The following is a 55,217-nucleotide window of genomic DNA, read 5'->3' as shown; positions in this document are numbered from 1 at the left end:
CCGCTGTGGACGGCGACGGTGCTGATCTCGCCCTTGGCGTCGACGAACGCGACGTTCTCCTCACTGCCAACGAAGGCCGCGCGGGGGCCAAGGAAATGCACAGAGGTCACGCCCATGCCGAGCGCAACCGGCTTGACGCGGTCGGTGACGGAGACGATCGAGGCGGAATCCGGAGCCGGCGTAAACTCTTTCATCACGAGACGATGCAGCTCTCGAAGCCCGAACGAATGAGCTCTTCGGGCAATTCGCGGCCGATGAAGACGAGGCGGCTCTGGCGCGGCTCGCCGTCCTTCCATTTCCGCTGGTGATTGCCCTCCAGCATCATGTGGACGCCCTGGAACACGTAGCGGTCGTCGTCGTCGTGGAAGGCGAGGATGCCCTTGGAGCGCAGGATCTTGCCGCCCTCGACCTGCACCAGGTTCTGGAGCCAGGGCATGAACACGTTCGGATCGAGCGGCTTGTCGGTCTTGAGCGACAGCGATTGCATGTCCTCGTCGTGATAGTGCTTCAGGCCGTGGCCGTGACCATGATGGTGATGATGGTCGTGGCCGTGATGATCATGGTCGTGATCATTATCGTCGACCTCCAAAAAGTCCGGCTCGATATCGAGGATGCGGTCGAGGTCGAATGCGCCGCGATCGAGCACGTCAGCCAGGGCGACCGAGCAGCGCTCGGTGCGGTGGAGTTTCGCATAGGGGTTGATAGCGCGGATGCGGGCCTCGACCTCGGCAAGCTCCGGCTTGGTGACGAGATCGGTCTTGTTCAGCACGATCACATCGGCGAAGGCGATCTGGTTCTTGGCTTCGGGTGCGTCCTTCAGACGGTCGGACAGCCATTTGGCATCGGCAACGGTCACCACCGCGTCGAGCCGGGCGTTCTTCTGCACGTCCTCGTCGACGAAGAAGGTCTGGGCGACCGGCGCCGGATCGGCGAGACCCGTGGTCTCGACGATGATGGCGTCGAACTTGCCCTTGCGCTTCATCAGACCTTCCATGATGCGCACGAGGTCGCCGCGCACGGTGCAGCAGATGCAGCCGTTGTTCATCTCGAACACTTCCTCATCGGCGCCGATGATGAGGTCGTTGTCGATGCCGATCTCGCCGAATTCGTTGACGATGACGGCGTATTTCTTGCCGTGGTTTTCCGACAGGATGCGGTTCAACAGCGTGGTCTTGCCGGCGCCGAGATAGCCGGTCAGGACGGTCACGGGAATTTTCGAGGCGGTCGCTTCAGACATAACAACTCCGACTTCGGGCTTGTCGCGCGACGCACGGCGGGGTGGCCCCCTGCCCTAGTGGTCAAGCGCGCTGGTCAGGGCCTTTATATTGTGCCTGACCATGTCAATGTAAGTGGGTGCGGGCCCCTTTTCGCCGGTCAAACCATCCGAAATCAGGGTCCCGCCGACCTTGGCCCCGGTCTCGGCCGCGATCCGCCGGATCAGCCGGTCGTCGCTGATATTTTCCAGAAATACCGCCGGGATTTTTTGAGCCTTGATCTGGCCGATGATGGCGGCGATGTCCCGCGCGCTGGGCTCGGTTTCGGTGGAGACCCCCAGGGGGGCAATGAACTGCACGCCGTATTCAGCGGCGAAATAGCCGAAGGCATCGTGGGTGGAGATGACCTTGCGCCGCTCCGCCGGGATTTTGGCCACGGCGTCGCGAACCTCGCGGTCGAGCGCTTCGAGCTTTTCCAGATAGGCTTTTGCCTGGGTGCGGAAGAGATCGGCATCGTCGGGGTCGGCCGCGGCCAGCGCGTTGGCGATATCAGTCACATAGATCTTGGCATTGGGGACGGACTGCCAGGCATGGGGGTCTGCGGCCGAGCCGAGCTTCAAGGGTGCGATGCCGGCGCTCGCGGTCACGATTGTCGCCTTGCTGCCGGAGGATTGCACCAGCCGCGGCAGCCAGCCCTCCAGCCCAAGACCGTTGACGATGACGAGTTTTGCGTCCGCGATCCGCTTCGCGTCGGATGGGGCCGGCGTGTAAACATGGACGTCGCTGTCGGGGCCGACCAGCGTCGTGACGCTGACGCGATCGCCGCCAATGGTACGGACGAAATCGCCGAGGATCGAGAAACTGGCGACGACGTTGAGCGGCTCGGCGGCATGCAGCGGCGAGGCGATCAACAGAAGCACGCAAAGCAGGAGACGCCGCATCGTCATGCTTCCAGATGCCGGCCGGGAAACAGCTGCCGGACAATGCCGCCGACGCGGCCGAACAGGACGGAGACGATGTAGAGCACGCTCGCCACGAGAATGATCGCGGGGCCTGAGGGCACGCGGGTCTGGAACGAGAGCACGAGGCCGGCATAGCCGGAGACGGCGGCGGCGACGACCGCGATGCAGATCATCAAAGTGAGGTCGCGCGACCAGAACCGCGCGATGCCGGCCGGAAGGATCATCAATCCCACCGCGAGCAACGTGCCGAGCGCCTGAAACCCGTTGACGAGGTTGATGACGACGAGCGCCAGGAAGGCGAGATGCGCAGGCCCTCCGGCGCGGCTCACCGTTCGCAAAAACAAGGGATCGACGCTCTCGATTACCAGGGGGCGGTAGATCACGGCGAGTACCAGCAGCGTCACCGTGGCGTTGAAGGCGACCACCAGCAGCGTCTGGTCGTCCATCGCGAGGATGTTGCCGAACAGCACGTGCAGCAGATCGATATTGGTGCCCTTGATCGAGACGATGGTGACACCCAGCGCCAGCGAGGCCAGATAGAATGTTGCAAGCGAAGCATCCTCCTTCAGCCCGGTCGAGCGCGCGACCACGCCGGCGAGAATCGCGACCGCAAAGCCGGCGACCAGCCCGCCTGCCGTCATCGCAAACAGATTGAGCCCGGAGAGCAGGAAACCGACGGCGGCGCCCGGCAGGATCGCATGCGCCATGGCATCGCCGACGAGGCTCATCCGCCGCAGCATCAGGAACACGCCGATCGGCGCGCCTGCCAGCGACAGCGCGATCACCGCGGCGAGTGCTCGCCGCATGAACTCGAATTCGGTGAACGGACCGATCAGCGCGTCATAGACCATCTGGGATCACGCCGCCCGCGAGCGGGCATCATCGGCCGCGCAGGCCGCGGCGCTGTCGTCGAAGGCCTCGCACATCCGCATCGCGACCAGCAGGTTTTCCGGCGTGAGCACCTCCGCCGTCGGACCCCACGCCACCGGGCCGCGCGCCAGGACCAAGGTCTCGGCGAAGTGCGTGCGCACCATCTCCATATCGTGCAGAGCGGCCAGCACGGTGCGGCCTTCACCGTGCCAGTGTTTCACCAGCGCCAGCAGATCGGCCGTGGTCTTGCTGTCGATGGCGTTGAAGGGCTCGTCCAGCACGATGAGCCTCGCATCCTGGAGCAGCACGCGCGCGAACAGCACACGCTGCATCTGGCCACCGGAGAGCGTGCCGATCGGGCGGTTCTCGAAGCCATTGAGGCCCACGGCCGCGATCGTATGCAGGATCTTGCTGCGCGCAGCCTTGCCGATGCCGCCGAACAGGCCGGTCGCGCGCCACAGCCCGGTGGCGACGAAATCGAACACCGAGATCGGGAAGCTGCGGTCGATCTCCGCGCTCTGCGGCAGATAGGCGATATCCCTGGCATTAAGCCCGCCGAGATGGATGCTGCCGTCGAGCGGCTTGAGGATACCGACGATGCCGCGCAGCAGCGTCGACTTGCCAGCGCCGTTCGGCCCGATCACGGCGACCAGTGCACCGGAGGCGACCTCGCCGTTGAGATGGTGCACGGCCGGGTGCCGGTCGTAGCCGAGCGTGACGTTGTGAAAGTGCACGGCCGCCATGATCACCTCATCGCCAGCCAGACCACCGCCCAGAGCACGGCGCAGACGGCCACCGCGGCCGAGAGGCGCGCGGCCATGGTCATGCGCAGGATCGACCACGGCGCCGCCTGGGCCGGATGCGGCGAGGTCGCATCGTGGACATGGGCGTGGCTGTGATCATGCCCATGCGAATGCCCGTGGGCATGGGAATGGTCGTGATGATGAGCTTGGGACGCGGCGGGAACCATTCGAGGACGTTATATTATAACATTACGCCTGTCCACGACCCGCTCAGGGCTTGCCGATCACCATTGCGATGGCGGCGGCCACGAACGGGAACGGCACCGAGACAGCGCAGCGGAACCAGACGAAACGGGCCGGCATGAACGGGATTTCCCACAAAATCACCCGCTGGAAGGCGAACAGGGCCCAGGCGACGACATAGGCGACCACCTGGGGCATCCCGCCGCCCGACTTCAGCGCCACCGTGCCGATGGAAAAGCCGATCACCGGGCCGCCGGGCGTGGCAGCACCGGCGATCACGGCGGTCGCGACCCCGAGCCAGCCGCTGTCCGGCCCAAGCCAGCCGGTGATAACCTCCTGCGGGATGATGGCGGCGATGTAGCCTGAGCCGATCACGCCGAGCGCAATCCTCGGCACGATATTGATGAAATCCATCGAGCCTTCGCGCAGCGAGGCCTTGAACACCGGAGGGCCGCGGCGGAAGGCGATGAGGCCGACGCCGAACACCGAGCCCCACAGCAGGATGTCGATGAGAAGCGCCGCGCTCACGCCGCCTCCTCGTCGACTTCGCGCTTCGGATAGAGCCGGACATAGACGAAGCGGCCGAGCGCGCCGGCGAGCACCGGCAGCGGCAGCGAGATCACGATCCGCCACAGCGTGAAATCGGTGCCCATGATCGGGATTTCCCAGGCGACCGCGCGCCCGTAGCCAATCAGGGTCCAGCTCACGACCATGGCGATGGTGGCACCGAAATCGGCGCCGACCGCGAGCAGCGCGCTCGCCACGGGATAGGCGGTGAACGGGCCGCCGGGCAGGATCGCACCGAAGGCGGTGCCGATCAGAAGCCCCTTCAGGCCGGATTTCGGACCGAGCGCGCGCGAGACTTTTTCGTGCGGCAGGATTTCCGAGATGAAGGCGCCAAGCAGGCAGCCCGCCAGCACGCGCGGCAGGATGCCGCCGAACAGCGAGAGGTCGTGGGTGAGAATGTCGAGGACGCCGTCGGTGCCGTCACGCCGCCAGACCAGCGCTGCGCTCACCGCCACCAGGGCTGCGATGATGATGGTCGACCAGCCGATCGGCTTGCGGACACGCCCCGGCCGCGGCTCAGACTCCGAATCCTCGGCAGGCTCAGGACTTTTCGGGGAAGGCTCTGACAACGGGCTCGGTCGGCTCGAGGGTGATGCCCGTCCTGATTAAGGGCGCCGCCGAGGCGTTGCAAACGGAACGATGGCAGACCCGTGCGCGCACCACGCAGGACTGGCTCAATCAGGCAATTGCGCACAGCAAAAAGGCGGCCACGTGAGCGACCGCCTCTTTGTCATTCCGGGGCGGCGCGTCAGCGCCAAGCTATGGTGCGCAATTGCGCACCTGAGAATCCATCGGGCGTCAGCCCAAGTGGATGAATGGATTCCGGGCTCGCGCTTCGCGCGCCCCGGAATGACGGGACAGCTTACGCCTTGTCGAACAGGGACTCGACGTATTCCCAGTTCACGAGGTTCTCGACGAACGCCTTGAGATAGTCGGGACGGCGGTTGCGATAATCGATGTAGTAGGAGTGCTCCCAGACGTCGACGCCGAGGATCGGGGTCGCGCCGTGCACCAGCGGATTCTCGCCGTTGGGGGTCTTGGCGATTTCGAGCTTGCCGTCCTTGACCTGGAGCCAGGCCCAGCCGGAGCCGAACTGGCCGACGCCGGCTGCCTGGAAGTCCGTCTTGAACTTCTCGAAGCCGCCGAGGTCCTCGTTGATCTTCTTCTCGAGCTTGCCCGGCAGCTTGGTGCCGCCGCCATTGGGCTTCATCCAGCTCCAGAAGTGGATGTGGTTGTAGTGCTGGCCGGCGTTGTTGAACACCGCGGGGTTCTTGCCGAACGAGCCCTTGACGATCTCTTCAAGGGACTTGCCTTCCCATTCGGTCCCCTTGAGCGCGTTGTTGCCGTTGGTGACGTAGGCCTGATGATGCTTGTCGTGGTGGAATTCCAGCGTCTCCTTCGACATGAACTGGCCGAGGGCGTCATAGGCGTAAGGGAGGGGGGGCAGCGTGAATGTCATGGGTTCTTGTCCGCAACTGGGTGGGGAACGTTTTAACGGTCACCCCTTATAGAAGGTTCCTGCGCCGTTAAATACCGCCAAATTGCGAAAAGGCGCGACTGCGACGGCATGGCCCGATTGCACAGCTTTCAGATCACTGAAAAATATCATTGCCTTTGAAGCGCTTATGGCAGAACGAATGCGTCACGGAGCAGAGCTGCAAAAGCCATGAGCATCGAAATCGACATTTTGAACGGCGATGCCGCGTGGCCGATCGCCGAACCGCTTTTCAAGGCAGTCTATCCGCGCGATGTGGTGGAGAAGCTGCCCTGGGGTCATATCAAGTGGGCGAATCCCGATCTCCGCGTGCTGATCGAGACTCCCCAGGACGGCCTCGTCTGCCATGTCGGCATCTATTTCCGCACCATCACCTGGAATGGACAGAAGGCGCATGTCGGCGGCATCGGCGGGGTCTGCACGCGCGAGGATCGCCGGGGCCGCGGCTATGCCACCATGGCGAACGACGCGGCGGTGCACACCATGCGCGCCAACGAGGCGGTTCGCTTCGCGCTCCTGTTCTGCGAGCCGCACAATGTCGCGTTCTACGAGGCCCGCAAATGGCGCGCCTTCACCGGCGACATCTATTGCGAGCAGCCGGAGGGCCGCATCCGCTTCACGCAGTTGGCACCCTACGTGTTCGACATCGTCCGTGCGCCGACGCTCGGCACCATCGACCTCTGCGGCCTGCCCTGGTGAAGGATTCAGTGGGGCAAATGAGCGCAGCAATGTGATTCCATCAGGCGTTGCACGATTCTGATTTGCTGCTATGGAGACGCCTCCATTCCGAGGCCCTTCCATGTCCCGCAGATTCGCCATCCTCTCCGTCCTCCTGGCTGCGCTGTCCGGCGCGACGGCCGCGCATGCGCAAAGTGCTGACGCGAGCGGCACCTGGCTGACCCAGGCTGGCGATGCCCGCGTCAAGATCAGCAAATGCGGCGGCGGCATCTGCGGCGTCATCGTCTGGCTGCGCGAGCCCCACGACACCGCGACCGGCCAGCCCGCGACCGACAGCAAGAATCCCAATCCCGCGCTCGCCAGGCGCCCGATGATCGGCCTGCCGCTGTTCTCCGGCATGCAGCCCGCAGGGCCGAATAAATGGTCGGGCCAGATCTACAATGCCGATGACGGCAGCACCTACGCGAGCAGCGTCTCGATGACGGGCGCAGAGACGCTGCGCGTCGAAGGCTGCGTCGGCGCGCTCTGCGGCGGCGAAACCTGGACGCGCGCGGGACGCTAGGTCGCGGCCGCCACCATCGCCTTGAGCGCCGTCGCCGCCGAGGCGTAGCCGCCCCGCGCGCCGTCGATGAAGTGGACGTGGTCGCTGCGCAGCGCCGAGGGCGTGAAGCAGGTCATCATCGCGGCATCCTGCTGGTAGAGCCCGTAGCGCACGACGCCATCGCGCGCGGCCGTCGCGAGACGATCGCTCAGGGCACGCTCAAGCTCCGGCGTGCAGTCGAGGATCATGCGCAGGCCGTCGTCATATTTGCGGAAGTCGGAATTCTCGACCACCTGGCGCTTGTAGACTTTTGGCAGGAAGCCGCCGACCTTGATGTCGAAGCGCATCAGGACATAGGCGAAAAACGTATAGGCGAGCAGGCCGGCGCGACGCTTGAGCAACGACCCGCCGCGGATCGCCCGCGCCTCGTAGTCCAGGCCCTGCGGCGGCCATTTCAGCGGCGGCCCCTGCGCTGGCACGGGACGCCCCGCATCCGGACTGCGCTCGACGAGATGGATGATATCCTCGATCACCTTGCGGAAGGCCTGCGGGTCGCCGCCGTCTGCCGGCATCACCAGCACCGACAGGATCAATCCGCGCGAGGCCGGCATCACCTCGAAGCGGCAGGACAGGCCGGAGAGATCGGGCTGCGTGCCTGAGGGCGCTTCAGCGACGGCGAACTCGCCGCGCTTCATCGCGGCGTCGGCGAAGGCGAGCCCGCCGCCGGAAAACATCGCATAGGACAGATTGGCCGACGGACCGAAGCGCGCGACGCGCACGTCGAGACCTTTCGCCCTTATGGCGCTCACCGGCACCAGCGCGACGCGCATTTTGAGATCGAGGTCTTCCCGCACCCAGCTCGCCGTCGCAGCCAGAGCTTCGCGCGCCGCATCGAGATCGGCCGGCGCGACCGCAAAACTGGCGCCGTCGCCGCCGAACACGAAGGGAAATTCGCGGCCCTCCAGCGCATTCGTCACCGCCGCGATCACGGCGGCGCCGGCCATGTTCACCGCCTTGTAGCGCTGCGCCGCAATCGCCTTGGTGGAATCGACGATGTCGGCGACGCCGACGCTCCAGTCCTCCGGCAGCGGCGAATAGAGTTTTGGCTCCATCAGGCTAGTGAAGCCACGGAAGACAGGGATGCTGCCGTAGAAGGAAGCGGCGCTCATTGCAGAAGCCGGTCTGGTTTCAGGTGAGACGAGATACGTGGCGGGACAGATTTGGGTTCGCCGGCCGGCTCCCCCGAAAAGGCTGGGCATCATTGGCCGAAACCGGCTCGACAACAAGATGCCTGCTCGCGCCGGCGAGCACAATCAAATGCAATGGCCGACGGGACGGTTTCGCGCTCGTTGGAAATAGGCGATAGGCTAGTGCAGCTTTTCGCTCTCGCGCTTTCGCAGAGCCTCGAGAGAGGCATCATGACAGCCGATCAGCCGCACGAATTGCTGCGGATACATTTCGTGGCCGTGGCTGCCGGAGTTTTGATGCGACATCGGCGGACAGCGGGCATCGTCCAGTTTCGCGGGCGAAGGCTCGACGGGCGCTTGGCCCGGACTCGCAACGGTGATGTTTGGCGAGGCCATATTTTGAGAGGCCAAATTTTTAGAGGCCATGGACTGCTCCCTGTCGTTTAGGGCAGTTCGATTGACGTAACCCAATCGAGTACGAGGCATCTTACGACCAAATCCGGCTTGATGTCATTGCGCCGGATCAACCCGATTGTGACGGCAGAGTTCCGTCTCAGGCCGTATTCCCGGCGTCGATCGTGAACACGGTGCCGGTGACGTTACGACCGCCCTCGCCGAGCAGATATTCAACCATGCGCGCAACGTCGTCGGTCTCGGGCAGTCGGCGCAGCGCGCTGCGGCCGGCGATGCGCTTGCGGCTCTCGTCAGAGAGATTATGCGTCAGCTCGGTGTCGATGAAGCCGGGCGCGATCGCGTTCACGGTGATACCGAGCTTGCCGACCTCGCGCGCGAGCGAGCGGGTGAAGCCGGTGGCAGCTGCCTTGGTCGCGCCATAGACCGACAGGCCGTTGTAGCCGGTCGTCGCGATGATCGAGGAGATGTTGATGATGCGGCCGGCGCCATCGGCCATCATCTGGCGCGCGACATATTTGGTGAGGACGATCGGCGACAGCACGTTGAGCTGCACCAGCGCCTCGATCTCCGAATTGTGCATGGTCGCGAGCAGGCCCTCGGTGCCGAGGCCCGCATTATTGACGAGGCCATAGGTCGGGCCGAACTCATCGCGCACGAGCTTTGCGAAAGCCGGAATCGCGTCGATCACGGCAAGATCGCAGGCGCGAAAATGCAGGCGGCCTTTGGAGGCGGCGATCGCGGCCTTGAGCTCGTCGCTCTCGCGCCGCGCGGCGGCGATCACGTTGTAGCCGGCGCTGACCAGACGTTTGCCGATCGCAAGGCCAATGCCGCGGCTGCCGCCGGTGATGAGAACATTATGCATCGGTGCGCGCCAGTTTGCCGGCCGGGGTGACGTCGAGCGCCTCGACGAAGCGGATCACCGCCGGCACCTTGTGGGACGCCAGCTGCGCGCGGCACTGATCCAGGATCTGGTCGCGGATTTCCTTCGCGCGTGCCTGGTCGGTGCCGTCGGCAAGGATCACGTCGGCGACGACGATGCCACCCGTGATCGGGCTACGCCGCGATTTCGCGCGCGACATCCGCACGTCGGGATGTCGGTTGATCGCCGCCTCGATTTCTTCCGGGTGAACTTTCAGCCCGCCGATATTGATGATGCCGCCGCGGCGGCCGACGAAATAATAGCGCTCGCCGCGCAGTTCGACAATATCGCCGCTGTCGACGAAACCGTCGCCGTCGGTGAGCGCAGCCGCGTTGCGACCGATATAGGCGTGTGCCGTGCGCGTCGAACGGATACGCAGCGAGCCGTCGACGACCTTCATCTCGACGCCGTTACGGTTGCCGAGATAGTTCGCCGGAAAACCTTCGAGGCCATCATTGACGGCGAAGCCAACGCCGGCCTCGGTCGAGGCATAGGCATGGCCGACGGAGGAATTGGGGAATGCCGCCTTGAGGCCGTCGAGCACGGCCTGGTCGGCGATCTCGCCGGAAAGGCGGACATAGCCGGGCGCGAACTGCGCGGCCGAGCCGCTCATCAGGAGCTTGCGCCAGTGCGAGGGCGTGCCGGAAATGTGCGAGACGCCGCGCGCGTTCAGCCGCGCGACGTGATCGGCGAGCACCTCGTGCGGATCCGACAGCACCATCGAGCCGCCGGAGAGGATGGCGCGGAGGAATATCTGCAGGCCGCCATAGCGGCGGATGTCGTAGAACGTGGCCCAGACCGGCGCGGGGCCCTTGGCGGGGCCTTCGGCGACGATGGCGCCGGTGAGTGCTTCCAGCGTATGGCCTACGATTTTCGGCACGCCCGATGTGCCCGAGGTGAGCATCAGCCATTCGGTCGCGCGCTCGGTCTGCGCAGGCGCTGTGGCTTGAAGCGGCATTTGTGCGGTGACGACCAGCGACACACCGGCCGCGGCCCAGCCATCGGGCTCGTCGGTCACGAAGGCGTCGATCCCGGCATCGGCGATCAGCTCGTCCAGATGCGCAGGATTAAGGTCCGGCGGGCACAGCAACATGCGACGGGCGATACCGTCGAGCTCGATCATGGCGAGGCCCGACCGGAGCTGGTCCGACAGTTTCAGCAGGACCGCGCGGCCGGACAGCTCGCGCAGGCGGCCGCCGAGCACGGTCCGCGACAGGATATCGGTCAGCGACACCACATGGTGCGCATCCGACAGCGTACGGCCGGTCAGCTCCGCGCCAAGGTGGTCGCGGAGCGCGAAGATCTCACGCGGGGACATTTTCGTAGGCTCGCACGAAATCGCCCACGGTGGCGGGGAACGCTGCGTCCTCGGAAATGGTGAAGGGATCGACGCCGGTCTCATCCTCGAGACGCGCGACAAGGATCGCGAAAGCGAGCGAGTCAAAGCCCGTCTCGTGCAGGGACAGATCGTCCGAGAGTGCGGGAAGCGTGACGTGCTGTTCCTTGGCGATCTGCTGGATCGCTTCAATGACTTTGGATCGTACCGACATGGCTGGCTCGCCTCTTCTTTAGTTAATCGATCGTGTTTCTTGCGGCGGCTCTCGATGACCGCCTCCCCTTGCCCGTGTGTTTACCGGACAGAAGTAAATGGCCTCTTGGACAATTCAGATAAAATTGGACCTATCTCCGGATTTTGTTGCTGTTACAGCCGGATCGTGCCGTCCAGGATGTGCGCGAATGCCTCGGCATCGAGCGCGACATAGGCGCCGGATTTCGGTTCGAGCATGAACAGAGGCTCGGCGAACGCGCTGGGATCAAACCCCTCGCGCGCCAGTTCCCCCTTCTTCTGCTTGAACGTCTCGGTCGCATCGAGCTCGCGCGAGATGCGGATGAAGACCGGGCGGGCATAGGTCGGCAGCCGCTGTGCGAGATGCGCAGACAGTGCGGCGATATCAAAGCCCTCGTTCACGACGATCGTGCTCATGCCGGCGCGGCCGTCGGCGCCAGGAATGCTGACGCCATAGGTGGTGGCATCGACCACGCCCGTAAAATCGCGCACCGCGTCGTTGACCTCGGAGGTCGCGACGTTCTCGCCCTTCCAACGAAAAGTGTCGCCGATGCGATCGACGAAATGGAAGAAGCCCTTGTCGTCGAGCCGCATCAGATCGCCGGTGCGGAACCAGGCATCGCCCTTGGCGAAGACATCGCGAAGGATTTTCTTCTCGGTCTCGCCCGCGTCAGTATAGCCCTCGAAGCGGCCACCGCCCTGGTCAGCCGTGCCGATGCGACCGATCGCTTCGCCGGCTTCCCCACGCGTGCAGGCGATGCAAAAGCCCTCGTCATTGCGCAGCGGCGCGCCGCTGTCGGGGTCGAGCTTGACGAGGCCTGCAGGAAAACGATGCGCGAGCAGCGGCGGAATGCGGCCGATGGCGCCCGGCTGGCCCTCGACGTTGAACAGCGAGAAATTGCCTTCGGTCGCGGCATAGAATTCAAGAATGCGGGGAATGGCGAAGCGACCCTGGAAATCCTCCCAGATATCGCCGCGCAGGCCATTGCCGCAGACGAGCCGCAGGCGATGGCGGTTCTCGTATTCCGACGGCGGCGCCTTGAGCAGATAGCGGCAGAGCTCGCCGATATACTGGAACAGCGTGCAGTCGTGCTGCACGATGTCGGGCCAGAAATTCGAAGCCGAAAACTTCTCCGCGATCATCACCGAGCCGCCGGCGGCGAGCATGCTGCACGGCGCGACGATGCCGCCGACCGAGTGGAACAGCGGCAGGCAATCATAGAGCCGATCCTGCGGCGTCGCGCCGGTGAGGCCGGCGAACCAGAACCCCCAATTGAGGATGCGGCGATGGCTGATGCTGGCAGCCTTCGGCAGGCCGGTGGTGCCGGAGGTGTAGATCAGCAGCGCGCGGTCATCGATGGTGACGTCGCCGTGCTCCTGGGGCAACAGCGTCCCGTCGCCGAGCGCGGCGAGTGCAACATCGATCGCACGCTCGCTGCGGGCATCGCCATGGGTCCAGATCTTGGCTTCGGTCTTCAGATGCGGTGTTGCGCTCTGCAGCGTCTCCGCGAGCTCATGCGCGACGATGATGTGCGAGGGCTTTGCGACATCGACGCAATGCGCGAGAGACTGCCCGACGAGCTTGGTGTTGATCAGCGCCACCACGCCGCCGACGCGGCTGATGCCGAGCCAGGCCGCGACATAATCGATGCCGTTCGGCATGATCAGGCCGACAATATCCCCTTTGGCGACGCCGACCGAGAGTGCCCAGCGCGCATAGCGATTCATGCGCTTCGACAGGCCGTCATAGTCGAGGCTTGCGTCGTCCATGATCAGCGCGACACGATCAGGCTGGCGACGTGCCCAATCGTCGACGACGTCGGCGAACAGGCGGCCCGGCAGCGTCTCGATCCGCGCCGTCAGCTCGATCGCCTTCAGCCAGATCTTTGAAGCCGAAGGCGCGCGCGCGGCTTTCGTTTGCTCGATGACGCCGGTGGTCATGCCGTTCATTCTTTCGGGCGGTATCTGCTTGTTCCCGGCAGCTTAGCTCGCGCGCCCTGCCCAGGTGTTAAGAGACAAGGTAAAACTCGGTTAGCTCTCGATTAACTGCGATCATCCTTTACCAAGCCGACGGGAACGTGGTGCGGCCTGGCGCGATTCTTGCGATAGCAAAATCCAGTCATTCGGGCGTGCTGTGCGCGTCCTCTCGCCCGCGAGAGATGAACTGGAGGCCACGATGATCACCAGGCGACATTTCCTTCAGATCGCCACCTGTGCCGCGGCCACGCTGATCGCTCCGCGCGCCTTCGCGATCGGCAACCCGTCCTATCCATCGCGCAGCGTGAATGGGTGGTGCCCTATGCACCGGGCGGCGCCACCGACGTGCTGTCACGTCTGATCTGCCAGCGGCTGTCCGACCGGCTCGGCCAGACCTTCGTGGTCGAGAACAAGCCCGGCGCCGGCGGCAATATCGGCACGCAGGCGGTGATCACGTCCGCACCGGATGGCTACACGCTGCTGCTGACCTCGACTGCGAATGCGATCAACGCCTCGTTCGATCCAGCGTTGCCGTACGATTTCGCCAAGGGGATCGCGCCGGTTGCGGGCGTTGCGCGAATTCCGCTGGTGCTGGTCGTCAACAACGACTTGCCGGTGAAGAGCGTCACCGACTTCATCGCCTACGCCAAGGCCAATCCCGGCAAGATGTCGATCGCCTCGTCCGGCATCGGCACATCGCTGCATCTCTCCGGCGAGCTGTTCAAGTCGATGGCCGGCGTCCAGTTCACCCACGTGCCCTATCGCGGTTCCGCACCGGGCCTGACCGACGTGATGAGCGGCCAGATCCAGGGCATGTTCGACAATGTCACCTCGTCCTTCGAGCTGGTGCGCGCCGGCAAGCTGCGCGCGCTCGGCGTCACCACGCGCGAGCGCTCGGAGATTTTGCCTGACGCGCCACCGATCGCCGACACGCTTCCCGGCTACGAGACATCCTCGTTCTACGGCGTCGGCGCCCCATACGACACCCCGCGCGAAATTGTCGATCTGCTCAATCGCGAGGTCGACACGGCGCTGTCAGACGCCGAGATCAAGGCGCGCATCGCCGAGCTCGGCGCGATCCCCCTGCACGGCAATGCCGGCGAGTTCGGCGGCATGCTGACCGCCGAGACCGAGCGCTGGCGCAAGGTGGTGGAGCTGTCGGGAATCAAGAAAGAATAGCTCGCGGCTTCTGCGCGCCAAGCAAGCGGATCGTCATCCCGGACGACCGCATCACGGTCCGTCAGTACACGTTCTTGTGACGCTTGCGCGGCCGGGGCGGCGGCTGATCGAAAGCGTAATAGGGATTGACGTCGCAGCTGGCCGCGAGGCCCGATGCCGTGGCGCGGCACTGCTCCAGCGAAGTGAAGCTGCAGTCGAAATAGCCGCCGCCACCGCCACCACCCAAGCCACCGCCGCCGCCCGTGAATTTGTGCATGCACACCGGGTAGCGCGGATCATAGGTCTGGGCGCTGGCATCTGCCGCCACGAACAGCGTGACAATGGCGGTGAGGGTCAGGAGAGGCAGGCGCATCGGACATTTCCTCGAATTGGCGGCGTCGGCGGATCTGATGCCGACGGCCTCCTATGACATAGCGCCACGCCGGAGGCGACTGTTCCTGGGGACAATGACGGCAAGGTGAGCACCCCGCGGCCCTACCCGCCCAGCCCCTGCAGCACCAGCCGGTTCAACCTCGCCGCAAACGCGGCCGGATCTTCCGGAAGCTCGCCATCCAGAATCTGCGCCTGTTCGAGCAGGAGCAGGCTGAGATCGTCGACCGTCTTCGAGCCGGCCTGCGCTTTGGTGATCGCCGTGACCATGGGGTGGCGCAAATTGATCTCGAGGATCGGCTTGGTGCGCATGCCGCGGTTCTGCTGCGCCAGGATGCGCTCGAGCTCGCGGCTCGGACCCTGGCTGTCGGCGACGAGGCAGGAGGCGGAGCTGGTGAGGCGAGTCGAGGCCTTGACGTCGCTGACGCGCTCGCCGAGCGCGGCCTTGATCACCGCGATGGTCGCGGCCTCATCGGCCTCAGGCTCGTCCTTCTTCGCCTCGTCCTTCTCGTCGACGCGCGGGATCAGGTCGAGATTGAGATCGCCCTGGCTCAGCGACTTCAGCGGCTTGCCTTCGAACTCCGTCGGCATCGAGGTCCAGAACGCATCGACCGGATCGGACAGCAGCAGAACCTCGATGCCGCGCGCGGTTGCAGCTTCCAGCCGCGGACTGGATTTCAGCCGCTCGATGCTGTCGCCGACGAGATAATAGATCTCGGTCTGGTTCGGCTTGAAATCGGCAACGATGTCCTTGAGCGCGCGTTTCTCACCGGTCGTGGTGGTGAAGCGCGACAGCGCGAGCAGCTTTTCGCGGCGTTCGAAATCCTCGTAGATGCCCTCTTTCAGCACCGCACCGAATGCTTCCCAGATCTTTGCGAAGTTTTCCGCATCCTTCTCGGCGAGGCTTTCGAGCTCGTTGACGACGCGGGTCGCGACAGCCTTGCGGATCTGCGCCAGTTGCGGGTTGTTCTGGAGCATCTCGCGCGAGATGTTGAGCGGGAGGTCCTCGCTGTCGACGACGCCGCGGATGAAGCGGAGATAGCCGGGCAGCAGGTCCGCATCGTCGGTGATGAAGACGCGGCGGACATAAAGCTTGACGCGGCCCTTGCGGTTCGGCTCGAACAGGTCGAACGGCTTTGTCGACGGCGCGAACAGCAGTACGGCGTAGGAGTAGCGGCCCTCGGCGCGATAATGCAGCGTCATCGCGGGATCGTCGAAGGCAGACGCGATCTGCTGATAGGCCTTCTTGTAGTCCTCCGGCGTCAGCTCGGATTTCGAACGCTGCCACAGCGCGCTTGCCGAATTGATCTGGCGCGGCTCGCCCTCTTCCGGCACCAGCTCGATCGGGAAGAGAATGTTGTCGGAATAGGCACCGACGATCCGCTCGATCTCGAAAGCTTCGAGATATTTCTTCGCATCGTCCTTCAGGTGCAGGACGATCTCGGTGCCGCGCGCCACGCGCGCCGCCTCCTCGTCGCTGGCGCGTGCGATCTCGAAGCCGGAGCCGCCTGATGACGTCCAGCTCCAGACATCGCTCTCGCCGGCGCGGCGGCTGACGACGACGATCTTGTCGGCCACCATGAAGGCGGAATAGAAGCCGACGCCGAACTGGCCGATCAGGCCGAGGCCGTCTTTGGCCTCCTTCAGCTTTGACACGAAGGCCTTGGTGCCCGAGCGGGCGATGGTGCCGAGATGGTCGATCAGCTCCTGCCGTTCCATGCCGATGCCGTTGTCGGCGATCGTCAGCGTCCCTGCCGTCTTGTTCGGGATGATCCGGATCTTGAGCGCGTCGCCCTCGCCCATCAGGGCCGGATTGGCGATCGCCTCGTAGCGCAACTTGTCGCAGGCGTCCGAGGCGTTGGAGACCAGCTCGCGCAGGAAGATGTCGGTCTCCGAATAGACGGAGTGCACCATCAGGTGCAGCAGCTCGGAAACCTCGGCCTGGAAAGGCTGCGTATTCGTGGCCGTATCGGACGTCGTCATGCGTTTACCCGGTCAATCAGAAGTGGAGAAACCCGGGATATAACGCGATGGGATTGGGGATCAAGTGCACGCGCAAAACCGCCCCCGGCGGGAGGGCGGCTTTGCATGAGGGACGAGGCAGATCAGGTCACGCAGCGGCCGGGCTGCAGCAGCTTGGCGACCTCGGTCAGGGAGCTGACCATCGGCTCGCAGGCGATTGTCGGCCTGCGGCCCGACTTCAGCAACGTGGGAGCGGGCTTGGCGTTGCCGGTCTCGATGACCGCTGGGACCCGGAGCAGCACGGACGTGTCGGCCAGATCGTTCAGCCGCATCGAGACGGTGCGGGTAGGAGCAGCGGCCGGCTTCGGCTCAGCGAGCCGGTCGGACTTGCCGGCGCGATTGACGTTGTGAGTTGCAACGTCGCGGCCCGAGGTTTGGCCCGGCTGGTCGGCCATCGCCTCCCAGCGGTCGGCCAGATCGTGGCCGGAGGCCAGCTGCACGGCGCCAACCTGGACGGCGCCAAGCGTCGCAGCGATGGCGACGGCACCCAAAAATACCTTTTGAATCTGTGGCATGGCTGTCGGTCCCTCGCCCCATGGCGATCGCGGGAACAACGCGAAGGGAGGACCGGAGTTTCCCAAACGTTAAGATCACTTAACCGTGTGCGAAATTCACTCCAGGCCGCACAAAAAAATTTTGCAACCGCCTGGAACGACTCTCGCGCCTGGGAGTCGTCCAACAGCCGGCTATTCCCCCCTGCCCCATAAGCCGGTGACGTAGGGCGCGACTGTGGTGATGCCAGTCGCGCCTTACTTTTGTCTGGCGTTCACTTTTGCTCGCGGGCTATTTGGCCTTCCCCGCCAGCCAGTCCCGCCCCTCGCCATAGAGCTTCTCGACCTCGGGACCGATCAGGCCCGGCATGTCGCGCTTGACCTTGTAGCCGATCAGCTCCTGCATGTAGGCAAGGTGGCGGTAGCCCTCGGGCAGCGCGGCGAGCGCCTGCTGGTCGAGGCGGAGCGTCGCGGCAGGATCGACCGGGTCGATCCGATCCTTCTCGTAGATCGGCTGGCGGCGGACGATGCCCCATTGGCCCTGCCGCTTCTCGAGGAAATCGTAGAAGCGTCCGGTGCAGACGACGTCGCAGAGCACGTCGTGCACGGGGGCCCGCTGCGAGATCGTCATCTTGGTTTGCGCGATGGCCCGCTCGCCGGCGAGATCGATGCTGGTGCCGCCGAGGAAATGCAGGATGCGCACGCCCTTGGCAAAGCCCTCCTGGCTGACGCGCATGAAATCCCGCGCCGGCCCCTGAAACCAGGTCGCGGACATCCAGCCGTCGTCGTGCCAGACGGTCGCAAAGCGCTCCCAGTCGCCGGCATCGCGCCACACCGCCCAGTTCTCGACGAGGTCGCGGATAGCGAGGCGGTCGAGAAGTTGCTGGTCCATGATACGAAATCTCCGGATGGCTTGATGCGGCGATGGATGTCATCGGCGCGAAATATCAACGGGGCAATGAGGTTGCCGTCAAGCGGTGATGCTTCGCGGCCCCACCGACCACCCACAGCCACACAGGCGCGATGCGAGCAACGATGCTTGCAATCAACCAGATGGCGATTAATATTCGTGCCGATGCAGATTAAATTTCCTTTGCTGGCCGCTCTCTTTTGATTGCTGACCGCTCTCCCCGCGCATGCGCAGACCGACACTGTCCAAGCCTGGAAAACAAGGCTGGCCGCGCACCTTGCCGCCAAGAAGCTATTTCCGCCTCAGGCACGGGGTCAAGCCGGTAACGCCAAGGTCATTTTCGTCATCGACCGATCCGGCAAGCTGATCTCGCGAGCGTTGGTGGAGAGTACCGGCTCGCCACCGCTCGATGAGGCCGCACTGGCCATGGTGGAGCGGGCCGAGCCGTTTCCGGAGCCGCCCCCGGAGCTGAAGGAGGATACTTTCAGCTTCACCGTGCCCATTTTCTTCAAAAGACTGGGGCCGCCGCCTGTGAATGACGAATGGCTCGAATCCTGGATCGACGAACAGACCAAGAGGACCGCCAACAGCCCGCCATCTGACAAGGATGATGCCAGATTGAACGCCAAGCTTCACAGCATCTGCCGCGGTTGTTGAGTCCTCCGCACCATTTCATGCGAAGCCTCATGCAAATGAAACTCCTCCTATCGGCTACGCTTCTCGGATTGCTGGCGGCTTTCCCCGCGCTGGCACAGACCGATAAGCAGATCGAACGCGCGAGCGCTTGGAAGGCGAGGCTGACGGAACACATTGCCGGCAACAGGCTACTTGCGATCGAACGGCGCGGACAGGCCGGCCATGCCAAAGTGACATTCGTCATCGACCGCTCCGGCAAGTTGAAATCGCGGACGTTGGTCGAGAGCACCGGCTCTCGGCAGCTAGATGTTGCTTTGGTGGCGATCTTCGATCACGCCCAGCCGTTTCCCGAACCGCCATCAGAGCTGACGGAGGACATGTTCTCTTTCACAGTGCCGCTGGTCTTCGCCGGCCGTCATTTCGACGTAGTCCCCTACGGGTTGGCAGCGAGCGTGCCGACGCCCGCCTTCGCGGCGTCTGACGCCATGGACGCGTGGCGCAAGACAGTGACCGAACAGGTCTGGCGCAATAGGATGTTTCCTCCGGAGGCGATCGGTCAGAGAGCCAACGCCGGCGTTACGTTCGTGATCGATCGCTCCGGCAAATTGATCTCGAACGCTTTGGTGGAAAGCACGGGCTTCGCGCCGCTAGATGCCGCTACGCTCGCGATGGTGGAGCGATCCGCGCCGTTTCCCAAACCTCCTGCCGGGGCGCCCGACGACCTCCAGAGGATGACCGTTCTCATGATGTTCGATGGGACGTCGCCGGGACAGTCCAATGGCTGGTCATGGGCAGAGGACGAAGCCAAGATCAAGGCCAAACTTAAAGGCGTCTGTCGCGGCTGCTGAGGCGAAGTGCCTACGAATAGAAACGGCGCGCCTTGTGGCGCGCCGTCTTCATGTACGATTCGAGTTTCTTACGCCGCCGGCGCCTTCGGCGTGCGGTTGCGCGAGTTGCGCTGGAAGAACAGCGCCTGGCTCGCCACCGCCGACACCATGGCGGGCTGGAACGGCTTTGAGATCAGGAACGCCGGCTCGGGACGCTCGCCGGTGAGGAAGCGTTCCGGATAGGCGGTGATGAACACTACCGGCACCTCGAAGGTGCGGAGCAGTTCGTTGACGGCATCCAGGCCCGACGAGCCGTCGGCGAGCTGGATGTCGGCGAGGATGAGGCCCGGCCGCTTGTTCTTGGCCAGCGCCACCGCATCGGCGTGGGTGCGCGCGACGCCGACGACATTGTGGCCGAGATTCTTCACCAGGCTTTCGAGGTCCATGGCGATGAAGGTCTCGTCCTCGATGATCAGGACGTCGGTCGCGATCTCGGCCGCCATCTCGCGGCCGGCGGCATCGGCCAGCCGCCGCGTCTCGGCGACATCGGTCGCGAGAACATAGGCGACTTCCTCTTCCGAGAATCCTTCGAGCGAGAGCAGCAGGAAGGCCTGCCGCGGCAGCGGCGTGATGTTGGACAGCCGCCGCTCCGGCGGCATCGGCAGCGTCGCCACCTCGGAATCGTCATTGACCGAGACCGAATTCCAGATCTGGGTGAACAGCCGGAAAAGGCCGGCACGCGGCCCGTGGCTCTCGTCGAGCACCGACGGATCCCCCAGCATGGCTTCCAACATGGCTGCGACATAGGCGTCACCGGAGGCCTGGTTGCCCGTCAGGGCGCGTGCATACCGGCGCAACAACGGCAAGTGCTCAGCAACAAGCTGCGAACGGGACATCCCCACTCCAATCATTTCGGGCCAACCTCAAAAATAGGGAACCGCGAGGGGAGGCCCGGGTTCCCCTACTGGGGCTGATTACGCTTCAGGATAAGAAAAGTTCCCGTTGAGGCGGAACTTTTTGTCGAACCTGGAATTGAACTCATCCAGGGAACGGCTCCCGGTTGAGAAAACTTCTCTATTTTGCAGTCACTTAACTCGGGGAAACGTGGAACAGGTCATGAAAGATCTCAAGTCTCAAGCCAGCAAAAGCACGACCCCCGGCAAGGGAGGCCTCACTCCGGAGATCCAATCCCGGATCGGGCATCAACTGCGCGCCATGTACGACGACGTCGTGCGGCAGGGGGTTCCGGACCGGTTCGCGGAGCTCATCAAAAAGCTTGATGCGCCGGGAGGTGGATCCAACGAGAATGGGGCTGGGGGCTCCAACGACAACAATGGGAGGGATTAATGCCTCTCACGAACTCCCTGCGTGACGACATCCTCGCGGCCGTGCCGAGCCTTCGCGCGTTTGCGATCTCGCTCAGCGGCAATGCGGACCGCGCCGACGATTTGGTTCAGGAGACGCTGTTGCGCGCACTTGCCAACATCGACTCGTTCCAGCCCGGCTCCAACCTGCCGGCATGGCTGTTCACGATCCTGCGCAACCTGTTCCGCTCCGACTATCGCAAGCGGCGGCGGGAGGTGGAGGATGCCGAGGGCAACTATGCCAAGACGCTGAAGACGCAGCCCTCGCAGAACGCCCACCTCGAGTTCGAGGAGTTTCGCGGCGCGCTCGAGAAGCTTCCGCAGGACCAGCGCGAAGCGCTGATCCTGGTCGGTGCCTCCGGCTTCTCCTATGAGGATGCGGCATCGATCTGCGGCTGTGCGGTCGGCACCATCAAGAGCCGCGTCAACCGCGCGCGCTCGAAGCTCGCCGCGCTGCTCTATGTCGACGGCGCCGAGGACTTCGGGCCCGACGAGACCGTGCGCGCCGTGATCGGCGGCAGTGGCGGATAGCGCGTCAATCGATCTAAGGCGACAGCTGTGAAGGCGGCCGTTTGGGCGGCCGTCTTCGCATGCATGTGGGTCGCCGATCGTCGCTCAGTTATGTCTCGACGAACGTCACGGTGTCGGCGACGGTTGCGCGCGAGGTGCGGTAGCTGTTGACCTTGTGCGCGTTGTCGGCATAGCCGAACGAGATGCCGCAAACGACGCGGCGGTCATCCGGCAGACTGAAGTGGCGGCGGATCAGGCCGGAATGGCGGGCGAGCGCGGCCTGCGGAATCGTGCCGAGCCCCAGCGCTTGCGCCGCGAGCATGAAGTTCGACACGTAGGCCCCGCAATCGATCGCGCCATAGATGCCGAGCGGCTCGTTGGTGTGAATGATCGCGACATGCGGCGCGCCGAAGAAATTGTAATTCTCCAGCGCCTGTTTGGCATAGGCCATCTTGTCACCGCGGGCGATGCCGAGCGTGTTGTAGAGCTGAAAGCCGCTCTCGCGGCGGCGTTCGAGATAGACGCCGGCGTATTCACGCGGCGGCGTGAAATCATAATCGTCGCCGAGGCCGCCCGAGGCCTCCTTGTAGATCAGCTGGCGGAAGCGCTCCTTGGCCTCGCCGCTGGCGATGATGACCTGCCAGGGCTGGCTGTTGCACCACGACGCGGTGCGCTGCGCTGTGGTCAGCACATGCTCGATGGTGGCACGGTCGACGTCCTTCGGCAGAAAGGCGCGAACGGAGTAGCGCTCGTTGAGGAGCTCTTCGAGCACGCCGATGCGGTCGTTCTGAGTTACTTTAGCATCCATGAACTAGCTCGCTCCTCGTAGGGTGGGCAAAGGCGCGATAGCGCCGTGCCCACCGACAGACTTACCCCCGGCGCATCTGCATATGGTGGGCACGCTTCGCTTTGCCCACCCTACGAGATGCAGCGAGAGGCGAGATCACCGCCCCTTGGTCGGGATCTTGTTATACGGCACGTCCTTGTCGACACGGATGTCGCCGGGTAGCCCCAGCACCCGCTCGGCAATGATGTTGCGCAAGATCTCGTCGGTACCGCCGGCGATGCGCATCGAGGGCGAGGACAGCAGCATCTGCTGGAACTGGCCGTGCACCGTCTCCTCGTCCGCGCCGGTGAGCACGCCGGCCGCACCCTGGAGGTCCATCGCATAAGTTGCGATGTCCTGGAGCATCATGCCCGACACCAGCTTGCCGATGGAGTTTTCAGGACCCGGCCGCTCGCCCTTGGACAGCGCCGAGATCGCGCGGTAGCTGGTGTATTTCAGCCCGCTCGACTTCACCGCCCAGCTCGCAAGTTTTGAGCGCACGGCGGGATCGTCGATGGCGAGCCCGTCCTCCAGCATCAGGTTCGAGCAGAACTCGAACAGTTCGGGGACGCCGGTCGCGAGCCGCGAGCCGATCGACATGCGCTCGTTCATCAGCGTGGTCAGCGACACGCTCCAGCCTTCGCCGACGGCCCCGAGCCGCTGGCTGTCTGATATCACGACGTCGGTGAAATAGACTTCGTTGAACTCCTGCATGCCGTTGGCCTGCTTGATCGGCCGCACCTCGACGCCCGGGCTCTTCATGTCCAGGAAGAACATGGTGAGGCCCTTGTGCTTGGGCACATTCGGATCGGTGCGCGCGATCAACAGGCCGAAGTCGGAATAATGCGCGCCCGAAGTCCAGATCTTCTGGCCGTTGACGACCCAATTATCGCCCTTCTTCTCCGCGCGCGTGCGCAGTCCCGCAACGTCGGAGCCGGCCGACGGCTCGGAGAACAGCTGGCACCAGATCTCTTCGCCCGAGGCGAGCTTCGGCAGATAGCGACGCTTGGCGTCCTCGCTGCCCCAGGCCATCACGGTCGGGCCGCACATGCCCTCGCCGATCTGGAACGGCTGCGTCAGCTTGCCGTAGACGCCCTCTTCCTGTTGCCAGATCACGCGTTCGATCGGCGTGGCGCCGCGGCCGCCATATTCCGTCGGCCAGTGCAGGCAGGCCCAACCGCCCTCCGCCTTCTTCTTCTGCCAGGCCTTGCCGACCTCGACCATGTCGTGCTTCGCAAGCCTGATGCGGCCGAGCGAGGATTTTGACAGCTCCTGCTCGAACTCTTTCGGCGCATTGGCGGCGACCCATTTGCGCGCGGTCTCGCGGAATGCAGCTTCCTGCGGCGTGTCGTCGAAATTCATGGCGGACCTCTACCCTCTTCCCTTGGTCGGGATCTTGTTGAACGGCACGTCCTTGTCGACACGGATATCGCCGGGCAGGCCCAAGACCCGCTCGGCGATGATGTTGCGCATGATCTCATCGGTGCCGCCTTCCACGCGCGTACCGGGCGCGCGCAGCAGCATCGCCTGGAAGCGGCCGGCCAGCTCGGCGTCCTCGCCGCTGACCACGCCGCTCGCCCCCTGCAAGTCCAGCGCGTAGGTCGCGACGTCCTGGATCATCGAGCCCGCGACCAGTTTGCCGATGGAATTCTCCGGACCCGGGCGCTCGCCCTTCGACAGCGCCGAGATGGCGCGCATGCTGGTGTATTTCAGCCCGCTCGCCTTCACCGCCCAGTTGGCGAGCCTCGAGCGCACCGCGCGGTCCTCGATCGCCGGACCGTCGTCGAGCATCAGGCTCGAGCAGTACTCGAACAACTCCGGGAAACCGGTCGAGACGGCTGCGCCGATTGCGCTGCGCTCGTTCATCAGCGTGGTCAGCGAGACGTTCCAGCCGTCACCGACCTCGCCGAGGCGCTGGTGGTCGGGGATGCGGACATTGGTGAAATAGACCTCGTTGAAGTCGGAGGCACCGCTCGCCTGCTTGATCGGCCGCACTTCGACACCCGGGCTCTTCATGTCCAGGAAGAACATGGTGAGGCCCTTGTGCTTGGGCACGGTCGGATCGGTGCGGGTCAGCAAAATGCCGTAGTCGGAATAATGCGCGCCCGAGGTCCAGATCTTCTGGCCGTTGATGACCCAGTCGTCGCCGTCCTTCTCCGCGCGCGTGCGCAGGCCTGCAACGTCGGAGCCGCCGGCGGGCTCGGAGAATAGCTGGCACCACACCTTTTCGCCGGAGGCGAGCGGCGGCAGATAGCTGCGCTTGTGCTCCTCGCGCGCGAACGCCATCATGGTCGGCCCGCACATGCCGTGGCCGATGATGAACATGCGGGACAGCTGGCCGAACGGCCCCTCTTCCTGCTGCCAGATCACGCGCTCGATCGGCGACGAGCCGCGCCCGCCGTATTCCTTCGGCCAGTGCAGACAGGCCCAACCGGCGTCAGCCTTCTTCTTCTGCCAGGCCTTTGCCACTTCAAGGATGTTGGCGCTCTTGAGGTGGGTGCGGCCGAGCGAGGATTTGCGCAGTTCGTCCTCATATTGCCTGGGCGCGTTCGCGCCGATCCAGGCCCGCGCGGTGGCGCGGAACTCGGCTTCCTGCGGGGTGTCGTCGAAGTTCATGGTGGTTCTCTTGTCTTCCGTAGTAGGGTGGATTAGCCGAAGGCGTAATCCACCTCTTTGGTTTCCTCGTCGACAGAAGTGGTGGGTTACGATTCGCTAAACTAACCCACCCTACGAATCTCGCGCTTACGCCGCGTTCTTCTTGCGCATGCGGTCGATCAACTGGTCTTCCCAATAGGACAGGCTGCCGAGGCCGAGCGCCATGGCATTGGCGCGGCGGTAGTACATGTGGCAGTCGAACTCCCAGGTAAAACCCATGCCGCCGTGAACCTGGATGTTGTTCTTGGCGCAGTGCTGGAACGCCTGCGTCGCGCTGATGCGCGCGGCGGCTGCCGCCTCCGGCAGTTCGGCCGCATTGGTCGAGAGCGCCCAGGCGCCGTAATAGCTGTTGGAGCGCGCCAGCGTTGCCGAGACATACATGTCCGCGAGCATGTGCTTGACCGCCTGGAACGAGCCGATCTGGCGGCCGAAGGCGATACGGTCGAGCGCGTAGTCGCGGCCCATCTCCAGTGCGCGGTCGGAGCCACCGACCTGCTCGAAGGCGCAGAGCACCGCGGCGCGGTTGAGCATCTGGGACAAAATGCTCCAGCCTTCGCCGGCGGTGCCCAGCGGCTCGGCCTTGCAGTCCTTGAAGGTGATCTCCGCCTGACCTCGGGTCGGGTCGAGATTGGTGAGGCTCTTCACCTCGACACCACCAGCCCTAAGATCGACCAGGAACAGCGAGACGTCGCCGTCGCGACCGCTCGTGCCCGTCCGCGCGGCAACCACCGCGAAGTCGGCGATCGCACCATCGGCCACCGGCTTCTTGACGCCATTGAGCACGCCATTCGCGGCCGTCAGCTTGACGTTCTTCGGCGCCGGATTGCCCTTGCCCTCGAACAGCGCGAGCGTGCCGATCGCCTCGCCCGAGGCGATCGCCGGGAGCCATTTCTTCTTCTGCCCGTCACTGCCGGCGATCAGCAGGGCTTCGGCGGCAAGGTACACCGTCGAAGAGAACGGCACCGGTGCATTCGCCCGGCCCATTTCCTCCGCGATCACGCAGAGCTCGAGATGACCCGCGCCCGCGCCGCCGAACTCTTCGGGGATCGCGACGCCGAGAAAGCCCATTTCGGCGAGGCCCTTCCACAGCTCCTTGTCATACGGCGCCTTGCCGTCGAGGACTGCGCGCACCGCCTTGGGCGAGCATTTCTCAGTGAGGAATTTGCGCGCCTGGTCGCGGAGCTGTTTCTGGTCGTCGGAGAAATCAAAGTTCATGGCGGCTACCTTTTTCTTACTGTCATTCCGGGGCGCGACGAAGTCGCGAGCCCGGAATCCATTTCACCACACGTGTTGCGGCCCGATGGATTCCGGGTTCGCGCTGCGCGCGCCCCGGAATGACGATTGGAGAGAGTGTGTTTATTCATTTCAACACGATCACATCCTGATCCGGCGTGTCGGCGTAGAGCCGCTCGACCAGTGCAGCGCGGCGATCGAGGCCGGCGCGCTGGTTGATGTAGCCCTTGTCGGTGAGCTCATTGCCGTCGATCGAGGGCGGCTCGGCCATCAGCATCGCGCGCGCGATGCTGCGGCTGCTGGCGCCCCCACATTCCGTGTTGTGTGCTTCGAGCCCGCGCCTGAAGCAGGCGATCACCTCGGGATGCTTCACGGCATCCTCGAAGCTCAAATCGGGATTGCCGACAAGCTGGCGGCAGGCGTGCAGATTCGGCCATGCCAGCAGGCCGATCGAGCACTGATCCTGCCCGGCGACCAGCGCATCGTGCACGACCGGCGTTGCCGCCGCGATCGCATCGGTGCGAAGCGAGCCGACATGTACGAATGTGCCGGTGGTGAGCTTGAAGTCCTCCACGACGCGGCCCGCAAAGATGATGCCCTTCACCGGATCTGCATCGTCAACAAAAATGCCGGCATCGCCGATGCAGTAAAAGCCTTCCTCGTCGAACATCTTCCTGGTGAGATCCGGCTGGCCGAAATAGCCGGGCGTGACGTTGACGCCGCGCAGGCGCAGCTCGTATTTCGAGCCGCACGGCACCATCTTCAGTTCGACACCGGGAAACGGCAGCCCGATCAGGCCGACTCGCTCGGTGTCCCAATAGGTGCCGGTCGAGGTCGGTGCAGTCTCGGTCGAGCCCCAGCCGGTGTAGAACACGATGCGCTCGCCTGTGGTCTTCACCGCGAGAGCCTGCATGCGGTCATAGAGATCATCCGGCAGCCGCGCGCCGCCATAGGCCATGATCGACAGGTTCTTGAAGAACGAGCGGCACAGCGCGTCGTCCTTTTCCATGGCAGCCGCAAGCGCGGCATAACCGGCCGGCACGTTGGCGTAATAGGTCGGCGAGATCTCGCGCAGGTTCCTGATGGTTTCTTCCAACTGTCCCGGCATCGGCCGGCCGTCGTCGATATAGAGCGTGCCGCCATCGACCAGCACCGGGTGGAACGCGGCGTTGCCGCCCATGGTGTGATTCCAGGGCATCCAGTCCAGCACCGTGGCGATCGGACCGCCCGGCGTGCGCGGCCGTACCTGCATCATCATCGCTGCATTGGCGCACATCATCTCTTGCGTATTGATGACGGCCTTGGGCATGCCGGTCGAGCCTGACGTGAACAGCAGCTTGCCGACGGTGTCGGGCGTGATTTTTGCGATCGATACCTCGACGTCCCCAGTCACCGGCGTTGCCGCGAGCTCGGCAAAGCTGACGCTCTTGACGCCCTCGCAGGGCCGCACGACATGAACGACGGTGACGCCGGTGAGATCGAGCGCTTTCAGCGCCTTCTCGAAGGTCGGGCCGTCCTGCACCATCACCACGGCCGGCTTGATCAGGTCGAACAGGTATTTCAGCTTGACGTGATCGTGGCTCATCAGGGAGTAGGCCGGCGACACCGGCGCAGCCGGCGAACGCGCCTGCATCGCAGCCTGCGTCATCAGCGCGTGCTCGATCGAATTGCCGGAAAGGATCGTGACCGGGCGCCCCTTGAGTCTGAGGTTCAGTAGCGCCTGCGTCAACGCATCCACCGTGCGCTTGGCCTCGCCGTACGACACCTTGCGCCATTCGCGGTTCGGACCGCCGCGCTGCGCGAGCCAGATGCGCTCCGGCGCTTCCTTCGCCCATTTCGCGAGCGAGGCCGGAAGATGCTTCTCGTAGGCCTGCAGCGGAATGCGCGACTTCAGCACCACCGTGCCGTCAGCACGCCGCTCGACATCGATGTCGCGCGCCAGCCACTCCACCTTGCGAAAGGCGGGCTTCGCCATCACCGCCGCCGCGCGTCCACTCATTTTGCGTCTCCCGGAATTATTGTCCTTTGCGGATCTTTGTCGTTCAGCGCTTGATATAGACAGGCTTTCGCTTCTCAAGGAAGGCCCTGATGCCTTCCGAAAATTCCTCGGAGCGGCTGCACAGGACCTGATTGCGATCCTCCATCGCGATCACCGCTTCCAGCGAGCCCGCATCGACGCTCATGTTGAGGCATCCCTTTGACAGGCGTAGCCCCACCGGCGAGGCCGTCATCATCGCATCGATGTAAGGCTCGGCCGCGGCGTCGAGCTTGTCTTCATCCACGACCTCGGAGACAAGGCCGACCGCGAGCGCGCGCTCGGCGCCGATGAAGCGTCCTGTCAGGATTAGCTCGGAAGCAACGGAAACTCCGACGAGCCGCGGCAGAAAATAGCCGGTGCCGATATCGCAACCGCCAAGGCCAAGCTTGATGAAGGCGCAGTTCATCCGCGTCGACTTCGTGGCGATGCGAATATCGGAGGCCAGCGCGAGCGCAAACCCACCGCCGGCCGCTGCGCCCTGCACCAGCGACAGGATCGGCTGCGGACAGCGCCGCATCAGCATCACGATGTCGGCGATGCGCCGTTGCGAGTCCAGGGACTCGGTGACGCCAGGCGGCTCCTGCTGTCCGGCCCGGCGCGCCATCGCGGCCTTGAGATCGAGGCCTGCACAAAAATTCTTGCCGGCGCCTTTGAACACGACGACGCGCGTGTCGCGGTTGCGCTGCAGGCCCTGGAAATAGACGTTAAGCGCATCGATCAGCGCAGGATCGAGCGCGTTGAGACTGTCAGGACGATTGAGCGTCACCCGGTCGACGCCGTCGTCATGCTCGATCAGCAGCGGTTGGGACATGGGGCGCTCCTGCATCCGCCCTTCGATTGGCGGCTATTGCGCCCTCTCCCCTTGTGGGAGGGGGCATGTACGTCGCTGACCAAGACCTCGCTCGGGTGAGGGGTCTGTCTCCGCGGAGAGAACCCCTCATCCGGCGCGCTCAGGAGCGCAATTGCGCTCCAAAGCGCGCCACCTTCTCCCGCAAGGGGAGAAGGGAAGAAGAACCTACCGCGGCGCCATACGGATGGCACCGTCGAGACGGATGGTCTCGCCGTTGAGCATTGGGTTCTCGACCATGTGCACGGCGAGCGCGCCGTATTCCTTGGCATCGCCGAGACGCGAGGGATGCGGCACCTGGGCCCCTAAGCTCTTGCGGGCCTCTTCGTTCAGACCCATCAGCAGCGGCGTGAAGAACAGGCCGGGCGCGATGGTATTGACACGGATTTTTTGGCTGGCGAGGTCGCGCGCGGCCGGCAGGGTCAGGCCGACGACGCCGCCCTTGGAGGCCGAATAAGCAATCTGGCCGATCTGGCCTTCGTAAGCGGCAACAGACGCCGTGTTGATGATGACGCCGCGCTCTTCACCGATCGGCTCTATGGTGACGAGGCGCTCGGCGAACAAGCGCAGGCAGTTGAAGGTGCCGATCAGATTGACGTTGATGATGCGCGCGAACTTCTCCAGCGGATAGACGCCGTCGCGGCCGACGATGCGCTGCGAGCCGCCGATGCCGGCGCAGTTCATCAGCACGCGGGCGACGCCATGCGCGGCTTCCGCCTTCGCGATCGCCGCCTTGATCTGCTCTTCACTGGTGACGTCGGCATGAAGCGCGACGCCCTTCACCTCGGCGGCAACCTTCTCGGCGTTGTCCTTGTTCTGGTCGATCACGCCGATCTTAGCGCCCTTGGCGGCCATGGCGCGCGCGGTCGCTTCACCAAGACCCGAACCACCACCGGTGATGAGAACGGCTACGTCTTTCAATTCCATGACAGGCTACCTTTCCTCTACCTTTTCCTCGGGCGTTTCTTCTCTAGACTTGAAGGTCTCGGCCGGATTATCCGGCCGCGGCAGCTTCCTCGGCTTGCGTGAGGATACCGCCGCAGATCAGCGTTTCCATGTGCTTGATGTATTGCCGGCAGACGTCATCGGTGACCGGACCGACGCCGGTCGCGCGAGACATCGCGTGCCGGCCGAAGAACAGGTGATCGCAGGCGCCGATCAGGCTGGTGTAGAACAGCACCGGATCGGTTTGGCGGAACTCGCCGCGGCTGACGCCCTCAGCGAGCAGACGGCGATGAAAGTCGAGCAGCGGCGCGACGAAGAATTTTGAAACTTCATCTGCGGAGCCGGCAACGCTCTCGTGCAGGAGATAGTGGATCAGCCGGTTCATATAGGGGAACCGGTGATAGGCGCGGATGATGCCGGCGATATGCAGCTTCAGCTTCGCGGTCGAATTGATCGGCTGTGCCAGCAGATACTCCAGATTGGACATTTCGGTCGCAGCATCGCGCGCGAGCAGCGCCAGCAGCAGGCCGTCCTTATTGCCGAAATGATATTTGACCAGCGCGGCGTTGGCGCCCGACTTCTGCGCGATGTCGGAGAGCGAGATCTCGATCGAGGAGCGTTCGATCATCAGCTCGCTCGCGGCCACGAGCAATTTCTCTGCCGTGGAATTCTTTCCGCTGGGGAGCCTGTTCGGTACGCCGGTAGTCACGGAAATCCCTTGTTCTCGCTGCCTGAAGCGGGGCGCAGATAAGCCGAAGCAGCGCCTCCCCACAAGAGTTAATTGATCGATTGACTAAACGATATCCCGCCCATTAAATCCGCCCCCGACAACCCAATTCAGAACAATCATGGGAGAGACCGAAATGGCCGAGGCTTATATCGTCGCCGCTGCGCGTACCGCGGGCGGGCGCAAGGGGGGCCGCCTCGCCGGCTGGCATCCGGCCGATCTCGCCGCAAAGGTGCTGGACGAACTGGTCGATCGCACCAAGGTCGATCCTGCGCTGGTCGAGGACGTGATCATGGGCTGCGTGATGCAGGTCGGCGAGCAGTCCAACAACGTCGCGCGCAACGCGATCATGGCCTCGAAGCTGCCTGAGAGCGTGCCGGGCACCTCGATCGACCGTCAGTGCGGCTCCTCGCAGCAGGCGCTGCACTTCGCGGCGCAGGCCGTGATGTCCGGCACGATGGACGTGGTGATCGCGGCCGGCGTGGAATCCATGACGCGCGTGCCGATGGGCCTGTCCTCGCAGCTTCCGGCCAAGAACGGCTTTGGCAATTACAAGAGCCCGGGCATCGAACACAAATATCCGAACATCGTGTTCAGCCAGTTCACCGGCGCGGAGATGATGGCCGAGAAGTACGGCCTGTCGAAGAATGATCTCGACGAATATTCCTACAACAGCCATCAGCGCGCGATTGCAGCGACACAAGCCGGTCACTTCAAGAAGGAGATCGTGCCGCTCGAGATCGTCAGAGCCGACGGCTCCAAGGACACCCACCGCATCGACGAAGGCATCCGCTTCGACGCCACGCTCGATGGCATCAAGGGCGTCAAGCTGATCGCCGAGAACGGCAAACTCACCGCGGCGAGCGCCAGCCAGATCTGCGACGGCGCCTCCGGCGTGATGGTCGTGAACGGGCGCGGCCTCAAGCAGCTTGGCCTCACGCCGCTGGCGCGCATTCACCACATGACCATGACCGGCGGCGATCCCGTCATCATGCTCGACGCTCCCTTGCACGCCACCAAGCGGGCACTGGAGAAGGCCGGCATGAAGATCGACGACATCGACCTGTTCGAGGTCAACGAGGCCTTCGCCTCGGTGCCGACCGGCTGGCTGAAGACCACCGGCGCCGATCCGGCGCGCCTCAACGTCAACGGCGGCGCGATCGCGCTCGGCCATCCCCTTGGCGGCTCCGGCACCAAGCTGATGACGACGCTGGTCCACGCCCTGCACCAGCGCGGCAAGCGCTATGGCCTGCAGACCATGTGCGAAGGCGGCGGCATGGCCAACGTGACGATCGTCGAACGACTGTAAGAAAAGCAAAAGCGAGTAGTGAGTGGCGAGTAGCGAATGGTGAGTAGGCGAAGAGCGGGTTGCCCTTCTTCCCTATTCGCCACTCGCTACTCGCCATTCGCGTTTTGAGGAAACGCCATGACCCACCCGTCTGTCTACGCGAAGACTACGCCGAGCAAAATCGCCTACCAGATGGCAGGGACCGGCAAGGCAATCACCTATCGCGAGCTCGACGAACTCTCGAACCAGGGCGCGAACCTGTTCCGCTCGCTGGGACTGAAGGCCGGCGACCACATTGCACTGCTGATGGAAAACCGCCTCGCCTTCATGGAGATCTGCTGGGCGGCGCAACGGAGCGGGCTCTATTACACCGCGATCAGCCGCTATCTGAAGCAGGACGAGATCGACTACATCATCGGCGATTGCGGCGCCAAGGTCGTGATCACCACGCCGAAATGCGCCGACCAGATCAAGGACCTGGTCAAGGGGGCGCCGGGCGAGCCGATCTTCTACATGGTCGACGAGCCCCTGCCCGGCTTCCGCTCCTACGACAAGGAAGCCGCGGCGCAGCCGACCACGCCGATTGCCGACGAGGTCGCCGGCTACGACATGCTGTATTCGTCGGGCACCACCGGCCGGCCAAAGGGTATCAAGAAGGCTTTTGAGGGCAACAAGATCGACGTGCCGAACGCGTTCCTGCGCGTGCTCTGCGCCGACATGTGCGGCATGAACGCCGAAAGCACCTATCTCTCGCCGGCGCCGCTCTATCACGCAGCTCCGCTGCGCTTCAACATGATGGCGATCGTGCTCGGCGGCACCTCGATCATCATGGAGCATTTTGACGCCGAGGAATTCCTGAAACTCGCCGAGAAATACAAGGTCACGCAATCCCAGCTCGTGCCGACCATGTTCGTCCGCATGCTGAAACTGCCGGACGAGGTCCGCGCCAAATACAACGTCTCCACACTGAAGGGCGCGATCCACGCCGCCGCGCCCTGCCCGGTCGACGTCAAGGCCAGGATGATCGAATGGTGGGGACCGATCCTGATCGAGTATTACGCGGGCTCGGAAGGCAACGGCGTCACCGTCTGCAATTCGCGGCAATGGCTGGAGCATCGCGGTAGCGTCGGCCGCGCCGTGGTCGGCAAGATCAAGATTTTGGACGAGAACGACGAGGAGCAGCCGACAGGCGAGATCGGCACGGTCTATTTCGCCGATGCGCCGGCGTTCACCTATCACAACGATCCCGAGAAGACGAAGAAGGCCTATAACGCCAAGGGATGGTCGACGCTCGGCGATGTCGGCTATCTCGACAAGGATGGCTTCCTGTTCCTCACCGATCGCAAGTCCTACATGATCATCTCCGGCGGGGTGAACATCTACCCGCAGGAAACCGAGGACGTGCTGATCACCCATCCGGAGATTGCCGACGTCGCCGTGTTCGGCGTGCCGAACGAGGAGATGGGCGAAGAGGTCAAGGCAGTGGTGCAGCCGCACGACATGAAGCGTGCCGGCAAGGAGCTCGAGGCCGACCTGATCGCCTACTGCAAGACGCGTCTGTCCGCAATCAAATGCCCGCGCTCGATCGATTTCGAAGCCGAGCTGCCGCGCACGCCGACCGGCAAGCTGGTGAAGCGGCATCTGCGCGACAAATATTGGCCGAAGACCGCGGCGAAGACCTAATCGAACAAGCTCGGCGTGTGGTTCACCAGCGCGCCTTCGATCTCGAGCATCTTCAGCTTCGTCACCACGCCGCCATTTGCCGAGAAACCGCCGGGCTTGTTACCGGCAGCCAGCACGCGGTGGCAGGGCACGACGATCGGGCACGGATTGTGCCCGAGCGCCTGGCCGACATCGCGCGACAGCTGGACGCCGCCGAGCTGCTTGGCGATGTCGCCATAGGTGATGGTCTTGCCGGGCGGGATCGCGCGGGCGATCTCGTAGACACCGCGGTTGAAGCCGGGCACGCCGTCGAGATCGAGCGGGATGTCGGTGAGGTCATCAGGCTCGCCCGCGAGCAGTCTGACAATGCGGTCGATCGCCCGCTGCACCTCAGGGGTCGGCTCGGCCTCGCTGGCATTGGCATGGCGCTGGCTGATGCGGGTGCGGATCTTCTGCTCGCCACCCATCGGCAATTGCGTGCCATTGATGCCGCGTGGGCCCCAGGCGATGGCGCAGAGGCCGATCTTGGTGTCGAACAGGGCAAAATGCTGGTCGGTCATGGCTTGGTTCCTGAGCTCGCGTTGGTCGCATGCCCCTATTGTGATCTCGGCCTAAATCTAGGCTTGGAAATAGTTGCGATCCACCCGGTTTCCGGGAATCTTGCACAGGAGTTCCGCACACCTTTCCGCGAGCCGAGAATGCAAAGCCTCCACGTCAACGGATACGACATGCCCTATCTCGACGTGGGCGAGGACAGAGGCAGGCCGCCGCTGGTTTGCGTGCACGGCTCGCTCTCCGACTTCCGCGTCTGGGGCTGCGTGCTCGGGCCGCTGACGCAGCGGCACCGCGTCATCAGCGTCAGCCTGAGGCACTTCTTCCCGGCACAATGGGACGGCGTCGGCGACACCTATTCGATTGCCCATCATGTCAGCGACGTCATCGCTTTCATCAAGAAGCTCGACCTCGGCCCGGTCGATTTGATGGGACATTCCCGCGGCGGCCACATCTGCTTCCGCGTGGCGCAGCAGCGGCCCGATCTGCTGCGGCGGCTGGTCCTTGCGGAGCCCGGCGGCGAGCTCGATGCGAGCCTTGATCCCGACTATGCCGGCGGCCCCTCGCCGCTGCTGGCGCGGTTCACGGCCTCGGCCGAGAAGATCGCGGCCGGCGATGTCGATGGCGGCCTCGCCGTCTTCGTCGACACGCTGGAGGGACCCGGCACCTGGCCGAGGCTGCCGGCGATGGTGAAGCAGAACCTTCGCGACAACGCCTTTACGCTGATCGGCCAGGTCCGGGACAATCGTCCGCCGTTCTCCAAGGCGGATGCGGAATCGATCAGGATGCCAACGCTGTTCATCCTGGGCGCGCGAACCAAGGGCCTGTTGCCGAAGGTGCTGCATGCGCTCGCCGCGCACGTGCCCTACGCCAAGACGGCGATCATCCCGAACGCGACGCATCCGATGTTCGAGCAGGCGCCGCAGAAATATTCCGAAGTGGTTCTGGATTTCTTAGCAAGTTAAGTCTTGGCGAGCTGATCATGCAGACATTCCGCGTCAACGGTTACGACATGGCCTATCTCGAAGTCGGCCAAGGCCATCCACTGGTCTGCGTGCACGGCACGCTCGGGGATTTCCGCACCTGGTATTCCGTGCTCGGCCCGCTGTCGAAGAACCATCGGGTGATCTCGATCAGCCTGCGGCACTTCTTTCCCGAGCATTGGGATGCCGTCGGCGACGACTACAAGATGGCGCAGCACGTCGCCGACACGATCGCTTTCATCGAGCAGGCCAGGCCCGGCCCGGTCGACCTGATGGGACATTCGCGCGGCGGGCATATCGCATTTCGTGTCGCGCAGGCGCGGCCTGATCTGTTGCGAAAGCTGGTGCTGGCCGAGCCGGGCGGCGATCTCGATGCCAGCCTGCCGGTGCCCGAAGGCACGCCCGCGCATCCGCCGCTCGCCGCGAAGACGATACGCTCCGTCGAGATGATCCGCGCCGGCGACATCGAGGGCGCACTGCAGAACTTCTACGAAGGCATCGAGGGCGACGGCTCGTGGCGGCGCGTGCCGGCGGCGGCCAAGCAGCAGCTGCGCGACAACACGCTCACCTTCCTCGGCCAGATCAACGAGCAGCGCAGGCCCTACACGCTGGCGGACGCGCAGGCGATCAAAACGCCGACGCTGCTGATCGGCGGCGGCGCGACCACCGGCAGCCTGTCGGTGATGTGGCGCGTGCTGGCCGCGCAGATCGCGGGCGCGCAGACGGCGGTGATTGCGAATGCCGGGCACTGGATGTTCGAGCAGGCGCCGCAGGAGTTCGGCGAGATGGTGGACAGGTTCCTGGCGGCGTAGCGGGAGCCCGGGGCGGCAATTTCCGCGAAAACAACCCCATGTACAGTAGACCGCACCAATAAAATCAAAGGCTTATTCGACCCGAAACGACGGCATTGACGACCTCCTCCTCTCGCGGTATTTTCGAATACGGAATTCCGTATTCCCTTTTCGGAGCCGCCGGCGTGATCCCTCTCGACCCGCTCCCGAACCTGATCGACCAGGTCTATGCCCGGATCCTGGAGGCGATCTCCGACCGCACGCTGCAACCCGGCCAGCGCATCCGGCAGAACGAGCTTGCCGACAAGCTCGGCGTGTCGCGCCAGCCGGTGTCGCATGCGCTGCATCTGTTGCACCGTCAGGGTCTCGTCGCCGAGAGCGGCAAGCGCGGCTTCGAAGTGACCCAGCTCGATCCCGCCCGCATCCGCCAGCTCTACGAGGTGCGCGGCGCCATCGACGCGCTCGCAGCCCGGCTTGCCGCGATGCGTGCCGCAACCGACGCAGCCGGACGCGCGCGGCTTGATGCGGCGCTCGCCGCCGGACGCCGCATCGATCGCAAGACTGATCTCACCGATCTGATCGCGCTCGACGTCGAATTTCATCGCGCCATCTATCAGCTCGCAGGCAATCCCGTGATCGAGGAGACGATCACGCCGCAATGGCCGCATATGCGCCGCTCGATGGCGACGGTGCTGTCCGAACTCGATTATCGCGGCAGCGCCTGGGCCGAGCATGCCGACATCGCCAGGCACATTCTCGCAGGCGACGCGAAGGCGGCCGAGCGCGCGGCGCTGGCGCATGCGCAGACGGCGGGACGGATGACTGAGGAGAGATTGAGGGCGACGGACGAGGTGGCGGCGTAGCTCGCCGTCATTCCGGGGCGATGCGCAGCATCGAGCTATGATGCGCAATTGCGCATCAGAGAATCCATCGGGCCTCAGAGACTGCGGAAGAATGGATTCCGGGCTCGCGACTTCGTCGCGCCCCGGAATGACAAAAACAACAGGAGGACGACCCATGAAATTGTCTCAGGAGCAATTGGAGTTCTTCCACCGCGAGGGCTGGCTGTTTTTGCCCGAACTGTTCAGCCCGGAGGAGGTCGATCTCCTCGCGCGCGAGGCGGTCGGGATTTACGACGCCAACCGGCCGGAGGTCTGGCGCGAGAAGAGCGGCGCGCCGCGCACGGCCTTTGCCGCGCATCTCTATAACGAGGCCTTCGGCATTCTGGGCGCGCATCCGCGCATGATCGATCCGGTCGAGCAATTGTTCGGCGAACAGGTCTACATGCATCAGTTCAAGATCAACGCGAAATCGGCCTTCACCGGCGACGTCTGGCAATGGCACCAGGATTACGGCACCTGGAAGCGTGACGACGGCATGCCGGAGCCGCGCGCGATGAACATCGCGATCTTCCTCGACGAGGTGATGCCGATCAACGGGCCCCTGATGCTGGTGCCGCAGAGCCAGAATGCCGGCGACCTCAAGGCCTCGCATGACCTCGCCACCACGTCCTATCCGTTGTGGACGCTGGACGAGGACACGGTGACGCGGCTGGTCAAGCAGGGCGGCATCGTCGCGCCAACCGGCAAGCCCGGCGGCATGCTGATGTTCCACGGCAATCTCGTGCACGGCTCGGCCGGCAACATCACGCCCTACCCGCGCAAGATCGTGTACCTGACGCTGAACGCGGTCTCGAACTACATCCGCACCCCGACGCGTCCGGACTACATCGCGCACCGCGATTTCGCGCCGATCAAGACGGTGGATGATGATGCACTGGTACGGCTTGCCCGTGCGCCGCGGCAGGCGGCGGAGTAAGGTCTCGTGCCCCGGACGCAGCGCAGCGTCTCTTCGACGATGCGCTGCTGAGCCGGGGCCCATGCCACACGGATTGTTTTTTTCTCTGGGTCCCGGCTCTGCGCAGCAACGCTACGCGTTGCAGCGCGTCCGGGACACGATCATTTCGCAGGATAATTCCCCCATGAATCTCTTCCGCCTCCTCCAGGCCCGCGCGTCCGCCGGCAAGCCTGTCCGTGTCGCGCTGATCGGCGCCGGCAAATTCGGATCGATGTTTCTGGCACAGGTGCCGCACACGCCGGGGCTGGAGGTGCCCATCATCATCGACATCGACCGCGACCGCGCGCGAGAGGCCTGCCGCACGGTCGGCTGGAGCACCGAGCGGATCGCCGCGACCGTCTTCACTGATGACGGCGCACGCGCCATCGCGGGCGGCGCGATGGATGTGGTGGTGGAGGCGACCGGCAATCCGGCCGTCGGCATCCGCCATGCGCGCGCGGCGATCGCGGCGGGCAAGCATATCGTGATGGTCAATGTCGAGGCCGACGTGCTCGCCGGCCCTCTGCTCGCCGAGGAAGCGCGCAAAGCCGGCGTGGTTTATTCGCTCGCCTATGGCGACCAGCCGGCGCTGACGGCGGAGATGGTGGACTGGGCCCGCGCGACCGGCTTTCGCGTCGTCGCCGCCGGCAAAGGGACAAAATATCTGCCGGCCTATCACGACGTGACGCCGGATGGCGTCTGGCAGCACTATGGCCTCACTGCCGGCGAGGCGCAGTCGGCCGGCATGAATCCGCAAATGTTCAACTCCTTCCTCGACGGGACCAAGTCGGCGATCGAGATGGCGGCGATCGCGAACGCCTGCGGGCTCGACGTGCCCGCGGAGGGACTTTTGTTCCCGCCGTGCGGCGTCGATGATCTCCCGCACATCATGCGGCCGCGATCGCGCGGCGGCGTGCTGGAGCGGTCGGGCGTGGTCGAGGTCGTCTCCTCGCTCGAGCGCGATGGCCGACCGGTGTTTCGCGATCTGCGCTGGGGCGTCTATGTCGTGCTGGAAGCACCGAACGATTACGCCGCGGATTGCTTTAGGCAATACGGGCTGAAGACCGATGCCAGCGGGCGATTTGCGGCGATGTACAAGCCCTATCATCTGATCGGACTCGAGCTGAACATCTCGGTGCTGTCGGCCGCGCTGCGCGGCGAACCGACCGGCCAGCCCTACGGTTTCCGTGGCGACGTCGCCTCCGTGGCCAAGCGCAATTTGCGCGCCGGCGAGATGCTGGACGGCGAAGGCGGCTACAGCGTATGGGGCAAGCTGGTGCCGGCGGCTGCGAGCCTGAAGGCCGGCGCCCTGCCGATCGGCCTCGCCCATCGCCTCAAGCTGAAGCACGACGTCGCCCATGGCGAGATCGTGCGCTGGAGTGACGTCGAGTTCGACGCCAACAACGAGACGATCAAGACAAGGAAAGCGATGGAGGCGAGGTTCGCGAAGGAGGGTTAGGCGTGGATTGATCGGCGTGGCTTGAGCTATTTCCGCTGTCCGATGCTTTGCGGACTCAAACCGGACATCGCCTCAGGTCCGTTGTGGGCCAAGAGCGGCCATGCACACAGATTTCATTTTCCACGCCAGTAGTCGTTGATCTGCTGCCACGTACCATCTGCGCGTGTCGCGGCAATACCTGCGTTAAGTCGAGCCAGAAGCTTGACCTGCTTGCCTTTCAGCACGGCAACCGCAAGTGGCAGTTCTAGAAACATGTTGGGCGACCGGAGAACTTGGCCGGGATAAAGCCGATCGGCAATGCGGGAGCCGACATGATAGCTTAGTGCCGCTGCACTAGCCTCACCACGAACGAGACGGCCCAAGCTCTCTTCGTAATCTGTCGTGACCACCAACTTTACCTCTGGCGCGGCCCTCTCGATGAAGGGTGCAATTGGGCCAGTTCGCGGCGTTACCACTGTCTTGCCGGCCAAGGTGGCAAGGTTTTCAGGAGGAACATCCGAGGCACGCACAAACAGAGAGCCGCCAGTGACAATCAACACGTCGCTAAAATCGAACTGTTGGTGACGTTCGGGCGTGATAGAGAGGGGGAAGTATGCATCAGCGCGCCCATCTTCCAAGGTGAGCTGTCTCTGTTCGAAAGGCACAGCCACAAATATCATATCGACGCTGGCCCGAGCGGCAACAGCGCGAAGAATATCCACGGCCAGTCCTTCCGATTTACCGTCCTTGATCTCGGCAAATGGTGGAAAGCCACGATCGTGAGAGACTCGGATAGTTTCGGTCATCGGCAGCACAGTAGCACGAGGAACGTCAGAAATGGGTCAAAGGCGCCGTCTTGAGCCTCATCGGGTGACTTCCGGTCTAGCCGCAGCATGGGCGATGTCCCGGAGCCGCGCAAACGGGCGCGAAGGGCCAATAGTTACCGTGTTGCCGTTGGGCAAATGTCTTGGGTCTGTAGGGCTTCACGGTGGACCAGTACCTTTAATCTTTAGGATGCTTGGATCGCCTGCGATCGCTCGCCGCCCTGTGGCTTCTAGCGCTTCACCTCAACCATCACCGGCTGTTCCTCATCTTTGATGCGCACCACCAGCGTCTTGGAAACTTTGTCCGTTGCGCTGCGCCCAAAGTGAGGAGTGTTTGGCGGCGTGTATAGAGCCTCACCTGCCTTCACGACCTTCGTCCCCACACCGTCAAATTCGAAGGTCTGTTCACTCCGGCATGCCCGCAAGCCGCAGACCTTCGGCGAGTTTGCTCAATGTATTTGGATGGAGGCTGAAGCGATCCTCGGCGTTTCCTACCCGAAGGTCACCATCAATCCTCCGTAGCGCCGCGGCATGCTCGCGAGCCTCTGCCAGTCGTCCACCCAGCGCACAGGTTGCCGCCGCGATTTGCAGTGCGGTTACGAAAGCGGGCCGCCCGTCGATCGCCTTCATCGCGTAGAGGCGCGCGTCGTCGAGGCGCCCAGCAACGAAATGAGCCGACGCTATCCCCGCGTGATAGTTGAACATCAGGGGGTCGATAGGGCTGTAACGTATGGCATTGCCGAATTTCTCAAGCGCGCTCGCAGCGTCTTCGAGCCAGACGTCGATCCAACCGGCGCAATACCAGGCAACTGAATAGTTCGGATTGAGCCGCAGCGCTCGCTCGATGAGGGCCCTGCCGGAGGCCTTTTCGCCGAGGACGTGCGCCTTGGTAAAGCCGGCAGCGGTCAATGCGACTGCATCGTCATTCCCGAGCGCTACCGCTTGCCTCGCGAGGCGCCGGGCCTCAGATACCTCGGCCTCTCGGTCCACCATCCAGCCGTTGACCTTGCGGCTAGTATAGCAGCGCGCGGCCATGCCGCACGCGGCGGCAAAATTGTCATCCAACACAAATGCCTGCTTGAAAAATGACAGTGCCAACTCGTGCGCTGGCTGGGTCCAGAGATAATAGCTTTCCAGTCCTCGCAAATAGAGATCGTAGGCATCGAGATTTTCTGTCGGCTTGCGCCTGGTTCGATTGATTTCGTTTGCCTCGAGTTTGGGTGCAATGAACGCGATCATCTCCGAGACAATCGTGTCCTGAAGCTCGAAGATATCACCGAGGACGCCGTCGCAGCGGTGACCGGCCAGCGTCAGCCGCGATTCCGAATCAATCAGCTGTGCAGCGATACGAACACGGTTGCCGGATTTGCGTACGCTGCCTTCAATCACATAACGGACACCAAGCTCCCGGCCGATCTGCCTGACATCGACCACCCGGTCCCTGTAAGTGAAGCTCGAATTGCGCGCGATCACGAACAGCCAGCGCATACGCGACAGGGCCAGTATGATCTCATCAACGACGCCGTCAGCGAAATAGCTCTGGTCCGGATCGGCTAGAAATGGGAGGACAGCGACCGAGGGCCTGTCTGGAAGTGCTAACACAGTCAAGTCAGGAACGTTCGTTGGTGGGATCGATGGTGAAGGCGCATCCCTCACGTTTCCGACGAAGCGAAGACCCTTGCGCGGAAAAGTCTTGATGAGCCTATGGCCTGCGCCCGCGTCTCCGAGCGCGACCCGGGCAGAGTGGATGCACGCCGATATCGCCGAATCGGACACGATGCGGCCATTCCACACCGCCGAGACCAATTCGTCCTTCGATACCAACCGGTCGCGGTTGGCAAGCAAGTAGAGCAGCAGGTCAAGGACCCTCGGTTCTACGGGGATCGGCTTGTCGGCTCGGCGCACCTCTCTGCGGGAGGCATCGACCGTGCAATCATCAAAAACATAGAGCAATGGGCTAATCATCAGCGGGCTCTTTGCGAACCGAACATAGCCGACCCTCAGAAAATGCCAAGGAAACCCAAAGACCATCCTCAAGCGAACGGCTCGGCGCTGAGCCACTCTCGCGAGTGAAGCAGATTTTCGAGGGGATCGCAGTGGAGGCCCGAAATGGCAATTCAATCAGCCGCTTATGTGTTCGACGATAATTCTCGCGAAATAGAGCGGCTGGAGACCCAGGCCCGTGCGATTGCACCTGAGGCCGCTTGGTTGCTCGACAGTATTGGCGTGCAGCCGGGCTGGAAGGCCGCCGACATCGGCTGCGGCCCGATCGGCATTCTTGATCTGCTGGCGCAGCGGGTTGGAGCTTCGGGTGCTGTTGTCGGCATCGAGCGCGACAAGCGGTTCTTCGATATTGAACGATCGGTGATCGCGCGGCGCGGCCTGCACAACATCCGCATGGTGTTGGGTGACGCGCTCACTGTCGAACTGGAGCCGGCGTCGTTCGATCTCGTTCACGAACGGCTGCTTCTGATCAACGTGCCCGTTGCGAACCAGAAGGCGATCATCGACCAGATGCTTGCTTTGCTCAAGCCGGGCGGAACGATCGCTCTGCAAGACTATGACCGTATTTCGTATGCTTGCTACCCCGAGCATCCCTCATGGACCGCGCTCTCCAATGCATACCGCGAAGCGTTCGAGGCCAATGGTGGCACGATCTCGACCGGGCGATCGCTGCCAAGGCTCTTGCGAGACGCCGGCGTCCAGAACATTTCGACCAAGGTGCATGCTGCGATCACTGAACGCGGTGACATCCGGAGGATGGATGCGCTCGCAATGCTTGAGGCCCTGCATACAAAAATATTGACGCTAGGGCGATTTAGCCCACGCGAGTTCGCCGCCCATAAGCAAGCATTGGTCGAGCACCTGTCCGATCCCGATACTCTGATCGTCGAGCGTCTGCTGGTGCAAGCCTGGGGTACAAAGCCATGAACTGCGGCACGCAACCGCTCATCACCGCCGGCGCCAGCGCGGAGCGAAGATCGACGAGCTATTCTGTGCTGATGAGCGCTATCGAGCGCCACGACGGCGCCTGGACCGTATGCCCTGGAGAAGATTGGCGCCAGGGACGCACGCTATTCGGCGGCCTTACCGCGGCTCTTTGTCTTGAAGCGGCAGCGCGCGAGTTCACCGACCTTCCTCCACTCCGGTCAGCCCAATTCGCTTTTATGGCTCCGCCCTCCGGAGCCGTCAGAATTCGCGCAGAATTGTTGCGTAGGAGGAAATCTACTGCATTCGTTTCCACGGACATGTTAGGCGAAAGCGGCCTCGCGACACGCGCAACATTGTGTTTCGCGCAAGGGCGTCGTTCGGCCCATTCATTCCAGGGCATGTCGGCGCCGGCCGTCGCCCGCCCCGACCTTTGTCCGCCGTTTCCGCGCAAGCCCACGTTTGCGCAGCACTTTGATGCCGGCTTCGCTGGCGGAAGCGTACCGTACAGCGAGGCTGAAGATCCAACCACGTTGCTATGGTACAGGCTTCGCGACGATGCAAAGAACGTAACTTTACCCATGCTGACCGCAATTGCCGACGCCGCCGCTCCCGCAATGATGGCGCGGTTCAGTGAGATGCCTCCGCTGAGCACCATGACATGGGACGTTCATTACCTGTCCGAGCAGCCAGTTACGGAAAATGGTTGGTGGCTTCTGCGCACTTCTGCCGAAAGTGCGCGCAACGGATATACGACCGAATCGGTGACAATCTGGAATTCGACTGGGGAACCGATTCTTGTCGGACAGCAGACGCTTGCGCTGTTCGCGTAGGTGAGCGTCCGCTCTGGGGCCAGGCCGTGTGAAAACGCTCTGTTTTCCGTGATTCGCACGATAAGATTCCCGGTGACTTTGCGGGGCATCTGATGAAGCGCTTTGTTGAAGGGTTGGATCGCGGGCAGAGCACGATGTTTCCGGCATCGCTCGACGATTATGTAACCGAGGATAACCCGGTGCGTGCGGTCGACGTGTTCGTCGACGGCCTCGATCTCGATAAGCTCGGGTTTGTCGGTGTCCAGCCCCTCGATACCGGCCGACCCAGCTATCACCCCGGTGTTATGCTCAAGCTGTACATCTACGGCTATCTTAATCGGGTTCCGTCGAGCCGGCGCCTGGAGCGGGAATGCCAGCGCAATATCGAGATGATCTGGTTGACCGGGCAGTTGACGCCGGACTTCAAGACCATCGCGGATTTCCGCAAGGACAATGGCAAGGCCATTCGTGAGGTCTGCCGCGAGTTCGTCGCGCTGTGCCGCAAGCTTGATCTGCTTGTTGCAGCGAGCGTCGCCATCGATGGATCGAAGTTCAAGGCCGTCAATGCGCGGGACAAGAACTTCACCGAGGCGAAGATGAAGCGGCGTCTGGAGCGGATCGACGAGAGCATCGCCCGGTATCTCTCACAGCTCGAGACCGCCGATCGACACGGCGATGCGGTGCCGGAGGCGAAGGTTGAGCGATTGAATGGAAAGATCGAGAAGCTCAAGGAGGAGATTGTCCGGCTCAATGCGATCAATGCGGAGATGATGAAGAGCGAGGACAAGCAGATCTCGCTGACCGATCCTGACGCACGCTCGATGGCGACCAGTGGCAAGGACACCGGCATCGTTGGCTACAACGTGCAAATTGCGGTTGATACGCAGCATCATCTCATCGTGGCTCACGAGGTGACTAACGTGGGCACCGATCGCCACCAACTCGCCAACATGGCCGGACAGGCGCGCGGCGAGATGGCTGTCGAGGCGCTCGAAGTCGTGGCAGACCGCGGCTATTACGATGGTGAGGAGATCAGGGCCTGCGAGGAAGCCGACATCACGGTGACGTTGCCGAAGCCGATGACTTCGGGCGCCAAAGCTGCTGGCCGCTTCGGCAAACAGGACTTCGTCTATGTCGCCGCCGACGATGTCTATCGCTGTCCCGCCGGCGAGCGGCTAACTTATCACTATACGAACGTAGAGGACGGAAAGACACTGCGCCGCTATTGGACAAGCGCCTGCAAAACCTGCGCGCTAAAAGCTCAGTGCACGACAGGCCCCGAGCGCCGCATCTCACGCTGGGAGCACGAGGTCGTTCTGGAGAAAGTTCAGAATCGGCTTGACCACAACCCCAATGCAATGAGGGTTCGCCGTCAGACAGTGGAGCATCCGTTCGGCACGATGAAGTGTTGGATGGGGGCAACGCACTTTCTCACGAAAAAGCTGCCAAAGGTGGCCACCGAAATGGCGCTCAACGTGCTCGCCTACAACATGAAGCGCGTGATGATGATCGTGGGCGTAGGCGGATTGCTGGAGGCGATGCGGGCGTGAGGCCGGACTCTGCGCGACCAAATCAGCGTCTATATGACGCTCCTGGTTGCCACTGAGATGACAGGGAGTCGATTCCACCGAATTAGAAGCTAGGCGGTGCGAAATGCGCCAAAGCGCGCCCCAAGTTGCGGGATTTTCACACGGCCTGGGTCAGAAGGCGAAATCACCTTGCCTCTGGCGCGCTACCGCTTTGCGCAAGAAAGCAGACATCGATTTATTTCGAATAGATGCCCTTGTGGCTGAATGATTGGGCCTCAGTCTCGGTGCACCTCTCCCGCGAGCGGGGGAGGGAGCGCACCGACTTCGGAGCAGCGATCGAGTCTCGATCTTGCTACGTGATCGGTTGAAGTCGACATGAGTTCGGCCATGAGCGGCGGTCTTTCCGTTCACTCCCACGTTGCGGGTGTTCAGACCGGCGAGATGCTGGACGGCGAAGGCGGCTAAGCCGTGTGGGGCAAGCCGGTGCTGGCGGTCGCTAGCCTGAAAGCGAGCGCCCTGCCGATTGGCCCATCGGCACGACGTCGCCCATGGCGAGATCGTACGCTGGAGCGACGTCGAGTTCGACGCCAACAACGAGACGATCAAGACAAGGAAGGCGATGGAGGCGGCGTTCGCGAAATAGCGACCAGGCACGCGCAATTCGGACGCTGCGGATCGGCCGAAGTTTGATGTCGGCTATGCCCTCAAAAGCGATGCCAAAGCGAACCTCGTTGGAGGTCCGCATCGGGCCACTTCCGGAGTCGTTCACGTCTTCGCTCCTGCCTTGAAAGGTCAGAAGGCTTGCCCTATGGGCCGCATGAATTTGAAAACGAGGAGTTGCATTTGGGGCACGGATTTTCAGGGCCTGATCGTCTACGGTTCAGGAGTGGAATTTGAAATCAAGCGTTGCTTGCCGGAACAAACTCACAAGCGGTCGCGGGTGCATTTATCGTTTCAGATAAATCAGAAGCGACGGAGATGGAGAAATACCATGAAGAAGTTTCTGGTGTGTACGGCTGGTCTAATAGCATTAGGCGTGGCTGCTCCCGCGTCGGCCGCTGACCTGGCTGCACGTCCCTACACAAAGGCGCCGCCCCCGATGGTGGCTGCGATCTACGACTGGAGTGGCTTCTACATCGGCGCCAACGGCGGTTGGGGATCGAGCCACAAGTGCTGGGATATCACGAACTTCCCCGGCGCAACTGTCGTGCCTATCTTCCGTGAAGGTTGTCACGATGCGACCGGCGGAGTGGTTGGCGGTCAGATTGGTTACCGTTGGCAGAGCGCCGGTTGGGTGTTCGGTCTCGAAGCTCAGGGCGACTGGGCTGATTTGAAGGGATCTAATGTTAGCGGTTTCATTCCCGCCTGGACCAATAATTCCAAGATTGAAGCATTCGGTCTGTTCACTGGCCAGGTCGGGTATGCCTGGAACAACGTCCTTTGGTATGTGAAGGGCGGCGCTGCCGTGACCGACGACAAATACCGAGGTACGGTGACTGCCACAGGCGCGCTGTTCGATTCGGCGAGTGAAACGCGCTGGGGTGGTGTCGTCGGAACGGGCCTCGAATTCGGATTCGCACCGAATTGGTCGGTTGCGGTCGAGTACGATCACCTGTTCATGGGTAACCATAGTCGCAGCTTCACGTCGACGGGTGTTTTGGGTGCTGCTGTCATACCGGTCGGCGGCGTATTCCGCACTGACTCTATCCGCCAAGATGTGGACCTCATCACCGCTCGCATCAACTACCGCTTCAACTGGGGTGGTCCAGTCGTCGGCAAATACTGATTTTCTCGAAATCCCTGTAACTCAAGCCCCGGCATCGCCGGGGCTTTTTGTATTTGCCTTGGCGGAATTATAGATCTTGCGGATGTCGCAGTTGGGTCAAACTGAGCAGGACCCGCCTTGAGAAAAACGAGTCCGCTCTTGCCTCGGACGCTGACGCGCAAGCGGGCATGGTTTGAGAGGAATCCGCGTCGCCCCAGAGCGCACCGAGCTAGCGAGTTCGTCTAACGTTGGGCATCACGTCTATCAAACCCAGATCCACGAGCGTGCGATGGAAACGACGCTTCCGTTCGGAGGCCGACGCAAAGTAGGCCTCTCCGCAATCATCCAGCAAGCTCGCGCGCGTGGCAAAGATCGGGTCAAGCGCAATGCCCGCCCGCTGCAAAGCGACGGTTCCGAGAAAGGCGATATCGAGGTCGGCGCCCCTTCCGGGGCTGAAATGGGGGATATTCAAGGCTTCGATCGCATAGAATGTACGAAACGGGCGTCGCACATCTTCCGGTCGTTTCAGTTGTCGATCGATCTGCTTCGTCAACACCGGTTGATGATCCCCGTAGTGCACGATGAGAACAGGCCGCCCAGGGAAGCTGCTCGCCAGCTTGGCTCTGAGCATTTGCCAGGTAGACGCGGTCTCTGCCAGGCGCGCGTAATACTCGACGTATCCGGCATCGGGGAAGCTGGCCATGGCAAAGGCGCGCTCCCTCTCAAATTGACCTGATGGCACCAGCTGCCGATGATGCGGACCGTGATTGAAGTTGGTCAACGCATAAAGAAATCTCGGCGTCGGGTCGTTAGCAATCCTCTTGATGTGCGCATCGATGACTGCATCTAGGAACATTGCATCAGAATTTGTGACCTCGAAACGCCGGACATCGAATGGTGGCGGAAGTTCGTCGACGAAGACGCGCTCGTCGATGCCGATCGAACCGTAGAATTTATCGTAACTGAGAAACCCGCGGCGACAGCTGGATATGAGGGTTGTCTTGTAACCGAGCGACGCCAACGAACGTGGCAAGCTGCTGTGAAAACGGCCAGCGCCCTTCTTGAAGAGGTAGTAGGCGCTTGAACCGAAGCTGGCACTTGAAAGGCCGGTTAGCAGGCTGAATTCCGATTGCCACGAACCTCCGCCAAAGATGTCGACATTCAGGCGCCCAAATTCTCCATCTGACGGGGACAGGAAGGCTTCGACGACTGGCTCGACCGGCAGCCCGAAAATGCGCGGGTCGAAGACAGACTCGTGCTGGATGACGATAACGTCAGGAGTGTCGACCGAACGCGAAGGCGTGGCCTCCCTCAATGGCAGTGGTTCGTTTGCGATATCGCTCAGAGCCAGCCCGCCGAACTGTCGCCAGCAAGCGGGATCACCCAGCGAGGCCATGAAGGTCGCGTAGAAGCAGCGCCCTTGCGTCAGAGTCAGCCGCAAAAGCGTGACGCCCGTCGACGCGGAAGCCTTCGCAAAGCCAATGAGCGCCAGAAGGAATAAGAGAATTCGAAGCGCGATAGAAATGGGAGATCCAGCCGCGTAGAGCAGAACCGCGCTCGAAGCAAAGGCGAATAACGCGCTTCCTGCCAGAACACCCAGCATCATGCGTGGGTATTGCAGCACGAAAAATGGGACTGTGCCCGCAAACGCCAGAGGCAAATCGGAAACGGTCAGCTTCAGCGCGCTATGATTGAATTTAACGATTGATATGCCGGCGATTGCTACGGCCAGCATGCCGGACAGCAGGATCGCTCTCTCGACATCGGCAAGAAACACCAGCAGCAGGGCTGCATTGAAGAGAAGAGCCGCGACCGCAAACAGCAGATGTTCAACGCTGCGTTCGGTCAGCGCAACGGCGGCAATGGCCGCCACGAGAATGAAAATCAAAGTCATGGAATCAAGATGCCCCGAGCATTTGAATTTTTCAAATTGGGGGCTCGGATTCAGCCGAGCATCATGTGGCATCGCCGGCGTCAACAAATTCCGCATCGCAGCAAGACACGCTCCCTCCGCATCATCTTGGCGATGCGGTGCGCGTCATGGCGGTTTCGTGGAGGGGCTCGCGCATCGCCTCAAGCTGAAACACGACGTCGCCCATGGCGAGATCGTGCGCTGGAGCGATGTGGAGTTCGACGCCAACAACGAGACGATCAGGACAAGGAAGGCGATGGAGGCGGCGTTCGCGACGGAGGGGTAGGCCTGGATTCATCGGCATCGCACTGTGCGCGAGAAGCAGCACGTGCTTCTCGCGCGATGACAACCATCATTTCACGGGCGGAAGACCGGCCACGGCAGCGTCCGAAGGATTGTTAAGGCACTTCGGATGACCAAAGCCGCCAGCGCTATGTCCGACGCCACCCTGTCCGTTGGGCGCCTGGCCGGTACCGCCAGTGCCGTCGGCGTTCGCTGTGATGTCGAAGATGATGTTGTCGGGATGGGCCGCATCCGCCACGCCCTTGACGCCTTGGAGTTGATCGAGCCCGAGGGCATTTCGGACCCGCCACGCCACCATGTGATCGGTGCAGGAGGTGTCGCCGCTGACACCGACCCCACCGACCTTGGCTCCGTTACGGTAGAGCGCGAGTCCGCCACCGAACACGTTCACGCCGCCGACACGCTGGCCGACCATCGGATCATTCGGCGTGCCGAATGATGAACCGCTGGATGGGCCCGGGTTGAAATTTGCTGTGCTGATGCCGTTTCCAGAAAATGCTGGACGGTTGCCGTAAGCAACGGCTGTATCGACTGGATTGCTGTGCTGCAGGCCGTAGAGGCTGCCACCCGGCTGCACGGCGGTGAAGAGGTTTGCGGTCGACAAGGCAAGCCCGGTCGGAAACAGACTGCCGGAAGGTGTAGCGTTGTGACCCACACTGAAGTCGTTCGCGGTGTTTGCCTTCTGGGCGGAAATCACGCGGCTGCCTAGCCATTGCGACGTGCCTTGACTGCCCGAGAACGCGACCGCGCAGACGGTGCCGTCATTGGCGACCAACGTGCCCCACATGTGGAAGCCGAGGCCGCCATTGGCGCCCGCCGCGGGTGTAATGGCGCCGGAAAGCGCCGAACGAAGTTGTGAAAAATCCGGCAGAGCGGAGCAATCCGCAAAGGCCGGGAGGGTCACCATGGTCACGAGAGCGCTGATCGAACACGAAATGATTTTCCGCTTGACGTTCATTATGCTGCTCCTCTGGTGCGATGGGTGACGATTGAGGGAAGCGCAGCCCCATCGTGCCTGCGCAAAGTCTGAGAGATCCGCTGCCTTTTCAGGATCCCGTTGGAAATAAAACCGGTAACCGCGCAATTAATTGAAAGCACGAGGTGCGTGAGACCAAGAACCCTCGCCGCTCTCGGAGTAAAATATCACTATCACCGGTCCCGTTCTGCCGGCACTTTCGTGACAGCGACAATGTCCTAATGATTCCGAGAGCCCAATGGTTAGGTCTAAGCGCGGACGGAGAGGTTCACTGGGAATCCCCACCACGTCCGAATTGGGGCAATCGCGTCACATCCGTGTTCGATGCCGGCTGCGACATTGTCAAAAAGACTTCATCCTACCGAGGGGGTACTCCGCAATAGCCGGTCAGATCTAATATTTTTGCCAAGCGCCGCCGCAAAGGCAGTTCGGAACAACTGATAGAGTGCGTGTCGGTGTCGTTGCGAGGTAGCACATGAAAACGATTTTCAGTGTGATCATGATCGCGGCCGCACTCGCGAACAGTCCGGCCAACGCGCAATATACCGATGGCGTCGTCAAGATCGGCGTATTGACAGATATGTCGAGCATTTATTCGGATATCGGCGGGCCTGGCGGGGTCGTGGCCGCAAAGCTCGCGGTCGAAGATTTCGGCGCGGCCGGCAAGGGGATGAAAGTAGAAATCGTCGGCGCCGACATGCAGAATAAACCTGACGTTGGCGCCAGCATCGCGAACAGGTGGTTCGATGTCGACAAGGTCGATGTGATCGTTGACGGCATGAATTCCGGCGTTTCCCTGGCAGTGAGTGAGATCGCCCGCCAAAAGAACAAGCTGTTCCTGGTGACCGGCGCGGCGACGTCGGACCTCACCGGTCCAAAGTGCAACACCAATACAATTCATTGGGTTTACGATACCTGGGCGCTCGCCAACAGTACCGGCAAGGCGATGGTCAAGACGGGTGGCGATACTTGGTTCTTCGTCACCGCCGACTATGCGTTCGGCCATGCTCTTGAACGCGACGCGGGGGCGGTTGTGGAAGCCAATGGCGGGAAAGTGCTGGGCAACGTCCGGGCGCCGATTAACACCAGTGATTTTTCGTCGTTTCTGCTCCAGGCACAAGCCTCCAAAGCCAAAGTGATCGGCCTCGCTAACGCCGGCGGCGACGCCACAAATGCCATCAAGCAGGCGGCCGAGTTTGGCGTTGTCAAAGGAGGGCAGAATATCGCAGGTCTCCTGTTGTGGGTCAGCGACATCGCCGCGCTTGGTCTACCGATAACGCAGGGCGTCGTTTTAGCCGAGGCCTGGTATTGGGACATGAACGACAATAACCGTACCTGGACGAAACGCTGGCAGGTTGAGCGACCGGGCAAGATCCCCACGTCGGCCCATGCGGGGGTCTATTCGGCCGTGACGCACTATCTCAAGACAGTTGAGGCGCTAAAGTCGGACGCCGATGGCCGCGCCGTCGCCGCCAAAATGAAGGAGATTCCGACCGACGACCGCCTGTACGGCAAAGGAATCATTCGGGCCGACGGACGCAAAATCCACGATATGTATCTGTTTGAGGTAAAATCGCCCGCCGAGTCGAGCTACTTCGGCGACTTCTACAAACTACGCGCCACCATCCCGGCAGCGGAAGCGTTTCGTCCATTGAAAGATGGCGGGTGTCCACTAGTGAACGGCTAATCACCGGTCTTGCTCTGCGTGTTGAGAGCGAACTCGGAATATATATACCGCTTCTGTCGGGGTCACGGGCTGACTTCCGCACCGACTTGAGCTGAGCTCAGCTTATCTCCTGAAGGAAACGAAACTTGCGCGCCGGCGAGATGATGGACGGCGAAGGCGGCTACACCGTGTGGGGCAAGCTGGTGCCGGCGGCCGCGAGGCTGAACGCAAGCGCTCTGCCAATTGGCCTCGCGCATCGGCTCACGCTGAAACACGACGTCGCCCATGGCGAGATCGTGCGCTGGAGCGACGTGGAGTTCGACGCCAATAACGAGACGTTCAAGACACGGAAGGCGATGGAGGCGGCGTTCGCGAAGGGGTAGGCGTGGATTCATCGGCGGGGCTCGAGCTATTCCGCTTTCCGATGCCATGCGGGCTGAAACCGGACCATCGCCTCAGGTCCGTTGAGGGGCCGCAACCGGACTTGCCGACTTCATTCACATCGCACGGAGCCAGTTCTTAGCTTTCAGGTGGCGCGCCACGACTGATGAAGGCAGACTTCCCCGGACGGGACGGTCACGGGCATTGCCAGGATCATGATCCGGTTTCATACTCTGGTATAAGCCGGAGGCGCACCTCGACCAGCTAACCTGACGGTGCGACCAGCCCGAAAAAATGCAAGAGACCATACCGGGTTACTGGATAGCGGAGACAGCGATGCTGTTTCGTCTCGCATTTGCTCTTGTGTGGATCACGGCGCTGCTAGTTGATCCGATTGACGCCGTTTCACAAGACATGCTGCGCAGCGTCGACCTCAACAGTCCCGAAATGTCGACATCGGATACGACGCGCGCCGAGGTCGAGGCGCTTCTCAGGTCGGCGCCTCAAGACGCCGCCGGCCAACGCTCTGCAGATTTGGAAGGAAGGCGGCTGTCGCACCTCGATCTCTCGGGCCTCGACTTCTCCGGCGGCAACCTTCGCCTCGCAAAGCTCAACCGGACCAACCTGAAAGGCGCGCGGCTCGATCGGGCCATCCTGAACCAGGCCTGGCTAATCGACGCGGACTTGATGGATGCGTCGCTCGTAAAGGCATCGTTGCTCGGCACACAGATGCAACGCGCCAAGCTTGGCGGCGCCGATTTGAGCGGCGCTCGCATAGCCGCCGATCTTTCCGGTGCCAGTCTGATCGGGGCCAAGCTTGCGGACGCAGATTTGAGCGCTGATATGCGTAACCAATCGATGGGCCTGATGCGTGGCGTACTCAAATCCGCCGATCTCAGGAATGCGGATCTGAGCGGCGCCAATCTCTCGCGCGCCGATCTCGAATTCGCGAAGCTGGAGAACGCCAATTTGGCGAATTGCAATCTCAACCACGCTGACCTTGCGGGAGCCGACCTATCCGACGCCAATCTCGCCGGCGCCGATTTCACCGGGACCGACCTCGCGTCGACCCTATTGCCGAGCGCGGCCGCGCTGGCCGGGACCCGCAATCTGGACAAGGCCCGGAACTTGAACCTTGCGCGGCGCCCACGTTAGGGATCACTTGGTGCCGGATCGTGCCAAGCGGAGATGATTGTCCGGAGCTTTCGGCGGCTTAATGTGGAATTTGCAAGCAGCCGGCAACGATAGCGTACGAAGTCGCGAAGTGGCGCCCCACGGCCGATGAAGATGGGCAATACTCATTCGCCGTCGCGCTATGATGGAATACGCGGGAATCATGGCGTGCGCTGTTCCACGCGGTTGAAGCCGGGTCCGCGACGCCTTGTTTCTGAAGCAGGCTCACTTTCGAGTGCGTGCCATGGCGTCCGGGTCATTGGCAATATCGGTCAGCAGCGCGGCATGACAATCTGTCGCCGAGGAGGATCGGCGGCAAGCGCCTCTTGACCGGGGAAGACTGGATGATCGACGTGTTGGTCATCGCATAGGGAATTACCTGGTCGATCAATTTCTCTAGGTCGTCGACAGATTGGACATGAGCTCGCGCGATAAAACAGTCCTCGCCGGTGATACGATCACACTCCACGATCTCCCGCAGTCCTCGCAAGATGTCCGCGACCGTCTGCAGTTGTCCAGGAATAGGCCTGATGCGCAACCAAGCCGCGATTGGCAGGCCCAGAGCCTTCGGATTGATTGTAAGAGTGTAGCCCTCGATCACGCCGGCTTCCTCCAGCCGCTTGATCCTTTCGGACACGCTCGGCGGCGATAGGCCGACTGAACGCGCCAGATTGGCGGTGCTAATCCGTGCGTCGTCGACCAAGGCATTCAGGATGCGGACATCGGTTGCGTCTAAGTCGCCATTTTCATATCGAAGGCGCTTCACGTAATTCACCTTTGATTGTTGGAAGAATACCGCAATCTAGCGTTTTAGATTACATTTAGAAAGGCCGCTGTGGCTCTCATACTTAGGTGAGAGGAACCGCATGCCGCGCCCCAGACTGACGTTCACAAAGATCGCTCATTCCGCCCCACCGCACGCATGGTTCGGCGTGAGCGCAATATTCCACTATCTAGGTCCATCCTTCGCCGTCCTGCTTTTCCCGGCGGTCGGCGTCCTCGGCGTCGCTTGGATGCGGATCGCGTCCGCTGCAGCTATCTTTGCGCCGTGGACCAAGCCATGGAGGACGATCAAGGAGGCCGACGCGCGAACGCGATTTTTGCTCATCGGCCTTGGCGCCTGTCTCGCGATGATGAACACGTCGTTCTATCTGGCGCTCGACCGATTGCCGATGAGCCTGGTTGCGGCGATGGAGTTCGTCGGAACGATCGGCATCGCGTTGTACGGGCTCCGAACCGCTCGCAATCTTGCGGCGCTCGCGCTCACCGTGCTCGGTGTGTTTCTCCTGATCGACGTGAAATGGTCGACGGATCCGCTCGGCCTGTTCTGGGCGTTTCTCAATGGCGCGCTGTTCGTCGGCTATATCGTGCTGGGGCACAAGATATCCGAAAGCGGTGCGAGCGGCGGCGTCGAGCGGCTCGGAGCAGCGATGGCAATGGCA

Annotated in this window: 56 protein-coding genes and 4 pseudogenes (2 of these 60 running past the window's edge); 25 read left to right on the top strand and 35 right to left on the bottom strand. The window is 62.7% G+C overall.

Translation table 11 applies throughout. The features are described 5' to 3' along the window. The 8 genes in view from V1280_RS34320 to V1280_RS34285 are tightly spaced (at most 54 nt apart) and all read right to left on the bottom strand, a layout consistent with a single transcriptional unit that may run on beyond the window. Nucleotides 1-194, bottom strand: the 5' portion of a protein-coding gene (locus V1280_RS34320; RefSeq protein ID WP_334534943.1) for a WD40 repeat domain-containing protein. It extends 826 nt beyond the left edge of the window; only the first 194 of its 1,020 coding nucleotides appear in the window; the start codon lies at nt 192-194; its stop codon lies off the left edge, out of view. Further along, nucleotides 194-1,237 carry a CobW family GTP-binding protein gene (locus V1280_RS34315; RefSeq protein ID WP_334534941.1) on the bottom strand — a complete coding sequence of 348 codons (1,044 nt, stop codon included), beginning with the start codon at nt 1,235-1,237 and terminating at the stop codon, nt 194-196. The genes V1280_RS34320 and V1280_RS34315 overlap by 1 nt, the downstream gene beginning before the upstream one ends. A gap of 54 nt (nt 1,238-1,291) precedes the next feature. Beyond that, entirely contained in the window at nt 1,292-2,155 is an 864-nt protein-coding gene (locus V1280_RS34310; RefSeq protein ID WP_334534939.1) for a metal ABC transporter solute-binding protein, Zn/Mn family, read from the bottom strand. Nucleotides 2,156-2,157: 2 nt separating this feature from the next. Continuing rightward, a complete protein-coding gene (locus tag V1280_RS34305) occupies nt 2,158-3,027 on the bottom strand; it encodes a metal ABC transporter permease (RefSeq protein ID WP_334534937.1) in 870 nt (289 codons plus the stop codon). 6 nt (nt 3,028-3,033) lie between these two features. Next, entirely contained in the window at nt 3,034-3,789 is a 756-nt protein-coding gene (locus tag V1280_RS34300; protein ID WP_334534935.1) for a metal ABC transporter ATP-binding protein, read from the bottom strand. 2 nt (nt 3,790-3,791) lie between these two features. Then, the gene (locus V1280_RS34295; protein ID WP_334534933.1) at nt 3,792-4,016 is read right to left on the bottom strand and encodes a hypothetical protein; all 225 of its coding nucleotides are present in this window, start codon (nt 4,014-4,016) and stop codon (nt 3,792-3,794) included. A 43-nt stretch (nt 4,017-4,059) separates the two neighbouring features. After that, nucleotides 4,060-4,560 (bottom strand): hypothetical protein, encoded by a 501-nt coding sequence (locus tag V1280_RS34290; RefSeq protein WP_334534931.1) that lies wholly within the window; start codon nt 4,558-4,560, stop codon nt 4,060-4,062. Continuing rightward, the gene (locus tag V1280_RS34285) at nt 4,557-5,168 is read right to left on the bottom strand and encodes a permease (protein WP_334534928.1); all 612 of its coding nucleotides are present in this window, start codon (nt 5,166-5,168) and stop codon (nt 4,557-4,559) included. Before V1280_RS34285 ends, V1280_RS34290 begins: the two co-directional genes overlap by 4 nt. 23 nt (nt 5,169-5,191) lie before the next feature. Between V1280_RS34285 and V1280_RS34280 the strand changes: the two genes are divergently transcribed. Further along, complete coding sequence (locus tag V1280_RS34280; protein ID WP_334534926.1) at nt 5,192-5,314, top strand: hypothetical protein; 123 nt, start codon at nt 5,192-5,194, stop codon at nt 5,312-5,314. Nucleotides 5,315-5,461: 147 nt separating this feature from the next. On the opposite strand, the gene V1280_RS34275 is transcribed toward V1280_RS34280, so the two are convergent. Then, nucleotides 5,462-6,058, bottom strand: a complete 597-nt coding sequence (locus V1280_RS34275) for a superoxide dismutase (protein WP_334534925.1) — start codon at nt 6,056-6,058, stop codon at nt 5,462-5,464. A gap of 207 nt (nt 6,059-6,265) precedes the next feature. Here V1280_RS34275 and V1280_RS34270 point away from each other — a divergent pair, with 207 nt between their 5' ends. Further along, a complete protein-coding gene (locus V1280_RS34270; protein WP_334534924.1) occupies nt 6,266-6,793 on the top strand; it encodes a GNAT family N-acetyltransferase in 528 nt (175 codons plus the stop codon). Between the two features lie 100 nt (nt 6,794-6,893). Beyond that, nucleotides 6,894-7,334 carry a DUF2147 domain-containing protein gene (locus V1280_RS34265; RefSeq protein ID WP_334534922.1) on the top strand — a complete coding sequence of 147 codons (441 nt, stop codon included), beginning with the start codon at nt 6,894-6,896 and terminating at the stop codon, nt 7,332-7,334. On the opposite strand, the gene V1280_RS34260 is transcribed toward V1280_RS34265, so the two are convergent. The 6 genes from V1280_RS34260 to V1280_RS34240 form a co-directional block, all read right to left on the bottom strand. Next, a complete protein-coding gene (locus tag V1280_RS34260) occupies nt 7,331-8,482 on the bottom strand; it encodes a DUF3095 domain-containing protein (protein ID WP_334534920.1) in 1,152 nt (383 codons plus the stop codon). The two genes, V1280_RS34265 and V1280_RS34260, sit on opposite strands and share 4 nt — an antisense overlap. A 198-nt stretch (nt 8,483-8,680) precedes the next feature. Beyond that, the gene (locus V1280_RS46920) at nt 8,681-8,896 is read right to left on the bottom strand and encodes a hypothetical protein (protein ID WP_442895260.1); all 216 of its coding nucleotides are present in this window, start codon (nt 8,894-8,896) and stop codon (nt 8,681-8,683) included. A 157-nt stretch (nt 8,897-9,053) separates the two neighbouring features. After that, on the bottom strand, nt 9,054-9,776 hold the full coding sequence (locus V1280_RS34255; protein WP_334534918.1) for an SDR family NAD(P)-dependent oxidoreductase: 723 nt from the start codon (nt 9,774-9,776) through the stop codon (nt 9,054-9,056). Then, complete coding sequence (locus V1280_RS34250; RefSeq protein ID WP_334534916.1) at nt 9,769-11,151, bottom strand: class I adenylate-forming enzyme family protein; 1,383 nt, start codon at nt 11,149-11,151, stop codon at nt 9,769-9,771. The genes V1280_RS34255 and V1280_RS34250 overlap by 8 nt, the downstream gene beginning before the upstream one ends. Continuing rightward, nucleotides 11,138-11,383, bottom strand: a complete 246-nt coding sequence (locus tag V1280_RS34245; protein WP_015688794.1) for an acyl carrier protein — start codon at nt 11,381-11,383, stop codon at nt 11,138-11,140. Before V1280_RS34245 ends, V1280_RS34250 begins: the two co-directional genes overlap by 14 nt. A gap of 152 nt (nt 11,384-11,535) precedes the next feature. Beyond that, nucleotides 11,536-13,350: a long-chain-acyl-CoA synthetase gene (locus tag V1280_RS34240; protein WP_334534912.1), complete on the bottom strand. Its 1,815-nt coding sequence runs from the start codon at nt 13,348-13,350 to the stop codon at nt 11,536-11,538. Between the two features lie 226 nt (nt 13,351-13,576). On the opposite strand from V1280_RS34240, the pseudogene V1280_RS34235 reads away from it, so the two are divergent. Continuing rightward, nucleotides 13,577-14,556: pseudogene (locus tag V1280_RS34235) on the top strand (Bug family tripartite tricarboxylate transporter substrate binding protein). A 61-nt stretch (nt 14,557-14,617) separates the two neighbouring features. Here the strand turns inward: V1280_RS34235 and V1280_RS34230 are convergent. The 4 genes from V1280_RS34230 to V1280_RS34215 form a co-directional block, all read right to left on the bottom strand. Next, a complete protein-coding gene (locus V1280_RS34230) occupies nt 14,618-14,908 on the bottom strand; it encodes a DUF3551 domain-containing protein (RefSeq protein WP_334534908.1) in 291 nt (96 codons plus the stop codon). Nucleotides 14,909-15,030: 122 nt separating this feature from the next. Continuing rightward, on the bottom strand, nt 15,031-16,908 hold the full coding sequence (htpG, locus tag V1280_RS34225; protein WP_334534906.1) for a molecular chaperone HtpG: 1,878 nt from the start codon (nt 16,906-16,908) through the stop codon (nt 15,031-15,033). A 122-nt stretch (nt 16,909-17,030) separates the two neighbouring features. Next, entirely contained in the window at nt 17,031-17,462 is a 432-nt protein-coding gene (locus V1280_RS34220) for a hypothetical protein (RefSeq protein WP_334534904.1), read from the bottom strand. Between the two features lie 268 nt (nt 17,463-17,730). Beyond that, on the bottom strand, nt 17,731-18,330 hold the full coding sequence (locus V1280_RS34215; RefSeq protein ID WP_334534902.1) for a nuclear transport factor 2 family protein: 600 nt from the start codon (nt 18,328-18,330) through the stop codon (nt 17,731-17,733). A 222-nt stretch (nt 18,331-18,552) separates the two neighbouring features. Here V1280_RS34215 and V1280_RS34210 point away from each other — a divergent pair, with 222 nt between their 5' ends. Together V1280_RS34210 and V1280_RS34205 are read left to right on the top strand one after the other, a co-directional pair. Then, on the top strand, nt 18,553-19,005 hold the full coding sequence (locus V1280_RS34210; protein ID WP_334534900.1) for an energy transducer TonB family protein: 453 nt from the start codon (nt 18,553-18,555) through the stop codon (nt 19,003-19,005). 68 nt (nt 19,006-19,073) lie between these two features. Next, nucleotides 19,074-19,832: a TonB family protein gene (locus tag V1280_RS34205; protein ID WP_334534898.1), complete on the top strand. Its 759-nt coding sequence runs from the start codon at nt 19,074-19,076 to the stop codon at nt 19,830-19,832. 68 nt (nt 19,833-19,900) lie between these two features. Here the strand turns inward: V1280_RS34205 and V1280_RS34200 are convergent, their stop codons facing one another. Beyond that, the gene (locus V1280_RS34200; protein WP_334534896.1) at nt 19,901-20,707 is read right to left on the bottom strand and encodes a response regulator; all 807 of its coding nucleotides are present in this window, start codon (nt 20,705-20,707) and stop codon (nt 19,901-19,903) included. Between the two features lie 220 nt (nt 20,708-20,927). On the opposite strand from V1280_RS34200, the gene V1280_RS34195 reads away from it, so the two are divergent. Next, on the top strand, nt 20,928-21,158 hold the full coding sequence (locus V1280_RS34195; protein WP_334534894.1) for a NepR family anti-sigma factor: 231 nt from the start codon (nt 20,928-20,930) through the stop codon (nt 21,156-21,158). Continuing rightward, nucleotides 21,158-21,706, top strand: coding sequence for a sigma-70 family RNA polymerase sigma factor (locus V1280_RS34190; RefSeq protein ID WP_084292346.1), 549 nt, complete (start codon nt 21,158-21,160; stop codon nt 21,704-21,706). Before V1280_RS34195 ends, V1280_RS34190 begins: the two co-directional genes overlap by 1 nt. Before the next feature lie 88 nt (nt 21,707-21,794). Here V1280_RS34190 and V1280_RS34185 read toward each other — a convergent pair whose 3' ends face one another. From V1280_RS34185 to V1280_RS34150, 8 genes are all read right to left on the bottom strand, one after another. Next, nucleotides 21,795-22,493 carry a nitroreductase gene (locus V1280_RS34185; protein WP_334534891.1) on the bottom strand — a complete coding sequence of 233 codons (699 nt, stop codon included), beginning with the start codon at nt 22,491-22,493 and terminating at the stop codon, nt 21,795-21,797. Between the two features lie 135 nt (nt 22,494-22,628). Continuing rightward, nucleotides 22,629-23,873: an acyl-CoA dehydrogenase gene (locus V1280_RS34180; RefSeq protein ID WP_334534889.1), complete on the bottom strand. Its 1,245-nt coding sequence runs from the start codon at nt 23,871-23,873 to the stop codon at nt 22,629-22,631. 9 nt (nt 23,874-23,882) lie between these two features. Then, complete coding sequence (locus V1280_RS34175) at nt 23,883-25,127, bottom strand: acyl-CoA dehydrogenase (protein ID WP_334534887.1); 1,245 nt, start codon at nt 25,125-25,127, stop codon at nt 23,883-23,885. 126 nt (nt 25,128-25,253) lie between these two features. Then, the gene (locus tag V1280_RS34170; RefSeq protein WP_334534885.1) at nt 25,254-26,381 is read right to left on the bottom strand and encodes an acyl-CoA dehydrogenase family protein; all 1,128 of its coding nucleotides are present in this window, start codon (nt 26,379-26,381) and stop codon (nt 25,254-25,256) included. A 145-nt stretch (nt 26,382-26,526) separates the two neighbouring features. Next, entirely contained in the window at nt 26,527-28,398 is a 1,872-nt protein-coding gene (locus V1280_RS34165) for an AMP-binding protein (protein WP_334534883.1), read from the bottom strand. 43 nt (nt 28,399-28,441) lie between these two features. Next, nucleotides 28,442-29,248, bottom strand: coding sequence for an enoyl-CoA hydratase/isomerase family protein (locus V1280_RS34160; protein ID WP_334534881.1), 807 nt, complete (start codon nt 29,246-29,248; stop codon nt 28,442-28,444). Nucleotides 29,249-29,452: 204 nt separating this feature from the next. After that, nucleotides 29,453-30,211: an SDR family NAD(P)-dependent oxidoreductase gene (locus V1280_RS34155; protein ID WP_212327383.1), complete on the bottom strand. Its 759-nt coding sequence runs from the start codon at nt 30,209-30,211 to the stop codon at nt 29,453-29,455. A 67-nt stretch (nt 30,212-30,278) separates the two neighbouring features. Continuing rightward, complete coding sequence (locus tag V1280_RS34150) at nt 30,279-30,857, bottom strand: TetR family transcriptional regulator (protein ID WP_254195787.1); 579 nt, start codon at nt 30,855-30,857, stop codon at nt 30,279-30,281. A gap of 235 nt (nt 30,858-31,092) precedes the next feature. On the opposite strand from V1280_RS34150, the gene V1280_RS34145 reads away from it, so the two are divergent. Together V1280_RS34145 and V1280_RS34140 are read left to right on the top strand one after the other, a co-directional pair. Continuing rightward, nucleotides 31,093-32,265, top strand: coding sequence for an acetyl-CoA C-acetyltransferase (locus V1280_RS34145; RefSeq protein WP_334534875.1), 1,173 nt, complete (start codon nt 31,093-31,095; stop codon nt 32,263-32,265). A gap of 117 nt (nt 32,266-32,382) precedes the next feature. After that, a complete protein-coding gene (locus tag V1280_RS34140; RefSeq protein ID WP_334534873.1) occupies nt 32,383-33,927 on the top strand; it encodes an acyl-CoA synthetase in 1,545 nt (514 codons plus the stop codon). Here V1280_RS34140 and V1280_RS34135 read toward each other — a convergent pair. Beyond that, nucleotides 33,924-34,466, bottom strand: a complete 543-nt coding sequence (locus V1280_RS34135) for a methylated-DNA--[protein]-cysteine S-methyltransferase (RefSeq protein WP_334534871.1) — start codon at nt 34,464-34,466, stop codon at nt 33,924-33,926. The genes V1280_RS34140 and V1280_RS34135 overlap by 4 nt on opposite strands. A 138-nt stretch (nt 34,467-34,604) precedes the next feature. Here V1280_RS34135 and V1280_RS34130 point away from each other — a divergent pair, with 138 nt between their 5' ends. The 5 genes from V1280_RS34130 to V1280_RS34110 all read left to right on the top strand — a co-directional run bounded on the left by V1280_RS34130 (nt 34,605) and on the right by V1280_RS34110 (nt 39,527). Next, entirely contained in the window at nt 34,605-35,423 is an 819-nt protein-coding gene (locus V1280_RS34130; RefSeq protein ID WP_334534869.1) for an alpha/beta fold hydrolase, read from the top strand. A gap of 17 nt (nt 35,424-35,440) precedes the next feature. Further along, the gene (locus tag V1280_RS34125) at nt 35,441-36,253 is read left to right on the top strand and encodes an alpha/beta fold hydrolase (protein ID WP_334534867.1); all 813 of its coding nucleotides are present in this window, start codon (nt 35,441-35,443) and stop codon (nt 36,251-36,253) included. 164 nt (nt 36,254-36,417) lie between these two features. Continuing rightward, nucleotides 36,418-37,095 carry a GntR family transcriptional regulator gene (locus tag V1280_RS34120; RefSeq protein ID WP_334534865.1) on the top strand — a complete coding sequence of 226 codons (678 nt, stop codon included), beginning with the start codon at nt 36,418-36,420 and terminating at the stop codon, nt 37,093-37,095. 154 nt (nt 37,096-37,249) lie between these two features. Further along, on the top strand, nt 37,250-38,050 hold the full coding sequence (locus tag V1280_RS34115; RefSeq protein ID WP_334534863.1) for a phytanoyl-CoA dioxygenase family protein: 801 nt from the start codon (nt 37,250-37,252) through the stop codon (nt 38,048-38,050). A 163-nt stretch (nt 38,051-38,213) separates the two neighbouring features. Continuing rightward, nucleotides 38,214-39,527, top strand: coding sequence for an NAD(P)H-dependent oxidoreductase (locus tag V1280_RS34110; protein WP_334534861.1), 1,314 nt, complete (start codon nt 38,214-38,216; stop codon nt 39,525-39,527). Between the two features lie 113 nt (nt 39,528-39,640). Here the strand turns inward: V1280_RS34110 and V1280_RS34105 are convergent, their stop codons facing one another. From V1280_RS34105 to V1280_RS34095, 3 genes are all read right to left on the bottom strand, one after another. Next, nucleotides 39,641-40,312: a substrate-binding periplasmic protein gene (locus tag V1280_RS34105; protein ID WP_334534859.1), complete on the bottom strand. Its 672-nt coding sequence runs from the start codon at nt 40,310-40,312 to the stop codon at nt 39,641-39,643. A 248-nt stretch (nt 40,313-40,560) separates the two neighbouring features. Beyond that, nucleotides 40,561-40,698, bottom strand: a complete 138-nt coding sequence (locus tag V1280_RS34100; RefSeq protein ID WP_334534857.1) for a hypothetical protein — start codon at nt 40,696-40,698, stop codon at nt 40,561-40,563. A 37-nt stretch (nt 40,699-40,735) separates the two neighbouring features. After that, nucleotides 40,736-42,295 carry a winged helix-turn-helix domain-containing tetratricopeptide repeat protein gene (locus V1280_RS34095; RefSeq protein ID WP_334534855.1) on the bottom strand — a complete coding sequence of 520 codons (1,560 nt, stop codon included), beginning with the start codon at nt 42,293-42,295 and terminating at the stop codon, nt 40,736-40,738. 144 nt (nt 42,296-42,439) lie between these two features. Between V1280_RS34095 and V1280_RS34090 the strand changes: the two genes are divergently transcribed. The 5 genes and pseudogenes from V1280_RS34090 (at nt 42,440) to V1280_RS34070 (ending at nt 47,385) form a co-directional block, all read left to right on the top strand. Further along, complete coding sequence (locus V1280_RS34090; RefSeq protein WP_334534853.1) at nt 42,440-43,261, top strand: methyltransferase domain-containing protein; 822 nt, start codon at nt 42,440-42,442, stop codon at nt 43,259-43,261. Beyond that, entirely contained in the window at nt 43,258-44,091 is an 834-nt protein-coding gene (locus tag V1280_RS34085; protein ID WP_334534851.1) for a thioesterase family protein, read from the top strand. The genes V1280_RS34090 and V1280_RS34085 overlap by 4 nt, the downstream gene beginning before the upstream one ends. Before the next feature lie 92 nt (nt 44,092-44,183). Then, nucleotides 44,184-45,620: an IS1182 family transposase gene (locus V1280_RS34080; protein WP_334527134.1), complete on the top strand. Its 1,437-nt coding sequence runs from the start codon at nt 44,184-44,186 to the stop codon at nt 45,618-45,620. A 405-nt stretch (nt 45,621-46,025) separates the two neighbouring features. Then, a pseudogene (locus V1280_RS34075) lies at nt 46,026-46,242 on the top strand (flagellar biosynthesis protein FlgA); the annotation flags it as partial. Between the two features lie 348 nt (nt 46,243-46,590). Then, nucleotides 46,591-47,385: an outer membrane protein gene (locus V1280_RS34070; RefSeq protein ID WP_334534849.1), complete on the top strand. Its 795-nt coding sequence runs from the start codon at nt 46,591-46,593 to the stop codon at nt 47,383-47,385. A 208-nt stretch (nt 47,386-47,593) separates the two neighbouring features. Here the strand turns inward: V1280_RS34070 and V1280_RS34065 are convergent, their stop codons facing one another. Next, nucleotides 47,594-49,354 (bottom strand): sulfatase-like hydrolase/transferase, encoded by a 1,761-nt coding sequence (locus V1280_RS34065; protein ID WP_334534847.1) that lies wholly within the window; start codon nt 49,352-49,354, stop codon nt 47,594-47,596. A 64-nt stretch (nt 49,355-49,418) separates the two neighbouring features. Between V1280_RS34065 and V1280_RS34060 the strand changes: the two are divergent. Next, nucleotides 49,419-49,562, top strand: a pseudogene (locus tag V1280_RS34060) (flagellar biosynthesis protein FlgA); the annotation flags it as partial. Between the two features lie 66 nt (nt 49,563-49,628). Here the strand turns inward: V1280_RS34060 and V1280_RS34055 are convergent. Continuing rightward, complete coding sequence (locus tag V1280_RS34055; protein WP_334534845.1) at nt 49,629-50,537, bottom strand: hypothetical protein; 909 nt, start codon at nt 50,535-50,537, stop codon at nt 49,629-49,631. Nucleotides 50,538-51,030: 493 nt separating this feature from the next. On the opposite strand from V1280_RS34055, the gene V1280_RS34050 reads away from it, so the two are divergent. The 3 genes and pseudogenes from V1280_RS34050 (at nt 51,031) to V1280_RS34040 (ending at nt 53,757) form a co-directional block, all read left to right on the top strand. Further along, the gene (locus V1280_RS34050) at nt 51,031-52,242 is read left to right on the top strand and encodes an ABC transporter substrate-binding protein (protein ID WP_334534843.1); all 1,212 of its coding nucleotides are present in this window, start codon (nt 51,031-51,033) and stop codon (nt 52,240-52,242) included. Nucleotides 52,243-52,358: 116 nt separating this feature from the next. After that, nucleotides 52,359-52,604: pseudogene (locus tag V1280_RS34045) on the top strand (flagellar biosynthesis protein FlgA); the annotation flags it as partial. Between the two features lie 334 nt (nt 52,605-52,938). Next, nucleotides 52,939-53,757 carry a pentapeptide repeat-containing protein gene (locus tag V1280_RS34040; protein WP_334534841.1) on the top strand — a complete coding sequence of 273 codons (819 nt, stop codon included), beginning with the start codon at nt 52,939-52,941 and terminating at the stop codon, nt 53,755-53,757. A gap of 274 nt (nt 53,758-54,031) precedes the next feature. Here the strand turns inward: V1280_RS34040 and V1280_RS34035 are convergent, their stop codons facing one another. Beyond that, complete coding sequence (locus V1280_RS34035) at nt 54,032-54,541, bottom strand: Lrp/AsnC family transcriptional regulator (RefSeq protein WP_334534839.1); 510 nt, start codon at nt 54,539-54,541, stop codon at nt 54,032-54,034. Nucleotides 54,542-54,641: 100 nt separating this feature from the next. Between V1280_RS34035 and V1280_RS34030 the strand changes: the two genes are divergently transcribed. Beyond that, on the top strand, nt 54,642-55,217 hold the 5' portion of the coding sequence (locus V1280_RS34030) for an EamA family transporter (RefSeq protein WP_334534837.1). Its footprint extends 297 nt past the window's final position; 576 of the gene's 873 nt are visible here — the first part of the coding sequence; the start codon lies at nt 54,642-54,644; its stop codon lies beyond the right edge, outside the window.

The organism is Bradyrhizobium sp. AZCC 2230, assembly GCF_036924495.1.
GTDB classification, from domain to species: Bacteria; Pseudomonadota; Alphaproteobacteria; order Rhizobiales; family Xanthobacteraceae; genus Bradyrhizobium; species Bradyrhizobium rifense.
This window is presented reverse-complemented; position numbering and strand designations above follow the sequence as displayed.

Coding starts and splice junctions, on each gene's coding strand:
- V1280_RS34315 (WP_334534941.1), bottom strand. CDS start 1,237: ATGTCTGAAGCGACCGCCTCGAAAATTCCCGTGACCGTCCTGACCGGC.
- V1280_RS34310 (WP_334534939.1), bottom strand. CDS start 2,155: ATGCGGCGTCTCCTGCTTTGCGTGCTTCTGTTGATCGCCTCGCCGCTG.
- V1280_RS34305 (WP_334534937.1), bottom strand. CDS start 3,027: ATGGTCTATGACGCGCTGATCGGTCCGTTCACCGAATTCGAGTTCATG.
- V1280_RS34300 (WP_334534935.1), bottom strand. CDS start 3,789: ATGGCGGCCGTGCACTTTCACAACGTCACGCTCGGCTACGACCGGCAC.
- V1280_RS34295 (WP_334534933.1), bottom strand. CDS start 4,016: ATGGTTCCCGCCGCGTCCCAAGCTCATCATCACGACCATTCCCATGCC.
- V1280_RS34280 (WP_334534926.1), top strand. CDS start 5,192: ATGCCCGTCCTGATTAAGGGCGCCGCCGAGGCGTTGCAAACGGAACGA.
- V1280_RS34275 (WP_334534925.1), bottom strand. CDS start 6,058: ATGACATTCACGCTGCCCCCCCTCCCTTACGCCTATGACGCCCTCGGC.
- V1280_RS34270 (WP_334534924.1), top strand. CDS start 6,266: ATGAGCATCGAAATCGACATTTTGAACGGCGATGCCGCGTGGCCGATC.
- V1280_RS34265 (WP_334534922.1), top strand. CDS start 6,894: ATGTCCCGCAGATTCGCCATCCTCTCCGTCCTCCTGGCTGCGCTGTCC.
- V1280_RS34260 (WP_334534920.1), bottom strand. CDS start 8,482: ATGAGCGCCGCTTCCTTCTACGGCAGCATCCCTGTCTTCCGTGGCTTC.
- V1280_RS46920 (WP_442895260.1), bottom strand. CDS start 8,896: ATGGCCTCGCCAAACATCACCGTTGCGAGTCCGGGCCAAGCGCCCGTC.
- V1280_RS34255 (WP_334534918.1), bottom strand. CDS start 9,776: ATGCATAATGTTCTCATCACCGGCGGCAGCCGCGGCATTGGCCTTGCG.
- V1280_RS34250 (WP_334534916.1), bottom strand. CDS start 11,151: ATGTCCCCGCGTGAGATCTTCGCGCTCCGCGACCACCTTGGCGCGGAG.
- V1280_RS34245 (WP_015688794.1), bottom strand. CDS start 11,383: ATGTCGGTACGATCCAAAGTCATTGAAGCGATCCAGCAGATCGCCAAG.
- V1280_RS34240 (WP_334534912.1), bottom strand. CDS start 13,350: ATGAACGGCATGACCACCGGCGTCATCGAGCAAACGAAAGCCGCGCGC.
- V1280_RS34230 (WP_334534908.1), bottom strand. CDS start 14,908: ATGCGCCTGCCTCTCCTGACCCTCACCGCCATTGTCACGCTGTTCGTG.
- htpG (WP_334534906.1), bottom strand. CDS start 16,908: ATGACGACGTCCGATACGGCCACGAATACGCAGCCTTTCCAGGCCGAG.
- V1280_RS34220 (WP_334534904.1), bottom strand. CDS start 17,462: ATGCCACAGATTCAAAAGGTATTTTTGGGTGCCGTCGCCATCGCTGCG.
- V1280_RS34215 (WP_334534902.1), bottom strand. CDS start 18,330: ATGGACCAGCAACTTCTCGACCGCCTCGCTATCCGCGACCTCGTCGAG.
- V1280_RS34200 (WP_334534896.1), bottom strand. CDS start 20,707: ATGTCCCGTTCGCAGCTTGTTGCTGAGCACTTGCCGTTGTTGCGCCGG.
- V1280_RS34195 (WP_334534894.1), top strand. CDS start 20,928: ATGAAAGATCTCAAGTCTCAAGCCAGCAAAAGCACGACCCCCGGCAAG.
- V1280_RS34190 (WP_084292346.1), top strand. CDS start 21,158: ATGCCTCTCACGAACTCCCTGCGTGACGACATCCTCGCGGCCGTGCCG.
- V1280_RS34185 (WP_334534891.1), bottom strand. CDS start 22,493: ATGGATGCTAAAGTAACTCAGAACGACCGCATCGGCGTGCTCGAAGAG.
- V1280_RS34180 (WP_334534889.1), bottom strand. CDS start 23,873: ATGAATTTCGACGACACGCCGCAGGAAGCTGCATTCCGCGAGACCGCG.
- V1280_RS34175 (WP_334534887.1), bottom strand. CDS start 25,127: ATGAACTTCGACGACACCCCGCAGGAAGCCGAGTTCCGCGCCACCGCG.
- V1280_RS34170 (WP_334534885.1), bottom strand. CDS start 26,381: ATGAACTTTGATTTCTCCGACGACCAGAAACAGCTCCGCGACCAGGCG.
- V1280_RS34165 (WP_334534883.1), bottom strand. CDS start 28,398: ATGAGTGGACGCGCGGCGGCGGTGATGGCGAAGCCCGCCTTTCGCAAG.
- V1280_RS34160 (WP_334534881.1), bottom strand. CDS start 29,248: ATGTCCCAACCGCTGCTGATCGAGCATGACGACGGCGTCGACCGGGTG.
- V1280_RS34155 (WP_212327383.1), bottom strand. CDS start 30,211: ATGGAATTGAAAGACGTAGCCGTTCTCATCACCGGTGGTGGTTCGGGT.
- V1280_RS34150 (WP_254195787.1), bottom strand. CDS start 30,857: ATGATCGAACGCTCCTCGATCGAGATCTCGCTCTCCGACATCGCGCAG.
- V1280_RS34145 (WP_334534875.1), top strand. CDS start 31,093: ATGGCCGAGGCTTATATCGTCGCCGCTGCGCGTACCGCGGGCGGGCGC.
- V1280_RS34140 (WP_334534873.1), top strand. CDS start 32,383: ATGACCCACCCGTCTGTCTACGCGAAGACTACGCCGAGCAAAATCGCC.
- V1280_RS34135 (WP_334534871.1), bottom strand. CDS start 34,466: ATGACCGACCAGCATTTTGCCCTGTTCGACACCAAGATCGGCCTCTGC.
- V1280_RS34130 (WP_334534869.1), top strand. CDS start 34,605: ATGCAAAGCCTCCACGTCAACGGATACGACATGCCCTATCTCGACGTG.
- V1280_RS34125 (WP_334534867.1), top strand. CDS start 35,441: ATGCAGACATTCCGCGTCAACGGTTACGACATGGCCTATCTCGAAGTC.
- V1280_RS34115 (WP_334534863.1), top strand. CDS start 37,250: ATGAAATTGTCTCAGGAGCAATTGGAGTTCTTCCACCGCGAGGGCTGG.
- V1280_RS34110 (WP_334534861.1), top strand. CDS start 38,214: ATGAATCTCTTCCGCCTCCTCCAGGCCCGCGCGTCCGCCGGCAAGCCT.
- V1280_RS34105 (WP_334534859.1), bottom strand. CDS start 40,312: ATGACCGAAACTATCCGAGTCTCTCACGATCGTGGCTTTCCACCATTT.
- V1280_RS34095 (WP_334534855.1), bottom strand. CDS start 42,295: ATGATTAGCCCATTGCTCTATGTTTTTGATGATTGCACGGTCGATGCC.
- V1280_RS34090 (WP_334534853.1), top strand. CDS start 42,440: ATGGCAATTCAATCAGCCGCTTATGTGTTCGACGATAATTCTCGCGAA.
- V1280_RS34085 (WP_334534851.1), top strand. CDS start 43,258: ATGAACTGCGGCACGCAACCGCTCATCACCGCCGGCGCCAGCGCGGAG.
- V1280_RS34080 (WP_334527134.1), top strand. CDS start 44,184: ATGAAGCGCTTTGTTGAAGGGTTGGATCGCGGGCAGAGCACGATGTTT.
- V1280_RS34070 (WP_334534849.1), top strand. CDS start 46,591: ATGAAGAAGTTTCTGGTGTGTACGGCTGGTCTAATAGCATTAGGCGTG.
- V1280_RS34065 (WP_334534847.1), bottom strand. CDS start 49,354: ATGCGGAATTTGTTGACGCCGGCGATGCCACATGATGCTCGGCTGAAT.
- V1280_RS34055 (WP_334534845.1), bottom strand. CDS start 50,537: ATGAACGTCAAGCGGAAAATCATTTCGTGTTCGATCAGCGCTCTCGTG.
- V1280_RS34050 (WP_334534843.1), top strand. CDS start 51,031: ATGAAAACGATTTTCAGTGTGATCATGATCGCGGCCGCACTCGCGAAC.
- V1280_RS34040 (WP_334534841.1), top strand. CDS start 52,939: ATGCTGTTTCGTCTCGCATTTGCTCTTGTGTGGATCACGGCGCTGCTA.